This is a genomic window from Streptomyces sp. N35, assembly GCF_016464295.1.
Taxonomy (GTDB): domain Bacteria; phylum Actinomycetota; class Actinomycetes; order Streptomycetales; family Streptomycetaceae; genus Streptomyces.
On the sequence record NZ_JAEIMH010000025.1, the window covers coordinates 35,317 to 86,712 of the forward strand.

The window sequence follows — 51,396 nt, forward strand, 5'->3', positions numbered from 1 at the left end:
CTGCACCCTCGGGGGTGCAGCGGCCCTTCGCCTTTCCGTATCGGGTCATACCGAGTGAAGCGGCGCCAACCCTGGCATACGGCTCAACTCGTCGGCACGGTCAGGTGGTACACCGTGTCCACCCAGAAGCCCTTGCCCGTGTCCGCCTTGATCTCCAGGACGTACTCGCCGGGGCGCAGCGGGGCGAGCGCGCCCCACAGGCCCCAGGTGTGGCGGCGCCCGCCGTCCGGGCCGAACTGCCCGGAGAACTGCGCCAGTCGCAGCGGTACGCCGTTGAGCCACGCCTCGGCCCGCGCGACGGGCATCCTCGGCGGCTCCTGGTCGATCCGGCCCCGTACGGTCTGGATGTTGAAGACCGGGAAGAACACCGGCCGGTCCGCCGGAATCGCACAGGTGCGGACGACTTTGCCCCCGTACGTCCCCGCCAGGAACCACAGGTCGTCCGGCTGGTTCCAGGCGGCGTGCTCTCCCGTCTCGTCCCGGACCGGGCTCAGCTCATCGGGCGCGGACAGCGCCCACTGCCACCAGCGCCCGGCCAGCGCGCCGCCCACCCGGGGCTCCAGCTGCCAGGAGCCGTCCGGTATCGCCTCGTTCACAGTCCCACCCCTTGTCTCGTCCACCCGCCCCCGGAGCCGTTGTTAGGCTCGGCCGCCATGACGGAGCTCCTGCACCTCACCGAACGCACGCTGTGGGACGAGGCCGTTCGTACCGGTTCGTACGAACAGTCCACCCGCGGCCGGACCCTCGCCGAGGAGGGATTCATCCACTGCTCGACCCGGCAGCAGCTCCCGGCCGTGGCACGGTTCCTGTACGGCGAGGACCCGCACCACGGCGAGCTGGTCGTCCTGGTCGTCGAGGCCGGACGGCTGACGGCTCCCGTGCGGTACGAGGCCGCGTCGCCGGGCGGGCCCGAGTTCCCGCACGTCTACGGTCCGATCCCCACGGAAGCCGTCGTCGCTCTGGAGCCCTGGCCCGCGCCTGCCGTCGGTTGAGCCGCGCCCGCGGTCAGGCCTTCGGGGCCACCTTCGACAGACCGTTGATGATCCGGTCCATCGCGTCGCCGCCCGACGGATCCGTCAGGTTCGCGAGCATCTTGAGCGTGAAGCGCATCAGCATCGGGTGCGTCAGGCCCCGCTGCGTCGCGATCTTCATGACCTTCGGGTTGCCGATCAGCTTCACGAACGCGCGGCCCAGCGTGTAGTACCCGCCGTAGGTCTCCTTGAGGATCTTCGGGTAGCGCTGCAGGGCCAGTTCACGCTGCGACGGGGTCTGGCGGGAGTGCGCCTGGACGATGACGTCGGCCGCGATCTGGCCCGACTCCATGGCGTACGCGATGCCCTCGCCGTTGAAGGGGTTCACCAGGCCGCCCGCGTCGCCGACGAGCAGCAGCCCCTTCGTGTAGTGCGGCTGGCGGTTGAAGGCCATGGGCAGGGCCGCGCCGCGGATCGGCATCGTCATGTTCTCGGGCGTGTAGCCCCAGTCCTCGGGCATCGACGCGCACCAGGCCTTGAGGACCTCGCGCCAGTCCAGCTCGCGGAAGGCCTTCGAGGAGTTGAGGATGCCGAGGCCGACGTTCGACGTGCCGTCGCCCATGCCGAAGATCCAGCCGTAGCCGGGAAGGAGACGGTCCTCGCCGGGACCGCGCTTGTCCCACAGCTCCAGCCAGGACTCCAGGTAGTCGTCGTCATGGCGGGGGCTTTCGAAGTACGTACGGACCGCGACGCCCATCGGGCGGTCCTCACGGCGGTGCAGACCCATGGCGAGCGAGATCCGCGTGGAGTTGCCGTCCGCGGCGACCACCAGCGGTGCATGGAAGGTGACTTCCTTCTTCTCCTCGCCGAGCTTGGCGTGCACGCCCGTGATGCGGCCCGTGCGGTCGTCGAGGATCGGGGCGCCGACGTTGCAGCGCTCGTACAGGCGCGCGCCCGCCTTCTGCGCCTGGCGTGCGAGCTGCTCGTCGAAGTCGTCGCGCTTGCGGACGAGTCCGTAGTCCGGATACGAGGCGAGCTCGGGCCAGTCGAGCTGGAGCCGCACCCCGCCGCCGATGATGCGCAGCCCCTTGTTGCGCAGCCAGCCGGCCTCCTCGGAGATGTCGATGCCCATCGACACCAGCTGCTTGGTGGCGCGCGGGGTCAGGCCGTCGCCGCAGACCTTCTCGCGCGGGAACGCGGTCTTCTCCAGGAGCAGGACGTCGAGTCCGGCCTTCGCCAGGTAGTACGCCGTCGTGGCTCCGGCCGGTCCGGCTCCGACCACGATGACATCGGCGGTGTTCTCGGACAGGGGTTTGGTGAGGGCGTCGGATACGGGCTCGGAGAGGGGCTCGGTCACGGCGGGTTCTCCCCTGGCGTAAAGAATCTGCGTGCTGAACAGCACTGGACAGGGGCAGTCTATGGGGGCCGCTTGATCACGAATCGGAGGGCCGCCCGCATGACACCACCCACGCCCAGATCGCTCGTGCCCCTGCCCCCCGACCGTCTGCGTGTCCCGACCGAGGAGGACGCGTACGTCTGGCACCGGGTGTTCGACGACCCCGAGGTGATGGAGTTCCACGGCGGGAAGTCCGCCGAGGTGTCGGTGTACGAGGAGCTCACGGCCCGCCAGCGCCGCCATGACGCCGAACTCGGCTTCTGCTTCTGGACGATCCTCGACGAGGACGGCCGGGTGGCCGGCTTCACGGGCGCGCAGCCCTGGCCGCATCCCGAGTGGGGCCCGGTGGGCGCCATAGAGATCGGCTGGCGGCTCGGCCGGTCCGCGTGGGGCAAGGGCCTGGCGACCGGGGCCGCGCTCACCACCCTCGAACGCCTGAAGGCGGCGGGTGTGCCGGAGGTCGTCGCGATGGTCAACGCCGAGAACCACCGGTCGATCGCCGTGATCGAACGGCTCGGGATGGAACTGGCCGAGGTGTTCATGACGCCCGTGGGCAACAAGCGCGGGCATCGGTACCGGTTGGTGCTGTGAGGTTCCGCTTGGTGCTGTGAGGTTCCGCTCGGCGCTGTGAGGTTCCGCGCGCCGCTCTGACCTCCCGCTCGCTTCCCGGGGCCCGCTGTGACCGGTCTGCCGCCTTCCGGTCGGACCGGTTGCCGTCTACCCTTCCGGTACGCCTGGGGGTGACGGCTTTGCGCAGAAAACCCGAAGTGACGGTCCCGAAGTTCGTCGGTCAGATGGCGATGGACGTACGTGAACAGGCAGCGCTCGTCGGCCTGTTGGTCGACGCTCCGCAGGAGCCCGACTTCCCGTTCATGGTCACCGACTATGTCGTACGGCAGTTCCCCGAGCCGGGCGCACGGGTGCCCTTCGGCGCGGTCGTCACGCTCTGGTTCGACTTCGGGACCGACGAGGGCGAGGGCGGCAGCGGGGTCCGCGAACCGCGCACGCCCCGCCCGCCGCACGGCGGGATGCAGCGGGAGCTGGACGAGCCCGACGGCAGCGGGGAGTGGATCCTGCCCGTGCGGTGAACCGGTGCCGTGAGGGCGCCGCCCGGATGTTCAACCTCCGGGCGGCGGGCCTCAGTTGACGGCAGACCGTGCGCCGGGTGTCAGTTCGTCAGGCGCCAGGTCGCGAGCGCCTCGTCGAAGATCTCCTGACCTCCGAGCTCCCAGTTCTCCTCGTAGTCCGTGAAGTAGATGGCGTACTCCGTGCCGTCCTCAGCCACGTATCCCTGGTCGATGGCGTGCACGGTGCGGCCGGTCTCCTTCTCGGTGTACGTGTACTCCCAGATGGCGCCCGGCAGTCCGCGGAAGGTGTTCTCCTCCAGGCGCACCCGCTGGTAGTCGGGCTGACTCTGCGACTTCTTCTCGATGGTCCGGAAGTTCTCGTACGAGGAGACGGCGGCGTCCGGGACGACACCGATCAGGAAGTGCCCGAACCCGGTCGAACCGGCATAGGTGATCTGCCCGTTCTCCTCGCCGACGCGGCTGAAGACGTCCGGGACCGCGAAGGAGAAGCCGGCGGGGTCGGTGACGATCCGCGAGTCGGTTCCCGCGGTGGGGCTCCCGGACGCGTCGGTCGCGGGCGTCTCGGACGGTACGGGGTCGGTGGTGGGCGGCTCGGTGGTGGGCGGCTCGGCGCTGGGGGACGGGGAAGCCGGGGCCGAGGGCTTGGCATCGTCCGTACCCGGACCCCCGCCGTCCTCGTTCTGCAGGAGCAGGAAACCGGCCGTCGCGCCACCGCCGAGGGCGAGCGCGGCGGTGAGGGTGACGATCCAGAGCGTGACGCGGGAGCGTTGCGGGGCCGGTCCGGCGGGGTTCGGCGCAGGGGGCGGGTATCCGTAGCCGTGGCTGTGCAACGCCTCGGGGGCGGACGGGACTTGGGTGGGCTGGGCGGCGAAGGGGGTGTACGGGCCCGCCGGGGGCGCACCTTGCGGGTGGGGTGCCTGTCCTTGCGGGTTGGGCGCTTGCCCTTGCGGGTTGGCCGCTTGCCCGTCCTGGCCGAGCACCGGTCCGTTCTGACCGGGCACCTGTCCGTCCAGACCTGGCACCGGTCCGTCCTGGCCTGGCACCCGTTCGTCCTGGCCGGCCCGGGCGTCCTGTCCCGGCGGCCGCGCGGTGTCGGGTACGTCCTGGTCGGCGGCCGGGCTCCCCAGCACCCCCAGTTCGTACACCGGGTGAGCGGCGGGCGCCCCGGTGGCCGGCGGTGCGTACAGAGGCGTCGGCGGGGCGTAAGGCGCGGGCGGCACGCTGCCGTTGCCGGTCATCCGCAGCACGTACGGCCCGAGGAACGTGGCCGCCGACAGCCACAGCAGTCCGAAGAGGAGCATCTCCGGGATGCTCAGGCCGGCCTCGAAGCTGCCCTCGCCGCTGAGCTCCGCGATCTCGCTGGACGAACCCTCGACAGCCAGCCCGGACACGGCGCCCACGACCAGCAGGGCCCCGAAGAACAGCCCTGCCACCAGGACCTGTTCGCCCCGCCCGGCGTGGCGGCGAGCGGCGAGCACACCGACCGTCAGCGCACACACCGCGCCGAGCGCGAGCCCGCCGACCAGCGCCCAGTCGTTGGTCAGATCGGCGAGCTCGGACAGATCGACGGTCTCGGACTCCGTACCGCCCGAGAAGCCGCTGCTGCCGCGCGCGCTGAACTCCAGCGCACCGCCCCAGCCGAGACCCACCGCCGCGGCGCCCAGATTGGGCAGGAACGCGAGCAGGACGAGCAGGCCCTCCTTCTCCATGTCCTCCTGGGCGGCGAGACAGAGATACGCGACGAGGGCGCCCAGCGCCAGGACGACAGCCAGGGCGCGCAGGGCGGTTGCCCCGGCCCGTACGAAGGCCTGGACACCTGGGCGCACGGCGAGCCACTGCGCCAGATCGTCCCGGTGCAGCAGCGCGGCGGCCGTCGCGAGCGAGAGACCCAGGGCGCCGAGCGCGGAGAGCAACGGGGCCGAGGACACCTCGACGCCGTCAATGGTGGGCGCCGCGAACAGCGCGAGCACCAGGACCGCACCGCACGTGAGGAGCGCGATCCGTACGGCCGCTTCGAGACCCGCGGTACGGGAGGTCCGCGGCGCGAACGCCTGGCGGGCGCGCAGCATGCGGACGCCGATGAGCAGGGCCACGATCCACAGGGCCGTGAACGTCAGCGGGACCATCGAGAGCGAGGCGGTACCGGAGTCCCCTCCACCGCCCTCGAAGAGACCCGAATCGCCGCCGGATCCAAAGGAGTTGGAGTCCTCGCCCGGCCCGCTCACCTCGAACCCGCCGCCGAGCCCCTGCAGCAGCAGCGCCGTGACGAGGCGGAAGCGGTCGGTGAAGGAGACGACGACCTCGTCCTCCTGCCCGTACGAAGGAATCGCGATCGCGGCGGAGGCGATGAGCAGCATCCCGACGGGCCAGAGCGCGGCCTGCGCGGACGCGGCCCAGCCGCCGCGGAAGGCACGCCCGAGGAAGGCTCCGACGGGCGAAGGGCCCGCGGGCGCGGGAACGTACGCGGGCGGGGGTGACCCCATGGGCCCGGCCGGGGCGCCGGGCAGAGCGGGGGGCGGCGGCGGGGCGTGCGGTGCGGGGACGCTCGGCGCGGGGGCGTGCGGCGGTGGCGGCGGGGTGCCGGGTGCCGAGTCGGCAGGAGGCGCCGGGAGTTCCCCTCGCGCCCGCCCGCACTTCATGCAGAAGCGGGCCTCCTCCTGGAAGGGGGTGCCGCAGGCAGGGCAAGGCCCCTGTGGCCACTGAGAGGACAAGCCGGGCTCCTGGCGTCAGATCCGGGGACGGGAGCGGTGTTCCGCATCCGTACGGACTCAGCCTGCCCCTGCCGCGGTTCCCGTCAACTCGCCTTTACCGAACACCCCTTGGGCATCAGAACACCGAAAGACCCGTGAGGGTGGTGAACCGGTCGAGCGCCGCGACCCCCGCCACCGAGTTCCCGCGCTCGTCCAGGCCCGGACTCCATACGCACACCGTGCACCGCCCGGGCACGACCGCGACGATGCCGCCGCCCACACCGCTCTTGCCGGGCAGCCCGACCCGGTAGGCGAACTCGCCCGCCGCGTCATAGGTCCCGCAGGTCATCATCACCGCGTTGACCTGCTTGGCCTCGCTGCGGCTGAGCAGCCGCGAGCCGTCCGCGCGCACGCCGTGTCGGGCCAGGAAGCCTCCGGCCAGGGCGAGATCGGCACAGTTCATCTCGATCGAGCACTGGCGGAAGTAGTGGTCGAGCAGCGGCGGAACCGGCTGGCGGATGTGACCGTACGAAGCGATGAAGTGCGCGAGCGCGGCATTGCGGTCGCCGTGCGCGGCCTCCGACGCGGCGACTTCGAGATCGAAGCCGATCCCCGTGTTCCCGCTCTCGGCCCGCAGAAAGTCCAGCAGATCGGCGCTCGCGTCGCCGGTGAGGGTCTGCAGCCGGTCGGTGACGACCAGCGCGCCCGCGTTGATGAACGGGTTGCGCGGTACGCCGTGCTCGTACTCCAGCTGCACAAGGGAGTTGAACGGGTTGCCGGAGGGCTCGCGCCCCACGTGCTCCCAGAGCGCACCGCTCTCGTGCGCGAGGACGAGCGCCAGCGCGAAGACCTTGGTGATCGACTGGGTGGAGAACGGCGTCCGCCACTCCCCCACCCCGCACACCCCGCCGTCGAGATCCGCGACCGCCATGCCGAAGCGGTCCGGGTCCACACAGGCGAGCGCGGGGATGTAGTCGGCGGAGCGGCCGCGGCCGGGCATCGTGGAGATCTCGGCGGCGATCTCCTCGAGGACGGGCAGATACGTCCCGGCCTTCGGCGCGTCGTGTGCGAACGGCATGGGCTCGGTCCTTCCGGTCCTTGCCGCGCTCAGGCCTTGAAGCCCCGGTGCAGCGCCACGATGCCGCCGGACAGATTGCGCCAGGCCACCTTCGACCAGCCGGCGGCCCCCAGCTTCGCGGCGAGTGCGGGCTGGTCGGGCCAGTCGCGGATGGACTCGGCGAGATAGACGTACGCGTCGGGGTTGGACGACACGGCCCGCGCGACCGGCGGCAGCGCGCGCATCAGGTACTCGGTGTAGACGGTGCGGAACGGCGCCCAAGTGGGGTGGCTGAACTCGCAGATGACGACCCGGCCACCGGGCTTGGTCACGCGGTACAGCTCGCGCAGGGCCTGGTCGGTGTCCTGGACGTTGCGCAGGCCGAAGGAGATGGTGACGGCGTCGAAGACGTCGTCCTTGAAGGGCAGCTTCGTGGCGTCGCCCGCGGTCAGCGGCAGATGCGGGTGGTTGCGCTTGCCGACGCGGAGCATGCCGAGCGAGAAGTCGCAGGGCACGACGTACGCGCCGGTCTGTGCGAAGGGCAGGCTCGACGTCGCGGTACCGGCCGCGAGATCGAGCACCTTCTGCGCGGGCCGTGCGTCCACCGCCTGCGCGACGGCCTTGCGCCACACCCGGTCCTGACCGAGGGAGAGCACGTCGTTGGTGAGGTCGTACTTCTCCGCGACGTCGTCGAACATCGAGGCGACTTCGTGCGGCTGCTTGTCCAGGGATGCGCGGGTCACTTCTGCATCCTCTCAGGTGGGGGGTCCTGTTCCCCATCGGGGCTCCGCCCCGGCCCAGCATCCGAACTTCGTTCGGATCGCCTCAAACGCCGGCGGGGCTGGATTACCGCCCCCGGTACAGCAACCGTCCGTCGATCACCGTGGCCACGCAGGTCGAGGAGCCGAGGCGTACCAGCTCCTCGCGGGACGGGACGTCGAAGACCGCGAAGCGGGCCGGGCCGCCCACCGCGAGCCGGGGCAGCAGCACCAGCGGCTTCGGGGACAGGGAGACCGGGCCGGGGAGCTTGGGCGGGCGGCCGCCGAAGGCCAGGCCCGCTCCGCGTGCCGCGTCGAGAGCGGCCTTGGACTTCAGCTCGCCCCCGATCGCCACCGTGCCGTGCGCGAGCAGCCGTTGGACGCCGCGGCGGGCGCTCGGGCCGAGCCGCGCGGGCTCGGCGAGGAAGATCTCCCGGGCGCGGGCGCCGCCGATCGGCGTCGTGCCGTACGTACCGGCTTCGCGCGGATCCGGATGGTACGTGGACTCGAGGATCTCCGGGCCGTACGGGTTGAGCAGCCCGGGCGTCAGGATGCCCGGCCAGCGCCGCACCCGTGCGGACGGGTGGGCGGCGGCCAGGTCCTCGAACGGCCCGAGGGCCGCGACGGTGTCACCGTCGACGAGGACCGAGCCGTCGTCCGTGGCGTGAAGGGTCAGCAAGGCGCGCTCAGTTGGCCGAGAGCAGCTTGAGCTCGGGATGAGCCGTGCCGCCCTCGATCGCCGTGGACGAGATGTGCGAGGCCACGCGGTGGTCGACCGGGTCGTTCGCCGGGTCGTCGTGCACGACCAGGTGCTCGTACGTGGTCGAGCGCTGGGCCGGCACGCGGTCCGCGGTGCGGATCATCTCGATGATCTCGTGCAGGTTCGAGCGGTGCTTGGCGCCCGCCGACGAGACCACGTTCTCCTCCAGCATCACCGAGCCGAGGTCGTCCGCCCCGTAGTGCAGCGTGAGCTGGCCGACCTCCTTGCCGGTGGTGAGCCAGGAGCCCTGGATGTGCGCGACGTTGTCGAGGAAGAGCCGCGCGATCGCGATCATCCGCAGGTACTCGAAGAGCGTGGCCTGCGTCTGGCCCTTCAGCTTGTTGTTCTGCGGCTGGTACGTGTACGGGATGAAGGCGCGGAAGCCGCCCGTACGGTCCTGCACGTCACGGATCATGCGCAGGTGCTCGATCCGCTCGGCGTTGGTCTCGCCCGTGCCCATGAGCATGGTCGAGGTGGACTCGACGCCCAGGTTGTGGGCGATCTCCATGATCTCAAGCCAGCGCTCGCCCGACTCCTTGAGCGGGGCGATCGCCTTGCGGGGGCGCTCGGGAAGCAGCTCGGCGCCGGCGCCGGCGAAGGAGTCGAGACCGGCCGCGTGGATCCGGCGGATGGCCTCCTCGGCGGAGACATCCGAGATACGGGCCATGTGCTCGACCTCGGACGCGCCGAGGGAGTGGATGACCAGCTGCGGATAGGCCTTCTTGATCGCCGAGAAGTGCTCTTCGTAGTACTCGACGCCGAAGTCCGGGTGGTGCCCGCCCTGGAACATGATCTGCGTACCGCCGAGCTCCACGGTCTCCGCGCAGCGGCGCAGAATGTCGTCGAGGTCGCGGGTCCAGCCCTTGTCCGTGTCCTTCGGCGGCGCGTAGAAGGCGCAGAACTTGCAGGCCGTGACGCAGACGTTGGTGTAGTTGATGTTCCGCTCGATGATGTACGTCGCGATGTGCTCCGTACCCGCGTAGCGGCGGCGGCGTACGGCGTCGGCGGCCGCGCCGAGCGCGTGCAGCGGCGCGTGCCGGTAGAGGTCGAGGGCCTCTTCCGGGGTGATCCGACCGCCCTCGGCGGCGCGGTCGAGAATCGACTGGAGTGCGGCCTTCTCGGTCACCGGCTGGTCCCTTTCGGACGTGGAGGACGGACCGATCCAGCGTACGCCAGGGGGGTCCGGACCTTTCCGGGGGCCGGGCCCCGGCTAGCCGGTCTTCGAAAGCCGGGCTTGCGCGTTGCCTCCCTCGGGATTCTCCGAGGAGTACTGGAGGTCGTCGCCGACCGGCGTCAGGCGCACCGTGTGGTCGTTCTGCGTGCAGCGCGAGTCGTTCTTGTTCTTCGCCTTGCCCGTCGCGATCAGCTCCTTGTCCGTGACGGACTTCAGGATCAGGATGTCGGTGCAGGTGCTGAGGCCGAGCTCGTCCGTCATGCTCGCGCTGCCCAGCTCCGCACCCGGTTTCACCTGTTTCACGGTCACCTTGACCGTCCCCGCCGGCAGGCCCTCGAGTATCTGCGCCTTGCCCTGCCAGGCACCCACATAGCGCTCGGGGATCTCGTCGAGTCCCGGTCCGGGGTCGCTGGAGCCGCCTCCGTTGTCACCGGGCTCGGCCGACTGCGAGGCCGCCGGCGGGCTGCCCTCCTGGTCCGTCCCGCCTCCCGCCCCGGTGTCCTTGCCGTTGTCGGGGAGCATGTTGAAGACGAACACCCCGCCCAGAGTGACCGCCGCGACGGCGCTCGCGACCGCGAGGGCGAGCGTGCAACTGACCTTGCGCCCGCGCCCGTTGTCCCCCTCGGTGCTCGCCGCGGTCATCGAGACGGAGACCTTGCCGGGCGGCGGTGCGGTGTCGGCCGGCGCGGGCTGCCGGTCCTCGGGGGCCTGCGCCGCGTGCACGGCCTGGGCCGCATACGTAGGGTCCGGCGGCCCGAAGACGCCGGGCTTGCTGAACGCCACAGGACCCGAGGCATCCGACGAGGGCTCCAGGTCGAGCAGGCGTACGGCACTTCGGCTGACCTGTTCCACCAGCGGCCCCGGCAGCCAGCCCGCCGCCGCCAGATCGGCCGCACCGGCGGGGGCGAGCCGCCGGGCGACCTCCGCCGGGGCCGGACGGGCCGAGGGCTCCTTGGCCAGACAGTCGAGGATCACCTCGCGCAGGTCGCCGCCGGGCAGGGCGACTTCGGGTTCGGTGTGCACGACCTGGTAGAGGAGCGCCGCCGAGGAGTCACCGGTGAAGGGTGCGCTGCCGGTCGCCGCGTACGCGAGGACCGCGCCGAGCGAGAAGACATCCGATGCGCCGGTGACGCCCTTGCCGAGGATCTGCTCGGGTGCCATGTAGCCGGGCGAACCGATCGAGACGCCGGTGGAGGTGAGCGAGGCCGTGCCGTCCGTGGCGCGGGCGATACCGAAGTCGATCAGGCGCGGGCCGTCGAGCGCGAGCAGCACATTGGACGGCTTGACGTCCCGGTGGACCAGGCCGAGCGCGTGCACGGCCGCGAGTGCCTCGCCGAGCCCGGCGCCGAGCACGCGTACCGAATGATCCGGCAGCGACCGCAGCGCTCCCCGCTCGCCGACCGCGTCCGACAGCGAGGGCCCGGCGACATAGCCGGTCGCGACCCACGGCACGGAGGCCTCCGCGTCCGCGTCGAGCACGGGGGCGGTCCAGGCGGCACCCACCCTGCGGGCGGCGTCGACCTCGCGCCGGAAACGGGCGCGGAACTCCTCGTCCAGGGCGAAGTGCGGATGCACGACCTTGACGGCCACGGTCCGCCCGCCGGCGCTGCGGCCCAGATAGACGCGCCCCATCCCGCCCGCGCCCAGACGTCCGAGCAGCCGGTACGGGCCGATGGTGACGGGTTCCCCCGCTTCGAGCGGCTGCATGGTGTCGGCCTCCCCCGGATGTCACTGGCCCTCGACGCACCGGCCTTCCCGGCCGCGATGCGCTACCCAGCAGCGTAGGCCCGAAGAGTGCGGGCGCAGTGGCCCGGATCACCTTCCGTCACAGGCAACCCGATCTATCCGTTTTGCCTCTTTCTGTCCGGAAAATCAACGTCCCCTGCCCTGCCGGAGAAGCCCATGAACCGCCTGAAGCGCCCCTACATCACGGCGGTGATCGCCACCCTCGCCATCGCCGCCGCCCTCGTCGCCGTCCTGCGGCCGGGCATGGACAAGAAGGACGAGGTCAGCTTCGGCGGTACGGGACAGATCCAGCAGGCCAAGGCCAATCCGGCCGGCGACGTGCAGCTGCCGACGAACCCGCGCGACTGGGAGACCCAGCGCACGCTCGCCGACGGCACGACGATCGGCGTCACGACCCTGCACGGCGCGAAGTCGGGCTTCGACGGCAAGGTCTGGGTGTGGGCGCCCAAGGAGTACAAGGACCCGAAGTACGCGAACAGCGCCTTCCCGGTCCTCATCGCGCTGCCCGGCTCGTACGGCTACCCGAACAACTACTGGTGGGGCAAGGACTTCTCGCTCCAGGAGAAGGTCGCGCAGGCGGCGGCCCAGGGGAAGAGCAAGCCGTACATCATCGTGATGCCCGTCCAGAACCCGAACCGGGACCACTACTACGACGGCGCCGACATCCCGGGCCAGCCGAAGATGGGCACCTGGATGTCCGAGGACGTGCCGAACCTCGTCAAGGAGAACTTCCGCACGTACAAGTCCCCCGAGGGCTGGGGCTTCTTCGGCTCGTCCTCCGGCGGCTACATCGGCATCAAGATGGCGCTGCAGCACCCGGACAAGTTCGGCTTCGCGATCGCCGGCGGCCCCGACACCTTCCCCGACTCGCCGCTCTGGAAGGGCCACGAGAAGGAGAAGCAGGCCGACAACCCGGAGCAGCTGGCCGCCGACCTGATCAAGAAGGGCGGCCCCACCAAGGTGCGCATCACGATGCTGATGGGCGACAAGGAGCCCGCGAAGGACCTCGAGCGGATCAAGGGCTTCATCGCGATGTACGACAAGGGCCCGGTCGCCATCGACCTGCACATGATCCCGAACGCCGGACACGACGGCTACAAGTACGGCGCCGCCCTCTTCCAGGGTCCCCTGGAGAAGATCAGCAAGTACGTCCCGGGCCCGGTGGCGGGCTAACTCCCCAGCAGGTCGACCTTGACGTCCGCCGGGAAGCCCGTGGTCGGGCCGACCCGGCGGGCGAACTCGGTGACGCCCGCCAGCTGGTCGGGACCGAAGCGGAAGTCGAGCGTCGTGAAGTAGCGCTCCAGGACGCCGGCGTCGAAGCTCTCCCAGCGCGCCGCCTGCTCGGCGACCTTCGCGACCTCTTCGAGGGACACATCACGCGAGGCCAGGAATGCCTCGTGCACCTGACGTACGACATGGGGCTCGCGCTCCAGGTAGTCGCGCCGGGCCGCCCAGACCGCGAAGACGAAGGGGAGCCCGGTCCACTCCTTCCACATCGCGCCGAGGTCGTGCACCTGCAGACCGAGCCGCGGCGCGTCGTGCAGGTTCGCGCGCAGCGCCGCGTCCCCGATCAGGACGGCCGCGTCGGCCTCCTGCATCATCACGCCGAGGTCGGGCGGGCACGTGTAGTAGTCGGGCCGTACGCCGATGTGCTCGGCGAGCAGCAGCTGAGCCAGGCGTACGGAGGTGCGCGAGGTGGAGCCGAGCGCCACCCGCGCCCCGTCGAGCCGGTCGAGCGGCAGCTGCGAGACGATCACGCAGCTCATCACCGGGCCGTCGCAGCCCACCGCGATATCCGGCAGGGCGACCAGCTGGTCGGCGTTCTTCAGGAACTCGACGAGGGTGATCGGCCCGATGTCCAGATCGCCGCGTACGAGCTGCTCGCTGAGCTTCTCCGGGGTGTCCTTCGTGAGCTCGAGGTCGAGCAGGGTGCCGGTCCTGGCAAGGCCCCAGTACAGCGGCAGACAGTTCAGGAACTGGATGTGACCGACTCGTGGCCGGCTGCGGGGAGAATTGTCCACATCGCGAGGCTAGACCCGGTGCCGCGCGGCACGGAGCCCGGGGCGGCCCCGGCCTTCAGACTTGTCCACTTTCATCCGATACGTAACAGTTTCGTCAACGCATGCGCGGCGCCTGTCAAACATACGAGTGACGTGATCTTGCCCTCTATCGCTTCCCACAGACTGCGTGCTACGCTCGGCGCAAGTTGCAGTTTGGTTTCCCTTGCAGTACAGAGCCTGCGGAGCATGTAACCGCGGGCTCTCGTCGTTTTCAGACTTTTGCAGTAGTGGTGACACTCGCGGGTTCTGGGAGCAGGGACACCCTTTGGCCCATAGGAGGGCTTTATGGCTACCGGAACCGTGAAGTGGTTCAACGCTGAAAAGGGCTTCGGCTTCATCGCCCAGGAAGGCGGCGGCCCGGATGTCTTCGTCCACTACTCCGCGATCAACGCGTCCGGCTTCCGCTCCCTCGAGGAGAACCAGGCCGTGAACTTCGACGTCACGCAGGGCCCGAAGGGCCCGCAGGCGGAGAACGTCACCCCGATCTAATTCGGGCGACATTCGCTTGATCCCGCCCGGCCTGCCCTGGCCGGGCAACGGATTGCAGTACCCAAGGAGCCCCCTCCCCGCCTCGGCGGGGATGTGGGGCTCCTGCCTTTTGCCGGGCCTACTTCTTCGGTACGGGCAGGAGCAGCAGCGCATAGGCGAGCTGACCGCCGGCGAAGGCCAGCGGCACCGCGGGCTCCACATCCCAGAAGGCGGCGGCGACCGGCGCGAGCACCAGCACCAGCAGCGCGGCCGTCATGGCCCGGAAGACCCAGGGCCGCATGGCGCCGCGGCGGCCCGCGATCAGGGCGAGCACGGCGGCCGACGGTACGCCGATCCACACGGTGGCGAGCCCCAGCACGAACAGCAGCTCGGCCAGCACCGGCAGCTCCCCGGACACAGCCGTGTAGATCACGCCGTACAGCACGATGCCCGCCACGAACAGCAGCCCGTGCCGCACAATGCTCAGCCAGGTCCAGCGCGTCCTGGGGCCGAAGCTCCCGAGCGGCACGCTCTCGCCGATAGTCATGCCCATCCCCCCGGATGTTCTGGTGTCCAACGGCCCCCACCGTTGCTGCGTCCAGCGTACGGCCAGGTCAAAGGCCCCTTCACTGCGGGCCGAACTGCCCTGCCGCGCGGGCCGGTTCCCTTCTTACGGTGAACGCGTACTGCATCGCGAAAGGGACCGGCACACGCATGAGCGGCAGCAGCGGCAGCAAGAAGGACCGGCAGAGGGCGGCCCGGGAACGGCTGCAGGCGGAGCGGGAGGCCGCGGCCCGCAAGGCGAAGGTGCGCGGGCGCGTGCTCGTGTCCGCCGCGATCGTCTCCTCGCTCGCCCTCGTCGGCGGTGTCGCCTGGTACGTCACCCAGCCGACCGCGGACGCCGCGGCGGCCGAGGGACCGCTGGTGCGGCCGGCCCACACCACCGGCAAGGACGGCGTGGTCGTCCCGTACGGGAAGGCCGGCAGCGAGCATGTGCTCACCGTCTGGCTCGATCCGCGCTGCCCCTACTGCGCGGGCGCCGAGACCGGGCTCGGCAGGACGATGAAGCAGCAGGCCGATGACGGTGAGTACCGGATCGAATACCACTTCGCGACCTTCCTCGACGGATCGCTCGGCGGCAAGGGTTCCAAGCGGGCGCTGAACGCGCTGGGCGCCGCGGTGAACGAGAGCCCCGAGAAATTCATGGAATACATGAATGTCCTGTACGCGAACCACCCCGAGAAGGAGTCGGACGACAAGTTCGGCTCGACCGCCACACTGCTCGAACTCGCGGACAAGGTCGATGGATTGCGGACACCCGCATTCAACAAGGCCGTCAAGGAACTCACGTATATGCCGTGGGTCGAGAAGGTCTCACAGCAGTTCTACGAGCAGGACATCAACGGAACGCCGACGTTCCTGATCGACGGAAAAAAGATCCAGGTAAACTCGGGCAAGGGGATCGAGTCCATTTCGCCCGAGCAGTTCACCGAGCTCGTGGGCGAGAACATCAAGTAGCTCGCGAGCAAGGAGTGCGTCATCCGGCGGCGATGGGTGTGGAAACTACGGGCGCTCGCCTCCGCGGCCGCGCTCGTCTCCATCGTCGCGCTCTCGGATGTGCGGGACGCCCCTGCACCCGACCCGGATATTCCCTCGTACGTGGGCGCGCTCTTCAGCAACGATCTGGACGGCGGTCATTTCTGCACCGCCTCGGTCGTGCACAGCAAGGGCCGCAATCTCATCGCCACCGCGGCGCACTGTCTCGGGGACGCGGACGGAAAGGTGTTCGCGCCCGGATATCACAACGGCCAGGCTCCTTATGGGATCTGGACCGTCGAGAAAATCCACGAGGACGCGTCCTGGCTGGACGACGAGGACGAGGATGCGGATATCGCCTTCGCGACGCTCGCGCCCCAAGACGGCCGGGAGATCGAGGACGTCACGGGGGCGAACACCGTCGATTCGGGCGGCAGCACCGGTGAGAAGGTCACCGTGACCGGCTATCCCAGCGACCTCGACCACCCGTTGACCTGCACGGTCGAGGCCGTCGACGTGTCCGGCACCCAGCAGCGCGTCGACTGCCCCGACTTCACGACCGGCACCAGCGGCAGCCCCTGGGTGACCGGGGACGGCCGGCTCGTGGGGGTGCTCGGCGGGTACGAGGGCGGCGGCGAGACCGACGACACCTCGTACAGCATCGTGCTCGGCGAGCTGACCGCCCGGCTGTACGAGGACGCGAACGGCTAGCTCTGCGCGTACGGCACGTCTCGGCTCTGCGCGTCCGGCGCGTCTCAGCTCTGCTCGTACAGCGCGTCGATCCGGGCCGCGTACCGCTCGATGACCGCCTTGCGCCGCACCTTCATGCTCGGCGTGAGCAGTCCGCCCTCGACGTCGAAGTCCTCGTCCAGGAGCGCGAAGGCGCGGATGCGGGCAGGCCGGGCGAGCTGGGCGTTGGCGGTTTCGACGGCCTTCTCGATCAAGGCGTGCACCTGCGGGTCCTTGAGCGAGGTGAGCGTGATCCCCGCGCGGGACGCCCAGCCGTTGACCTCCTCCTCGTCCAGCGTGATCAGGGCGACCGGATACGGGCGGTGGTCGCCGACCATCACCGCGCGCGAGATGAACCGCGATTCCTGGAGGGCGAATTCGGTGAGCGACGGCGTGAGGTTCTTGCCGCCGGACGTGATGATCAGGTCCTTCTTGCGGCCGGTGATGAAGAGATAGCCGTCCTCGTCGAGCCGGCCGAGATCGCCGGTGTGCAGCCAGCCGTCTGCGTCCAGCGCCTCGGCCGTCGCGGCCGGATCGGCGTGGTAGCCGGGGAAGACATGCGGGCCGCGGGTGAGGACCTCGCCGTCCTCGGCGATCCGCACCTCGCAGCCGGGCATCGGGCGGCCCACCGAACCGTAGCGGCAGGCGGCCGGGTGGTTGAGCGAGATGACACCGCCCGACTCCGTCATCCCGTACCCCTCGAAGAGCGAGATCCCGCAGGCGCGCAGGAAGTTCAGGGTCGCCGGGGCGATCGGGGCCGCGCCGGTGAGCGCCCACGTGAGACGGCCGCCGAAGGCTCCCCGTACGAGGGAGAAGAGCTTCTCGTCCGCCGACTGCCAGGCCCCGAGGAGGTCGGCCGAGGGCTCCTCGCCGCGTTTGCGCAGGTCGGCGACCTGGACACCGACCCGTAGCGCCTCCTCGAAACGTTCGGCGCCGCCCTCCTGGGACTCGGCGAGCGAGAGCACCACCGAGTGGATCTTCTCGAACAGGCGCGGTACGGAGGGCAGATGGGTCGGACGGGCCTCGGCCAGTTCACCGACGATGTCCTCGATCCGGCCGCCGAAGTAGATCAGCTCCGTGCCCTTGAGCAGCGTCTTGAGCTGCACCAGCTGCGCCATCGCATGCGCGAGCGGGAGATAGAGATACGTGGAGTCGCCCTCGGTCTCCGGGATCAGATCGAGGGTTCCGTCGCGTACCGCCGCGAAGTTGCCGTGGGTGAGCAGGCAGCCCTTGGGCATGCCGGTGGTGCCCGAGGTGTAGATGATCGTGGCCACGTCGTCGTCGGTGCGGGCGTCCGCGCGGGCGTCGAGCGCCTCGTCGGTGGCGAGGTCCGGCAGCCGGAGCAGGGCGAGGTCCTTCTCGCCCGCCTCGCCCATCAGGACCACGTCGCGCACCCCGGGCAGCCGTTCGCGCAGCCGGTCGATCTTGGCGGCCTGCGCGGCGTTCTCGCAGATCACGACCGAGGAACCGGAGTCGGTGAGGACCCAGACGACCTCTTCGTCCCCGGCCGTCGGGTACACCGGCACCACCACGGCGCCCGCCGCGAACGCACCGAGGTGCGCGTACGTCCACTCCGGCCGGGTCTCCGCGAGGATCGCCACCCGGTCGCCGGCGCACACCCCGAGCCCCATCAGACCGGCGGCCACCTGCCGCACGGTGGTGCGCAGTTGGGTGTACGTGAGGGAGTGCGGGCCCTCGGGAGTCTTGAAGCGCAGGGCCGGGCGCTCGCCGTAGCGCTCGCCCGCCCAGTCGGCCAACAGGGCCAGGGTCTTGGGGTGTTCGGACTGCTGCACGGCGGTTTGGGGGTGTTCGGACTGCTGCACGGCGCCTCCCGGATCCACGGTGCGTATGACGCTAGGGACGCTGAGCGACGAGAAGGGATGACTGGGGACGTCAGCACCACTGACCTTGGAGCTCAGTCCCGCTACCGTCATGACCATGGCGAGGCGGACGATCAGCGTGCACCAGGTGCGGGCGCTGCTGAGCGGCGTCCAGCGCCGAGGCATCGACACCGTTCCCCTGCTGCAGCGGGCGCAGATACCTCCGCTGCTGCTCGGCGACGAGCGGGCACGGGTCACACCGGCACAATTCGTCCGGCTCTTCCGGGAGTTGTACGAGCTGACGGGCGACGAGTTCCTCGGGCTCAGCACGGCACCGAGCCGTCCCGGCACCTTCGCGATGATGTGCCACGCCTCGCTCGGCAGCCGGGATCTGGGTGCGGCGATCGAGCGCGGCGTGACGTTCTACGGGCTCTTTCCCGGCGGTCCGGATCTGGCCCTCGCGCGGGAAGGCGACGAGGCGGTGCTCGTCGTCCGCAATGACTTCGCGTCCGAGGAGCAGCGCTTCCTCGCCGAGTGCGTGGTGATCATCTGGCACCGGCTCTGCAGCTGGCTGATAGGGCGGCGCATCCCGCTGACCTGGACCTCTTTCGCCTCTCCCCCGCCGCCGTACAAGGACGAGTTCCCTCAACTCTTCGGCTGTCCGGTGCACTTCGGGTCCTCGCGTACGGGTGCCGCGTTCCCCGCGCAGTACCTCGCCGCACCCCTCGTACGCGACGAAGGCGAGCTGGCGCAGATGCTGCGGCGGGCGCCGTTCGAGCTGCTCAGCCGGCGCGAGTACGGGACGACGGTGGCCGAGCAGGTGCGGCGGGCGCTCGTGCGGGCGCTCGGGGACTCACCACGGCTGCCCGCGCTCGGCGAGATCGCGGCGCGCCTTGCGGTGAGCCCGGCGACGCTGCGGCGGCGGCTCGCGGCGGAGAGCACCTCGTACAAGGAGCTGAAGGACACCGTGCGCAGGGACGCCGCGATCGCGGGGCTCGCCGAGGGCAGCGAGCCGATCGCGGAGCTGGCGGCGCGGCTCGGGTTCTCCGAGGACACGGCCTTCCACCGGGCCTTTCGGCGGTGGACGGGGACGACACCGGGGGCGTACCGGCTGGCCACGGCGGCCCAGGTGGCACCGGCCGCTCATGAGACGCGGAGTCAGCAAAGCTGAGCTGCCCGGTCAGCCCGCAACTTACTCGCCAGTCACTACCTTCACCTCAACTGACCCATCCCCACAGGACAGTTGGGAGAGCCGCATGCGTATCCCCAGATCGCTCCTCTCGGGACTGTGCACCGCCGCCCTGGCCGTGGCCGTACTGCCGGCCACAGCCTCCGCGGCGCCCCAGGCCGCGGAGCAGCCCGGCGACGTCATCAGCGTCGCCGATTCATCGTTCCATCCGCTGCCGCTGCAACCCACCAACACCAAGGCCTGGAAGATCAGTTACCGGTCGACCTCGGCGACCGGACAGGCCAACACCGTCACCGGCACCGTGATCGTCCCCAAGGACGGCAAGAGCGGACCGCGCCCCCTGATCACCTACGCCGTGGGCACCGTCGGCCTCGGGGACTCCTGCGCACCCAGCGCGGGCTTCCCCAAGGGCACCACGATGGAGGCCAATCTGATCCAGCAGTACCTGTGGCGCGGCTGGGCCGTGGTCGTCACCGACTACGAGGGACTCGGCACACCGGGCGAGCACACCTATACGGCAGGGCCTTCGGCCGGGCACGCCATGCTGGACGCGGCACGCGCCGCCCAGCGTATTCCGGCCGCGGCGTCCTCGGGGATCACCGCACAGAGCCCGATCGGAATCGTCGGCTACTCACAGGGCGGTCAAGCCTCGTCCTGGGCAGCCGAGTTGAAGGATTCGTACGCGCCCGAGCTGAACGTCAAGGGCACGGCGACCGGTGGCGTACCGGCGCATCTGGAGAAGCTGGTGCCGGTGCACAACGGGTCCTACGGATCGGGGCTGCTCTTCATGGCGGCCGCGGGCCAGGACGCCGCGTATCCCGAGCTGAAGCTCGACTCGTATCTCAATACGGCGGGCAAGGCGCTGATCGGGTTCTTCCGCAACAACTGCGTGGCCATCGACTCGACGGTCGGATCCTTCAAGCGGATCTCCGATCTGACGACCAGGGATCCGCTGGCGACGCCCGAGTGGCAGAAGCGGCTCAACGAGTCGGATCTCGGCACGCACAAGCCGGATCACCCGGTGTACCTGTACCACGCGCTCGCCGATGAGCTGATCCCGTACTCGCTGGGGACGGGGCTGCGCAAGGACTGGTGTGCGCGGGGCGCCGCCGTGGACTGGCGGACGATCGTGGTCGGGGAGCACGTGTCCGGCGTGATCACCGAGGTGACGCGAGTGCAGAACTGGCTCGCGGACCGGTTCGCGGGGAAGCCGACGTCCGGCAACTGCTGACGGGGGCGGACGCGGCGGGAAGCGGGGCCCGGTTTTGTGCCGGGCCCCGCTTCAGTGCCGGTGAGGGCCTCGCTTCAGTGCCTGCGGGCCCCGCCTCAGTGCCGTTCCGGACCGCAGGACGACCCGTCGCTCGGCAGCGAGCCGTACAGCAGGAAGGCGTTGACCTTGCCCTTCACGCACTTCGACGAGGCGTAACCGGTGTGCCCCTCGCCCTTGTTGTCGAGGACCACGGCCGAGTCGCCGAGCCGTCGGGCGGTCTCGGGCGTCCACTGGTACGGGGTGGCCGGGTCGCCGCGGGTGCCGACCATCAGGAACTTCGGGCTGTCGACGTCCTCGATCTCGCGGATGTAGTCGGTGCCCTTGGGGCGGCCGGCGCACAGCAGCACCTCGTAGAGCCGGGCCGGTCCGAACACCGGCGAGGCCCGGGTGAAGTCGGCCTCCAACCGCTTGATGCCCGCTTCGTCCTTGAGGTCGGCCGCGGTCAACCGGTCCGGATCGTCGGCGCAGTTGACGGCGATCAGTGCGGCGGTGGAGTTGTCGAACGGGACGTCCTCCTCGTACGGGCCGATGTCACGCCCGTACGAGCCGACGTCACGCCCGTACAGGCCGATGTCACGCCGCTGCACGGGCGGCACCCCCTCCGGTGCGGACAGCACCAGGGCGCCGGAGATCCGCAGCAGGGTCCGCGGATCGCCGTCGGTGAGCAGCGAGAGCAGGCCCTGGGAGAGATACGGCCACAGGTCGCGCTGGTAGAGCGCGTGCCCCATGGCGGCGACCAGGTCCTCGCCGGTGAACTGGCCGAACATGCTCCGCACCGGGTCGGAGTTGAGCTGTTTCACCAGCTTGACGATGTTCTCCTTGGCCTCGCGCGAGTTGGGTCCGAGCGCGCAGCCGGTGTTCCCCGCGCACCAGGTGACGAAGTTGTCCAGGGCGGTCTGCTGGCCCTTGGCGCCCACCAGCGCCTGTTCGGCGAGCGGTTCGGTAAGGGTGTCCACGCCGTCCAGCACCATCCGGCCGACCTTCTTCGGGAACTGCGCGGTGTACACGGCGCCGAGCCGCGTCCCGTAGGAGAAGCCGAGATAGTTGAGCTTCTTGTCGCCTAGCGCCGCGCGGATCACATCGAGGTCGCGCGAGACGTCCACGGTCCCCATGTGCGCGAGGACGGGACCGGAGTGCTTGCGGCACACCTCGTACTGCGCCTTGAGCATGTCCAGCGCGAGGGCGGCCTCGTCCCCGTCCTCCCCCGGCGGCTCGAGCTCCGGCATATCCGAACCGTCACCGCAGGTCACGGGCGCGCTGCGGCCCACACCGCGGGGATCGAAGCTCACCACGTCGTACGCGTTGGTCAGTTCGCCGAAGACCTTCTCACCGCCTGCGAGGCCGGGCACACCGGGGCCGCCGGGGCCGCCGAAGTTCAGCACCACGGAGCCGCGCGGCTTCTTCACCGAGGCCTTGAAACGGGCCATCGCCAGCTGCAGGGTCTCCTTGCCGGGGTCGGCGTAGTCCAGCGGGACCTTGACCGTGCCGCACTCCAGGCCTTCCGGCGCATGCGCGAGCCCCTTGCACGCGCCCCACTTGATCTGCTGGCTGTAGAAGCTGCGCAGATCCGGCGGCCGGTCCTCGTCGGCGGACCCGGCCCGGGCGGCGCCGCTCCCGAGCAGGGTCAGGGCGGCTACTGAGGCGATCGCGCGTATGTGCATCGGCAGCCCTTCGCTGGGGGTGCCCCTTGGGCCACGATAGGTGGGGGGCGCTTTCCAGGCATTTCGGCCTGATGGCGCATGTGACCGGGTACCCGGGGGCGCAGCCGGCCGGAGTCGGGGCATCGGCCCTGTTCAGGGCATCGACCTGGACCCCGACCGTCGAGTAGCTTGCGCATCCGAAGATCATTCGAGAATCAACCATCCGCAGCCCGGGAGCCCGCCGATGACCGTCGTACGCCTGGGGCACCCCCCTCGCCTCGCTCCCGTGCTGTTCGCGGGCGCCGTGCGCTCACCTCTGAAGCGGCCCCGCCCCGACGCGCCGCTGCCCGAGCGCTCGGTCGAGCTCGCCGAGGCCGCGGTGGATCCGGCGCGGCTCACCGCGTACGCCGAGCTGTGCGGGTTCCCGGCGGACGGGCGGCTGCCTGTCACGTATCCGCATGTGCTCGGCTTTCCGCTGGCGATGAAGCTGATGGCGGCGCGGGACTTCCCGCTGCCGCTGCTCGGCCTGGTCCATACGTCGATCGAGATCCGGCAGGAGGCGGCGCCGCTGCGGGTCGGGGACCGGCTCGAACTCTTCGTACACGCCGAGAAGTTGGCGCCCCACCGGCGCGGCACGGAGGCGACCGTGGTGACGCGGGTGCGGTGCGCGGGACGGGCCGAGACGGTGTGGATGTCGCGGTCGACGTATCTGGCACGGCACGGGAAGCCCGGGCAGGCACCGGACCGCCCTGCGGACAACCCCCTTCCCGTACAGGCGACTTGGCGCCTTCCGGCCTCGCTCGGCCGGCGCTACGGGGCCGTCTCCGGCGACCGCAACCCCATCCATCTGCACCCGCTGACAGCCAGGGCCTTCGGCTTCCCGCGGCAGATCGCCCACGGGATGTGGACGGCGGCGCGGTGTCTGGCGGAGCAGCCGTTCGAGGGGCCGGTGGATGTACGGGTGGACTTCAAGGCGCCCGTACTGCTGCCGAGCACCGTGGCGTACGGGGCGGAGGCCGGCGCCTTCGAACTGCGGGGCGGGGACGGCAGGTTGCATCTGTCGGGGCAGGTGTCACTGCGCGGGTGAGCCCCACGTCACTTGGGAGGTGACCAGGGCTTTCCGTGCATCAGGTTGGCCAGGCCCGACCAGGCGAAGTTCATCAGGGTGGTGGCGGCTTCGCGGGCGGTGACGCCGGGGGTCGCATTGGCCCAGACGGCGAGCGCCTCGGCCGCGCCGACCAGCGCCTCGGCGAGCGGGGCGACCTCGCCCTCGGGGAGCGTCGGATTGCTGTGCGCCTCGCGGGCCGCCTCGGCGATGAGCAGCGTCACGAAAGCGACGATCTCCTCGCGCATCACGGCCACTTCGCGCGCGAAGGGTTCGCCGTGGGTACGGGCCTGGCTGTGCAGGACCGCCCAGCCGTCGGGGCTCTCGGCGGTGTGGGTGAAGAAGGCCAGCAGTCCGGCCCACAGCTGCTGGTCGGCGGGCTCACCGGGCGTGATGCCGCCGCGCACCGCCTCGACCAGGGCGGCGGCCTCGCGCCGGATACAGGCGCTGAACAGGTCTTCCTTCGAGTTCAGATACAGATAGACCAACGGCTTGGAGACACCGGCGAGTTCGGCGATCTCGTCCATGGAGGCCGACCGGTAGCCGCGCCTGCCGAAGGTGGCGACGGCGGCGTCCATCATCTGCCGCTCCCGCTCGGCCCGCGGCATCCGCTTGCCTCTACGGCCGCCGGCCGCCTTCTTCCCAGCGCCCGTCTCCTGCACCGGCCCCGCCCTCCCCGCGTCCTGCCCCAGCACGTCGAGGCAAGCGTACGCATGCATATGCCAGGGCGGACCGGGGGTGGGCGGACCACGGGTGGAGGGTGCCGCGCGGCCGCCCTCGCGGTGGTGCTCCCCGGCTGCCCGGACGGCGTTGCTCCCCGGCCGCGCGCGGTGTTGCTCCCCGGCCGCGCGCGGTATTGCTCCCCGGCCGCCCGGGTTACGCCGCGGCCGCCTCGTACTCGGCCCTGCTCAGGCCATGCACCCGGGCCACCCGCCCGGCCCCCGGATCCACCGTCTCCCGGAGCAGCCGCATCCCCAGCTTGGCCATGATCCGTTCCGAAGCCGTGTTCTCGGGCTGGGCGATGCTGACGATCTGGTTCAGACCCCGGTCGAGGAACCCGAAGCGAAGGGCCGCCCCGGCGGCCTCCGTCGCGTACCCCTTGCCCCAGAACTCACGCCCGAGCCGCCAGCCGATCTCGACCGCCGGCAGCACCTCGGGCAGGAAGTGCGGCACCGAGAGCCCGGTGAACCCGGCGAGCCGGCCGCTCTCGCGCACCTCGACCGCGAAGAGCCCGAACCCCTCGTGCTCCCACTCCCGCTCGATCGCCTCGATCCCGGCCCGGGTACGCGCCTCGTCCCGCACCGACCCGTCGCCGATCCAGCGCATCACCTCGGGGTCGGCGTTGACGGCGGCCATCGCGGCCACGTCCTCGTCGCGCCAGCGCCGCAGCACGAGCCGCGCGGTCTCGATCCTCTTCACCCGATGCTCCCTTCGCGGCCCGTCGCCGCCCGTCGCGACCTCCATCCTCGGCGACGGGAGCGGCGCCCGGCCAGACCCGTTGGACGCCTCGGCAGCGGGCCGTAGGCCCTGCCGTCCCCAGGCCCGAAGGGCGCAACCCGGCGGCCTCACGGGTGATCGCACCGGGGCGCCGACCGCCAGGTCACCCCTTGCGGGGTCCGCGGCGCCTACCGTCCGCGCGCATGGACACCCTCATCTTCGGCGGGCTGCTCGCCGCCCTGGTGGTCCTGTACCAGGACCGCCCGAGAAAGATCATCCTCGCCATCTGGTGGGTGGTGCTGCTGGCCACCATCGGCCTGCTGTCGCACCACATCACCAGCAGCCTCAAGCTCGGACTGAGCTACTGACATGGCGGCGACGACCTCCGCGCCCGCGGACACCACCCGCCCCGGCAGCCTCCTGGGCCGGCTCCAGTTCTGGTTCGCCTGCTTCTTCGCCGTCGGCTGGACCGGCGTGGTCTGCGGCGGACTCGGCGTGCAGTTCATCAGCTGGGACTACCCGTGCCCGCTGTGCATGGTGCAGCGCATGTTCATGCTGCTCGCGGCGCTCGGCGCGGCCTGGATCGTGCGCCGCGGCATGAGCGGGTCCCTCACCGGCCGCGACTACATGATGGGCTGGGGCATGGCGCTCGTCGCCGTCATGGCGGGCGGCTTCACGTCCTGGCGCCAGACGATGCTGCACATCCTGCCCGGCGACAAGGGGTACGGAAGCCCGGTGCTCGGCCTGCACATGTACGTATGGGCCTGGATCCTCTTCATGGCCTCGGTGGTGGCCGTCGGCATCGTCCTGACCTTCGCCCACCTCACGTCCGACACCGAACTCCCCACGTCCCCGCTGTACCGCACGGCGGGTCTTGCCGTGCTCGGCTTCGTCGGCCTGGTGATCGCGGTGAACCTGGTGGCGGTGTTCTTCCTGGAGGGCTTCCACTGGTTCCTGCCGGACGACCCCAGCCGCTACCAGTTCTTCCACGACGTGGGTATCACTGACTGACCTACGACAAGGGGTCCATGCGATGACGAACCGGAGCGGCAAGGTCGACACGTTCATGGAGACGGTCGAGCACCCGCACAAAGAGGCGGTCGAATATCTCCGCACCGCGATCCTGGCGGCCGACCCCGACCTCACCGAGCAGGTGAAATGGAACGCACCGAGCTTCTGCTACGACGGCACCGACCGGATCACCTTCCAGCTCAAGTCCCCGGACGTACAGCTCATCTTCCACCGGGGCGCCAAGGTGAAGGACGGCACCGGCGACTTCTCCTTCAAGGAGGACAGCGGCCTGATGCGGTGGCGGTCCGGTGACCGGGCAACGGTCACGTTCAAGGACCTCGCCGACGTGAAGGCACACGAGAAGGCCTTCATCGAACTGGTCGGCCGCTGGATCCAGGCCTGAGGCCGTCCCACAGCGGCGGGCCGCGCGGGGGCCTTGTTATCGTGCGCCGATGTCAACGATCAAGCAGATCCAAGTGACCTTCGACTGCGCGGAACCCGCGCGTCTCGCCGCCTTCTGGTCCGAGGTGCTGGGGTATGTCGTGCCTCCGGTCCCGGAGGGGTTCGCCACGTGGGTGGACTACCACCGCTCGCTGCCGCCCGAGGATCAGCCGGTCTACTTCGCGTGCAGCGATCCCTCGGGTGCGGGCCCGCGCGTGCTCTTCCAGCGCGTTCCCGAAGGGAAGGTCGTCAAGAACCGGCTGCACCTCGATGTGCGGGCCGGTCTCGGGCTGGTGGGTGAGGAGCGGCTGGCCACGCTGGAAGCCGAGTGCGCGCGGCTGGTCGCGCTTGGCGCGGTCCATGTGCGAACGATGCTTGCCGACGGCGAGAACGAATCCTGCATTGTGATGCAGGACATCGAGGGCAACGAGTTCTGCCTCGACTGAGGTCTGCCTCGACCGAGTTCTGCCTCGACTGAGGCCTGCCTCGACCGAGGTCTGCCTCAGGCAAGAACGGCAAGGTGCCCGCACCCCACAGAGGAGTACGGGCACCGAGGCCAAGGAACCGATCAGGCAGCAGCCGGCACGGCGCGCGTGTCCTCGCGCGGCTCGTCGTACGCGTCGATCGGAGACGCGGAGGCCGAGTTGTAGGCCTCCTTGTCGAGGATGCCCTCACGGGCGGCCACGATGACCGGGACGGCCGCCTGGCCGGCCACGTTAGTAACCGCACATCAACCATGCATGTCCCGCTAGCCTGATCTCAAGTCCGTTGAAATGGCTGGGGGTTGGCCGTGGCGAAGCCAAGGCGCGTGGGGATCTACGTACGGATCAGCAAGGACCGCAAGGGCCAGGAGCTGGGCATTCAGCGCCAGGAACAGGCCTGCCGCGAACTGTGCGACCAGCGAGGTTGGTCAGTGCACGCGATCTATCCGGACAACGACATCTCAGCGTCGACCACGAGCCGCAAGCAGAGACCCAAGTACGCCGAGATGCTGCGGGACGCCAGAGACGGGGTGATCGACGCCATCGTCGTGTACTCGATCGACCGACTGACGCGCCGGATCTCCGAGTTGACCGCGTTCCTGGAAGAGCAGAAGGAGCACGGGTTCCTCTTCGCCACCACCGAGGGCGAGGACACGTCCACGGCTTCAGGTCGGATGATCCTGACCATCAAGGGTGCGGTCGCGCAGCAGGAGACCGAACGCATGGGAGAGCGGATCAATGCCGCGCTCCTGCAACGCCGGGAGAAGGGCAAACCCCACGCCGGCGGTCCCCGCGTCTTCGGGTTCGAGGCCGGTTCGAACTTCCAGCGCATCGTGCCCGAGGAAGTCGAGCTGATCCGCGACGGCTACAACATGCTCATGAACGGCAAGACGCCCGGGGACGTGGCCCGAGCCTGGAACAGCGCAGGTTCCCGTTCATCCGGCGGACAGACGGAGTGGACGATCCACAAGGTCAAGCGGGTCTACCGCTCCGAACGACTGGGCGGAGTCGTCACCTACAAAGGCCAGGACATCGGCGACAGCATCTACCCGCACCCCTTGACCCGAGAGGAGTGGGAGAACACCCAAACGGTGCTGGACAGCCGTGCCACCCCTGCCGCTCAGGGATCGGGCAAGCGCAAGCACCTGTACTCCGGCTTCATGACGTGCGGGCACTGCGGCTCAACTCTCAGCGTTCAGTGGCAGAAGAGGGGGAATGTCACCTCTCGGCGCACCTACTGCAATTCGACCCAGGTGAAGCGCGACGGGCAGATGGCCTGCGGGAAGGTCAGTCGCCAGTACACGTGGATCGAAGACCGCCTCAATATCGTGGTGACAGCAGCGCTGAAGACACGGAAGCCGGCCCCAGCACCGGAACCGGACGAGGACCTGATGCAGGAGATCAGGAACCTGGAGGAGCGAATTCGGCTTCTGCGTTCCCGCTGGAAGGACAGCGCAATCGAGGACGAGGACTACTTCGACGCCCTCACCCACCTGCGCGCAGAACTCAAGAGGCTTCAGGCTCGCGAAAGTGCCCTGGTGATCGCTGCGACCCGCACTGCGCCCGACATGCTCGCTCTATGGCTCGATGACAAGCCGGAGAACCTTGAACGCCGACGAGAGATCGCAGCCACGGTGATCAAGGAAGTGCAGGTGTTCAGCGTAGGTCGCGGCAGGCGGAGGCCACCGGAACCCGAATCCATCAAGATCACGTTGACAGGCGCAAGTTCTTCCTCAGCTCCCTGACCGCACGCTGGTTCTCCTCCACGATGTAGCTGTCCAACACGGCTTGTAGGCGAACGTCGTAGTCATCCGGGGGCACCCAGTCGGCAAGAAGCTCAGCAACCCACTGGGGAATCTCTTCCTCGTCAGCAGCCATGTCAGTTCACCCCTACATGATCACCTTGCAGCGCCTCACGAGCGGTTTCGCGGTTGATCCGGATGTCTTCGGCGATTGATGCGGCGAGGGCAGATTCGCCGGGGGTGTGGCCGTGGCCGGCGTACTGCCAGTGGGCCAGGACCAGGGTGGTATCCGGTTCGGGCAGGCCAAGGTTCTGGCGTTGCTGTTCGGCGCGATGCCCGCCGGTAGAGCGGGACTGGTCGCACGCGCCCAGGCCAATCGGCCTACGCCGGCAGGCCCGCGGTCCACGGTGACGCGGGCAACGCCCCCACCGTGCCGCCACCGCGATCCGGCCTCTGAAATGAGAAAGACCAAGAGCAACACCATGCCCAGTCGCATGCGAACGGGCAGACCCCAAGAACCCCAACAAACCAAAAGGACTCACAAAGTGAGGTAGATCCGCAAAGGGATCTGGGCCGCGCAAGCGCGGCGGCGCCGTCCGGCCGCCGCCACGCACCTCCCTCAATGTCTACGCCACCGGGGGCGCGCGTCGGCGACCGGCCGCGCCCGCGAGGGGCGAAAAGCAACATGGGGCCAAGGGGGATGGAACCGTACAGGCACAAGCCGCTTTGTGCTTTACAAACGAGGCCGGATCGCGGCGGCGGCACGATGCTGGCGAACCCGCTCCCATGGACCAAGTCCCCGGCGAGGGCCGCAAGGCCAGACGCGTGCTCAACCCGCATGCCGAACTGCCCAGCCGGCCGATTCGGGTGCGCGGCCGTCCCAGGGCAGAAGGTGAGGAGAGATGGAAGGCAGGGATCAGGTCAGACCAGTGGGTGGGGCGGCCGGCAACCAGCCTTCCATTTCCCTCAATCGGCTTCGTCCACGCTGACCGCGTTGCCCGGTAGACCCTCTTCATTCAACCGGGCAACAATGCGGGCGTCCGCCGCGATATCCGGAGGAAGGATCGTGCCCCTGTCCAGCTTAGCGGTGAGAAGTTGTTCGACATCGACGAGAGCCGGCCCCGCGTGAGCCCCTTCCCGCCAAAGTGACGCACCTTCCAGTATCGCCCCATTCAGTTCTGCCTCACTAAAATCGACACCCCAAAGAATAGCGGACGAGAGGTTTGCGCCTCTAAGCGTGGCACCCTGAAAATGTGACCCCGCGAAATGGGCGCCGGATAGATTCGCATTGTCTAGAATCGCTTCAGAGAAATTAGAATCCCACATGACGGATGAAGATAGGTCTGTACCCGCCAGGGCGGAGAGCGCTAGATCCACCCCATCGAGCTCAAGTCCTGCCAGGTGGAGGCCGCTTAGCTGCACGAACAAGCCCGGGCCACCTAGGCGCGTGAGCAGCACCTCAAGGGCGGCGTGAACATCTTCGGCAGGCTTGGAAGGCAGAGGCGTAGCAGCCAGCGCCAGGTCCATCTTGCGTTTAGCGCTCCGGCGGGCTGAAACTATACGGTTATGTTCGCCGGGAATACCGTCAAGGGCGCGCGGGGTCTGTTCCCGCACGAACGTCAGGAGAACTTGACACGCATGGGTTGCTTGGTCCGGAGCATCCTCAACGATCTGCTCTAGCGCTCTAATCCCTCCGAGCCTGACGTATAACCGATCCGACCCCAAGCGTTCCAGAGCTTTAGTGAATCGATCCGTCACTTGACCACGACGACTCAAGCGATAGTTGAAAGCTGTGAACGTAAGAGCAACTCCGGCTCCAATAGCAGCCAACACTTGAACCACCGCGAGACGAAACTGTCCAACCGCTGCCGCCCTTGCAGCACCATCCATTCTGTCCCAGTCCGCCCCGGATAACCATTCCACATACACCCTGCTTATCGGAGTGAAGATTAGAGCGAGGGCACCAGAGAGGAAAAACGCGACGACAACAGCAATCCTCGCCCGCGTCCATCCTTGGGATATCGACCAGCCATGCCGACGACCGGCGGCGGCGTACACTCCAAAAGCCCGCTTTTGCTTCCATCGTCGCCACATCCCACCAGGATGCCAACCCTGGTGGCCGCATGGTGGAGATGGACCAAACCGGACGCGGCCACCTCTACGTGCGCGGGGGGACCTTGCCCGCCTCGCGATCTGCCAGGAACAGCTTCACAGGGTCACCGCCACGCATCCCGGAGATCATGATGTAGTAGGCGTCCAGCTCATGCGCGCAGCGTGCGCACACCCAGCCGTACAGCGGTTTCTCTCAGCCCTGCACCCAGCTCCACAACGCGTACATTTCTGCCCGGACTTGGCGACCATGAGCTGAGTCTGCTGCGCGAGATTGGGCGAGACAAGAGCAACTTCGGCCGAGCACTTGGGTGGAGAGGCTAGCGAACAGCGAGGTGCCCGCACCCCCACACCGGGAGTACGGGCACCGAGGCCGAGAAGAGGATTCAGGCAGCAGCTGGCACAGCGTGCTTGTCCTCGTACTGCTCGTCGATCGGAGACGCGGTAGCCGAGTTGTACGCGTCCTTGTCGAGAATGCCTTCACGAGCAGCCACGATCAACGGTGTTGCAACTTGGCCGGCCACGTTCGTCGCGGTGCGCATCATGTCCAGGATCGGGTCGATCGCCAGGAGCAGGCCCACGCCCTCCATCGGGAGACCCAGGGTGGAGAGGGTCAGGGTGAGCATGACCGTCGCGCCGGTCAGACCCGCGGTGGCCGCGGAGCCGATGACCGAGACGAAGACGATGAGCAGGTACTCCTTGATGCCCAGCTGCACGTCGAAGATGTGCGCGACGAAGATCGCGGCGATCGACGGGTAGATCGCGGCGCAGCCGTCCATCTTGGTCGTGGCGCCGAACGGGACGGCGAAGGAGGTGTACTCCTTCGGCACGCCGAGGCGCTCGGTGACCTTCTGGGTCAGCGGCATGGTGCCGACCGAGGAGCGGGAGACGAAGGCCAGCTGGATCGCGGGCCAGGCGCCCTTGAAGAACTGCAGCGGGTTGACCTTGGCGACGGTCGACAGGAGCAGCGGGTAGACGCCGAACAGGACCAGGGCGCAACCGATGTAGATGTCCGCGGTGAACGTCGCGTACTTGCTGATCAGATCCCAGCCGTACGTGGCGATGGCGGTGCCGATGAGGCCGATGGTGCCGATCGGGGAGAGCAGGATGACCCACCACAGGGCCTTCTGCAGCAGCTCGAGGATGGACTCGCTCAGGTCGAGGATCGGCTTGGCCTTCTCGCCGATCTTCAGGATGGCGATACCGGCGACGGCGGCCATGAAGACGATCTGCAGCACGTTCAGCTCGGTGAACGGCGTGATGATGTCGGTCGGGATGATGCCGGTCAGGAAGTCGACCCAGGAGCCGGTGGAGTCGGGCTTCGCGCCGTCCTTCGGCGTGAGGCCGGTACCGGCACCCGGGTTGGTGACCAGGCCGATGACGAGGCCGATGACGACCGCGATCAGCGACGTGATCATGAACCAGAGCAGCGTGCGCGAGGCGAGGCGCGCCGCGTTGTTGACCTTCCGCAGGTTGGTGATCGACACCAGGATCGCGAAGAAGACCAGCGGGGCGACGGCCAGCTTGAGCAGCTGGACGAAGATCGAGCCGATCTGGTCGAGCGTCGTGGTCAGCCACTCGACCTCGCCGTTACGGGCGATGGCACCGAGGCCGACACCCACGACGAGACCGATGAGGATCTGCGCCCAGAAGGGCAGGGGTATGCGGAAGCCGGCGGGCTTCTGCGGGGAGTCCTGGACAGTCGAGGACACGGGGGCACTCCAGTTGAGGTGCGCGGGGGCATGGGGGGACGTACGGACTTCAAGGTGGAGCGACGGCCGCAAGTGTCAGGTGAAGCGGCGCCGCTGCATTGTGTCGCTAGCTCAAGCGCGGCAACAGGCCGCGGACATGCAGCGGCAAAGATCGACATGCAGGCGCGCGACGAGCGCAATGCTCTTCGGGTCGCGGGGCGCAGCTGCTGTCTTCATGTCGAACACGTTAACACTTGAACTTTGGGGAACTCAAAGGGCTGCTTTGGGGCCGAAGGGCCCGAAGACCAGGAAACCCCTGGGCCGAAGGGCCCAGGGGTGGCGAAGTGTGACGAGTCTTACAGGCGTTCTGCGGCGCGGCCTGCGCCTCAGATGCCGTCCTCCATGCTGCGGTTCTCCGCGAACCGGGTCTTGGCGCGGTCGACGCGGGTGACGATCTGCTCGGACATCTCGTCGCGCTGCTTGCGCAGGAGCACGAAGCTGAGCGGCGCGGAGATGACGATGGCGAGCACCAGCACCCACAGGTAGTTGGAGTCGCCGAGGCCGCGCGGGAGGACCCCGAAGTAGACCAGGGCCCACAGCACGGCGAAGCTGCCGACGAAGATGCCGATACGCATCAGGCTGTAGCGGAGAGTGGCGTTCACCTTGGCTGCCACGGCTGGCCTCTTTTCATTCCGAGAATCCTGCCCGACCAGTGAACCATGTCCGTTTTCCGGTCAGTACAGGGGCAGATACATCGTGATGTCGTCCCGGTCGTCCCCGGGTTCGACCCGGATCGCTCCGGGCACCCGGCCGCCGTCCTTGTAGCCGCAGGACGCGTAGAACCGGTCGACCCCGGTGCCGCCGCGGCAGGTGAGCCGGATCAGCTCGATCCCGTCGAACCCGCGCGCGGCCTCCTCGACGGCGGCCATCAGGTCACGCCCGTACCCCTTGCCCTGGTGCCGCGGGTGCACCATCACGGTGTACGCCCAGATCCAGTGCCGCATGAGGCGATGGGTGTTGTACGTGAGGAAGGCCGTCGCGGCGACGGCGCCCTCCTCGTCGTACCCGACGAGGAGCCGGGTGCGGCCCTCCGTCATCGCGGCGAAGTGCTTGACCAGCTCGGGCCGTATCTCCTCGGCGGTGACGGGCGGGACGAACCCGACGGCGCCGCCCGCGTTGGACACATCGGCCCAGAGCGCGAGCAGGCCGTCACGGAGCTGTGGACCTATGGCGGGGTCCAGTTCGAAGCGCAAGGGCATGGGTCGGGAGCCTCAGACGCGCATGGGCTGCGGCGACTCGCGGCGGTCCGCCTCGGGGCCGGGGTACTCGCGGATGATCTCGTAGCGCGTGTTGCGCTCGACGGGCTGGAAGCCTGCGTCGCGGATCAGGTCGAGCAGGTCCTCGCGGCCCAGCTTGTTGGGGGTGCCGTAGTTGTCGGCGTCATGCGTGATCTTGTACTCGACGACCGAGCCGTCCATGTCGTCCGCGCCGTGCTGCAGCGCGAGCTGGGCGGTCTGCACTCCGTGCATCACCCAGAAGACCTTGACGTGCGGGATGTTGTCGAAGAGCAGACGCGAGACCGCGAAGGTCTTCAGGGCCTCGGCGCCGGTCGCCATCGTGGTGCGCGCCTGCAGCTTGTTGCGGACCTTGCCGTCCTGCATGTCGACGAAGTCGTGCTGGTAGCGCAGCGGGATGAAGACCTGGAAACCGCCGGTCTCGTCCTGCAGTTCACGCAGCCGAAGGACGTGGTCGACGCGGTGGCGGGGCTCCTCGATGTGCCCGTACAGCATCGTGCACGGGGTCTTCAGACCCTTGGAGTGCGCGAGCCGGTGGATGCGCGACCAGTCCTCCCAGTGGGTGCGGTGGTCGACGATGTGCTGACGCACTTCCCAGTCGAAGATCTCGGCGCCGCCGCCGGTCAGGGACTCCAGACCGGCCTCGATCAGCTCGTCGAGGATGTCGGAGGCCGACATCCCGGAGATCGTCTCGAAGTGGTGGATCTCGGTGGCGGTGAAGGCCTTCAGGGAGACGTTCGGCAGCGCCTTCTTGAGCTCGCTGAGGGAGCGCGGGTAGTAGCGCCACGGCAGGTTGGGGTGCAGACCGTTGACGATGTGCAGCTCGGTGAGGTTGTCGTTCTCCATCGCCTTGGCGAGGCGGACGGCTTCCTCGATGCGCATCGTGTACGCGTCCTTCTCGCCCGGCTTGCGCTGGAACGAGCAGTACGCGCACGACGCGGTGCACACATTGGTCATGTTGAGGTGGCGGTTGACGTTGAAGTGGACGACGTCGCCGTTCTTCCGCGTCCGCACCTCGTGGGCGAGCCCGCCCAGCCAGGCCAGATCGTCGCTCTCGTAGAGCGCGATGCCGTCCTCGCGGGTCAGCCGCTCCCCGGAGCGGACCTTGTCTTCAAGTTCGCGCTTGAGTCCCGCGTCCACCTGGCCGCCTCCCAGAAATGACTACTTGTGCCGACCGTCCACGGTACGCCCCGCCACCGACACCTCCGGCGACCGCCCCCCGTACAACGCGGGCTCAGAGCTGCTCGGGCAGTTCGCCGACCCGGTTCTCCCACTTGGTGGAGAGCACGATGGTCGTGCGCGTACGCGAGACGCCCTTCGTGCCGCTGAGCCGGCGGATCGTCTTCTCCAGACCGTCCACGTCGCCCGCGCGCACCTTGAGCATGTACGAGTCGTCGCCCGCGATGAACCAGCAGTCCTCGATCTCGCTGAGGTCCCTCAGCCGGCGCGCCACGTCCTCGTGGTCGGCGGCGTCGGAGAGCGAGATGCCGATCAGGGCGGTCACACCGAGGCCGAGCGAGGCGGAGTCGACCGTGGCGCGGTAGCCGGTGATGACGCCCGCGCTCTCGAGCCGGTTGATGCGGTCGGTGACGCTGGGTCCCGACAGGCCTACGAGACGGCCCAGTTCGGCGTACGACGCCCGGCCGTTCTCTCTCAGGGCCTGAATGAGCTGCCTGTCCACCGCGTCCATGCGCCGGCACCTTCCATTATTTAGCGATCCTGCGAGTTTAGGTGTAAAATCTAAGGCATGCAGGGCGGTTCCCCTGCGATTCTTGCAGAACTTTTCGCGTTTCTCGCGTTTTCTGCGGCTTGCGGTCGCAGAAGATCAACGACGATCTATAGGAGTGTCCTCACCGTGTACACGCTCGAGATGGCCTACGCCCACATGCGCTCGCTGCAGGAGCTGGCCGACCGCTCGCGTGCCCACAAGTCCCCGATCGCCGCTGCCCGCGCGGACAAGGTGTCCCGCTCGGTGCGCGGCAAGAAGCGCTGAGGCCCCCCGCGCGTCAGCGCTGAGGCCCTTCGCGGGAGCCGCCGCCGAGTTCACCCTCCCAGCGGCGGTACAGCCCGTGCGGCACCCCTGCCGCGTCGAGCACCCGCCCCGCGACGAAGTCCACCAGATCCTGGATGTGCGTCGCCCCCGCGTAGAACGCCGGCGAGGCCGGGAGCACCACGGCTCCCGCCTCGTCCAGGCTCACCAGATGCTTGAGCGTCTGCCCGTTCAGCGGTGTCTCGCGCACCGCGACCACCAGCTTGCGGCTCTCCTTGAGCGTCACACTCGCCGTGCGCTGCAGCAGGTCCTTCGAGAGTCCCAGTGCCACTCCGGCCACACAGGCCGTCGAGGCGGGCACGATCAGCATCCCCTTGGTCTTGTACGAGCCCGAGCTCGGCCCGGCCGCGAGGTCACCGGCGCTCCAGTGCCGTACGTCGCCGAGGCCGGGGTGCGGGAACGTTTCGGGCTTGCCGTCCGCTCCCCGGGCGAGCCACTCCCCCAGGTCCTCGCGCCAGTGCGCGTCTCTGTACGCGATGCCCGTCTCGTCGAGCAGCGTGAGCCGCGAGGCCCGGCTGACCACCAGGTCCACGCTCTCGCCCGCCGCGAGGAGCCCGCGCAGGACGGCTGCCGCGTACGGCGTCCCGGAGGCTCCGGAGACCCCTACGACCCAGGGGATGCGCTCGGCGTCGTTCATGCCCCCGAGCCTATCCGGCGGCCCGGAACCAGGCCGCGCCTCCCATGCGTTGAGCGAAGTGAGGGCCGCGCTGCGTGAGCGGTCCGCGAGCCTGGGGGTCCGCTCATGTCGTACGGATACACGTCACCGCTCCCGCCGCCCGCGCCCGCCGAGCGCCGCCGCGACCGCGCGAAGGCGGCCGGTCTGGTCATGGCCGGGTGGCTGGCGCTGCTGTGGCTGCTCGAAGCGGTCGACGTGGCCTCGGGCCACGCCCTGGACACGTACGGCATATCCCCGCGCGAGTTCACCGAGCTCCGGGACGTGATCCCGGCGGCCTTCCTGCACTACGGCTGGGACCACCTGATCGCCAACAGCATGCCGCTGCTCGTGCTCGGCTTCCTGGCGGCGCTCTCGGGGATACGGCGCTTCGCGGCGGTGGTCGCCACGATCGTGCTCGCGAGCGGTCTGGGTGTCTGGCTCACGGCGCCCGCGTACTCCGTGACGGCCGGCGCCTCGGGCGTGGTCTTCGGCCTCTTCGGCTATCTGCTGGTCCGCGGCTTCGTGGACCGCCGGATCGGCGATGTCGTGATCGGCCTGCTGGTCGGCGCCGTGTACGGCTCGATCCTGTGGGGCGTCCTGCCGACGACGGACGGCATCTCGTGGCAGGGGCACCTGTTCGGTCTGCTCGGCGGAGTGGTGGCGGCGTTCGCGTTCCGCCGCGCGCGCTAGCCGGACGCAGGCACCTCCACCGCACACAAGGGCCTGCGCCCTGATCAAGTCCGGCTAGAGCGCGGCGCGGGCCGACGTCAGGGCGTCCTTGACCTGCTGGACGACGCGGGCGGCGTCCTCGGGGTTGTTCACCACGTCCGTGTGGTTCATGTCGATGACGAGGACCTCGCTGGCCGAGTAGTGCTCGTGCACCCAGGCGTCGTAGCCGGACCACAGGGTCCGGTAGTACGCGACGAGGCTCTCGTCCTGCTCGAAGTCGCGTCCCCGCAGCCCGATCCGGTGCAGGACCGTCTCGAAGTCCGCCTTGAGGTAGACCATGAGGTCCGGCGCCTTGCGGTAGGGCAGGCCGTCGATCTCGCGCATCATCTCGGCGAGCAGCCCCTCGTACACCTGCATCTCGAGGGAGCTGATCCGGCCCAGGTCGTGGTTGACCTTGGCGAAGTACCAGTCCTCGTAGATGGACCGGTCGAGGACGTTGTCGCCCTTCTTGTACGCCTCCTTGATGGAGGCGAACCGGGTCTGCAGGAAGTAGAGCTGGAGGAGGAAGGGGTAGCGCTTGGCCTGTATCTCCTCGGGGCTCGCCGTGTAGAAGAGCGGCAGGATCGGGTTGTCGTCCACGCTCTCGTAGAAGACCTCGCTGCCCAGATCCTTGGCGATCAGCTCGGCGACGCTCGTCTTGCCGATGCCGATCATGCCTCCGACGCAGATCACCGGCATACCTCACTTCTCCCTGCGGGGTCGTCTCTTCGTACGAGCCAAGTCACGAACCAAGTCGCGAGCCACGAGACAACCCCCGGAGCCGCAGTGAAGCTTAAAGGACGAACGGACCCGGTCAGACAGCCGCGGCAGGAGCCGGCGGCACGGCCCGCTGCTTGTCCTTGCGCAGGGCGATCGCGGTCGCCACGGCGCCGAGTCCCTCCCACAGGCCCACCCCGATGAACCCGGCGGGCGCGCGGTCGCCGAGCACGGCCAGGGTGAAGACGGTGCAGGTGAGGAGGCGGAACGGAACGGTCCAGCGGAAGAAGGCCGTCCAATCGCTCGCTGCGGCAAGGACGTAGTAGACGCCCATGTTGAGCGCGGCCATGGACGAGGCCGTCAGGAAGACCACCGTGTAGTCGCCGTCGCCGCGTCCGCCGTCCGGCGCGGACGAGAAGCCCATCATCTTGATCAGGACGTCGGGGGCGATCAGGCCCACGATGCCCATGCCTGCGGCCAGTACACCGAATATGGACATGGTCCAGCCGGACAACGAACGCGGCAGGAGCTTGAACTGCACGGACTTCCCCCTCGTCGCGGCGCCCGGCGGATCGGCCGGCGCACGGTGAGCGTGCTGATGATCCGCTGAACATTACGACAGCGACTGACAGTTGACCGCTTCGGGGCCGTCCGCGGCTGCTCCGGCGCGGTCCGCGGCTGCTCCGGATCGGTCAACTGCGGGCGGTATCACCGGATTTCAGGCCTGCCGGCGCGCCCTGGCAAGGACGGTCTCGCGGCCGGCCACCGAGCCGATGTTCACGAGGGTGCCGCGCCGGCTCGCCTCTGTTCCCGCGGTGATCGCCGGGGCATGATGTCGCCGTGCCCACCGAGGAGTTCACCCACGACGTCACCGTTCCCGCCCCGGCGGCGCGGATCTTCGCGCACCTCGCGGACCCGGAGAGCTATATCGGGCTCTCTCCCCTGCTGGTCGCGGTACGCGATGTCGTCACCGACGGCGACGCGGTCCGGTACGTGGCGGTGGAGCGCTTCCGTGTCCTCGGCCCGCTGCGCTGGGACAACCCGATCCGCGTGACGATGACGTTCCCCGAGCACGGGCGGCGGATCGTGAGCGACGTCCAAAGCCCCGGCCGCGTCCGGCTGACCGCCAGGGTGGACCTCACCCCGGACGGGGCGGGCACCCACGTGACCGAGACCGTCAGCGTCACGTATCCGAAGCTGCTGCGCCCCCTGGTGATCGGTCAGGCGACCAAAGTGCAACGACACCGCCTCGCCGAGCTGACTCGGCGGATGACGGTGTCGTAGCGGACCTCCCGAAGCGGCTAGACCGTCAGGCCCCGCACCAGCAGATCGAGCAGCGCGCACACGAACAGCGCGATCCCGATGAACCCGTTCACCGTGAAGAACGCGCGGTTGAGGCGGGACAGGTCCTTCGGCGTCACGATCGCGTGCTCGTACGCGAAGGCCGCCGCCACGATCATCAGGCCGAGCCAGAAGAAGAACCCGGCGTCGGTGGCGTACGCGTACCAGGCGAGGAGCGCCGTCGTGACGACATGCGCACCCCGCGCCCCGTACAGCGCGGCCGCGATCCCGAAGCGGGCCGGCACCGACTTCACGCCCTCGGCGCGGTCCGCCGCCACGTCCTGGCAGGCGAAGATCAGGTCGAAGCCGCCGATCCAGATGCCGACCGCGAGCCCGAGGATGACCGCGTCCCAGGACCACTCGCCGGTGATCGCGAGCCACGCGCCGATCGGCCCTATGGCCTGGGCGAGGCCGAGGATCGCGTGCGGGAAGTTCGTGAACCGCTTGCCGTACGGATAGACCACCATCGGCACGACGGCGAGCGGCGCGAGCGCCAGGCACAGCGGGTTGAGCAGCGCCGCCGAGCCCAGGAAGATCACGACCGCGACGATCGCGCCGGTCCACGCGGACTTCACCGACACCGCACCGGTCACGAGTTCGCGCCCGGCCGTGCGCGGATTGCGGGCGTCGATCTCGCGGTCGATGATCCGGTTCGCGGCCATCGCGAAGGTCCGCAGCCCCACCATGCAGATGGTGACCAGGAGCAGCCGCCCCCAGTGGATGTTCTTGTCGAGCTGGAACATCGCGGTGAGCGCGGCGATGTACGCGAACGGCAGCGCGAACACCGAGTGCTCGATCATGACGAGCCGCAGAAACGCCTTCAGCCTGCTGCTTGACGGGGGCTGGCCCACGACCTCGTCGGCGGTGGTCATCATGCGAGGCTCTCCAGAAACGCGTCGAGGTCTGCCAGGAGCCCGGCAGCGGGCAGCGGGCCGGTCACGACCGCGAGGGGGCTCGCCTCGTCGCCGGGCGGGGTGAGGTGCGCGGTCAGGGACCAGGCGCCTTCGCCTTGCGCGGCCCCTTCGAGACGCAGTACGGCCCCGCCGTCGACGGTGAACTTCTCGCTCCCCGCGGCCAGTTCGGCCCGCAGCGCCTCGGCGAAGGCCGCGGGCTCGGCATCGCGTACGCCGGGCAGCTCGAAGCCGTCGCCCTCGCCGTCGCGCTCCCACAGCACGGCCCAGGTCCCGGACGGTCCCGCGAACTCCTCGGGTGTGACCCCGGCCTGCGCGGCGGCCCGCACCACCTCGGGGTCGGCCGGATCGATCTCGGGCCGCACCAGGGCCACGTAGTCGTCCTCGCCGAGGAAGAGCGCCGGGCCGCCCGTCGCCACGGGGCTCACAGGCCGTACTCCTTCCAGCGGCGGTCCACGAGTGTCGCCGTCGAGGGGTCGGACTCGACCATGTTCGGCCAGCCGCCGTCCCTCGTATAACCCTCTTCGGGCAGCTTCTTGGTGGCGTCGATGCCCGCCTTGCCGCCCCAGAACTGCTGGTACGAGGCGTGGTCGAGGTGGTCGACCGGGCCCTCGGTGATCATCAGGTCCCGCGCGTAGTCCGTGTTGCCGAGCGCGCGCCAGGCGACCTCGTGCAGATCGTGCACATCGCAGTCGGCGTCGACCACGACGATCAGCTTGGTCAGCGACATCATGTGCGCGCCCCAGATCGCGGACATCACCTTCTGCGCGTGCTTCGGATACTTCTTGTCGATCGAGACGATCGCGCAGTTGTGGAAGCCGCCTGACTCGGGCAGGTGGTAGTCCACGATGTCCGGCACGATGATCTTGAGGAGCGGCAGGAAGAAGCGCTCAGTCGCGCGGCCCAGCGGACCGTCCTCCGTCGGCGGCCGGCCGACCACGATCGACTGCAGCAGCGGCCGGCGACGCATCGTCACACAGTCGATCTTCAGCGCGGGGAATGGCTCCTGCGGGGTGTAGAAACCCGTGTGGTCGCCGAACGGACCCTCCGGCAGCATCTCGCCGGGCTCCAGCCAGCCCTCGATCACGACCTCGGCGTTGGCCGGCACCTGCAGCGGCACGGTCTTGCAGTCGACCATCTCGACGCGCTTGCCCTGGATGAACCCGGCGAGCAGGTACTCGTCCATGTCCCCGGGCAGCGGCGCGGTCGAGGCGTAGGTGACGGCGGGCGGGCAGCCGAAGGCAATGGCGACCGGCAGCTTCTCGCCGCGCTTGGCGGCCACCTGGTAGTGGTTGCGGCTGTCCTTGTGGATCTGCCAGTGCATCCCGATGGTGCGCTTGTCGTGGCGCTGCAGCCGGTAGAGGCCGAGGTTCCGGACGCCCGTCTCGGGGTGCTTGGTGTGCGTGAGCCCCAGATTGAAGAAGGACCCGCCGTCCTCCGGCCAGGTGAACAGCGCCGGCAGCTGCTCCAGATCCACGTCGTCGCCGGTCAGGACGACCTCCTGGACCGGAGCGTCCTTGACCTTCTTCGGCGGTACGTGGGTCATCGCGCCGAGCTTGCCGAAGGCCTCGCGGATGCCGACGAAGCCCTGCGGCAGCTCGGGCTTGAGCAGCCCGCCGATCTTGTCGCTGATCTCCGCGTACGACTTGAGGCCCAGCGCCTTGAGCAGGCGCCGGTCCGTCCCGTACACGTTCATGGCGAGCGGCATGGACGAGCCGCGCACGTTCTCGAAGAGGAGCGCCGGGCCGCCCGCCTTGTTGACCCGGTCGACGATCTCGCCGACCTCCAGATACGGGTCGACTTCGGCCTTGATGCGCTTCAGGTCGCCCTCGCGCTCCAGGGCCCGGAGCAGGGAGCGAAGATCGTCATAAGCCATACGTCCCAGTATCCGGCACCCGCTACCCTGGCCCCGTCACCGGGGGCGGCTAGGCCCGCCCCGCCATCGCTTCAGGGGGAATGCGCACACCATGCTCCGGATCCTGATGATCCTGATCCCGCTCGCACTGACGATCTTCGCGTTCATCGACTGTCTGAACACCCCCGAGGACGAGGCCAAGCACCTGCCGAAGATCGCCTGGGTCTTCATCATCCTTCTGTTCTGGGTCGTCGGCCCGATCGTCTGGCTCGCGGCCGGCAAGCAGCGCACGCCTCCGCAGGGCGGCCGCACCCCCTCGGAGTGGCACCGCAGCCACCGCACGACGTGGGTGGCGCCGGACGACAATCCCGAGTTCCTGAAGTCCATCAAGGACGAGAACAAAAAGGACGAGTCCGTCCTCAAGGACTGGGAGGCGGACCTGCGCCGCCGCGAGGAGGAGCTCAAGAAGCGCGACGGCGGCGGCGAGGACACACCCAAGGACGAGCCCGGCAAGTGAGCTCTCGCCCTCCTGGTGAGCCTTCGACTCTCCTTGTGAGCCTTCGGCTTATTCGACGCTGATCGCGTCCAGCTTCGCCCGCAGATACGTGTGCGAGTCCACGGGCTCGTAGGCGGTACGGCCGGTGGGCGCGGGCAGCGACGCGACCCGGGTCCCCGGATCGCACTCGTAGAAGTAGACGAGCGACATCAGTTCCTCGCTCGGTACGTCGGCGGGCGGCGGCAGGACGCGATGGCGTCCGGAGCGCCAGCGGTCGCCGGTCCACCGGGCCATCAGATCTCCGATGTTCACGGTCAGCGCGGCCGGATCGTACGGCGCGTCCTGCCAGCCGTCGTCCGTGTAGACCTGAAGCCCGCCCTTGCCGTCCTGCCGGTCGAGCACGGTCACCGTCCCGAAGTCCGTGTGCGGACCGATCCTGAACTGGCCCTCCTGCGGCTCGCCCACCACGTCGCGCGCCGGATACCAGTTGATGTTGAAGCCCCAGGTGGGGTGCCCGGTGTGCCGCGTGAAGAAGTCCTCCGGCTCGCCGAGCGCCGCCCCCAGCAGCTCCAGGAGCTGGTCGGACAGGGTGCGCATCTGCCGTAGATACGAGTCCACCAGACCGTGCAGGGACGGGACTTCGGCGGGCCAGGTGTTCGGCTTGAACCACTCGGCGTCGACGGCCGCGTCCCCCGTCGGAGCCTCGGCCGCGAACGACAGGGACTCCTTGAGGTCGGGCGGGGTCTCGGTGCCCTCCGCGTAACCGTTGGCCTCGGCGCCCGGGCCCAGCCAGCCGCGCTCGCCGACCTTCACCGAGTACGCGGCTTTCGCCCCGGCCGGCAGCCGGAAGAACTCCCCTGCTGCCGTACGGATCCGGGTGCGCAGGTCCGGGTCGATCCCGTGCCCGGTCACGAGCAGGAACCCGGCGCTCTGCAGCGCACGGTCGACGGTGGCGGCGAGTTCGTCGCGTACGGCGGGGTCGCCCGTGTGCCAGGGGCGCAGGTCGAGGGTGGGGATCCGTGGGGTCACGGAACCAGACTGCCCGCGAACCGGGCGCCCTTCACCCCTTCTCGTACGCGGTTCGCAGCTCGCTCCACCGGTCCAGGCTCCACGACGACCAGTCCTTCGGCCGGCCCTCCAGCGCGTCCACCAGGAACTCGAAGTGGTTGTGCCAGCCCGCCAGGCAGTCAAGGCGCAGGGAGTCGTCGCCCTCGAACTCGTTGGTGAAGCGGACGGTCGTGGCCGGGGCGTCCGGGCCCGCGTGCTCCAGGTGGAAGCGGCAGCGGCCGTGCAGATCGATGGTGTACTCGACGATCCGCTCCACGTCCCAGGCGGTGACGTGCCCGGAGTGCACGCCTTCCTCTTCGTTGTTCAGCCACCGCAGCGTGACCGCGCCGCCGAGCCTCGGTTCGAGGACATCGGCGGCGGCCAGCCAGCCGGGCAGCTCGCCGGGGCTGACGAGGGCGGTCCAGACGCGCTCCACGGAGTGCGGAAGGTTCAGCACGAAGTGCAGCGTCTGTGTGGTCCCCTCGGTGGTGCTGGTGCCATGTTCGATGAACTCGGTCATGACACCAGCGTGCCGCCGATTCAGGACTTCTGCACAGGCTTGCCCGTCGGGCGCCGCTTCTTGTCCGTCGACGGGTCCGCCTTCGGCGCCGTGTCCACGACCGACCGCCCGAGCACGGCGGTGTTGGCGGTCACCGTGCCCGCGGGCGTACCGGGGCACTGCTTCTCCGTGCCGTCCGGCTCCGTGACACTGCCACCGTCGCCGTCCTTGGTCAGGACTCCGCGCTCACCCAGGAACGCGTACGACTTCGCATCGAAGACCAGCTCTGCGCGCAGCCCCGACGCCTCGTCGACCCGGCCGACCGCGATCCCCTTGCGTCCGACCGCGTCGGTCGCGTCCGGCACGAGTTCCACGCCGGGGATCTTCGCGGCCGCGCGGTACAGCGCCGCCGCCGTCTTCGGCGGGATCAGGGACTCGTTCACCAGGTCGCCCACGAGCCTGAAGGCGTTATGGTCCACGGTCTTGCCGCCCGGCTTGAGGCTGTTGCCGCCCTCGGTCGCCTTGTACAGCCAGTCGAGCATCTTGGCGGGGTCGGTCGGCAGGGATTCGAAGTGCCGGTAGTACGTGTTGGACGGGATGCCCGGCGTCGGCGTCTCACCGGCCTCCACCGGACCACCGTCCGTACGGAACACGAGCGGGCCGGAGCCGTCCACGGGGATCCACGCCTCCCGCGTCTTCACCGGCCCCAGCTCGAGCGGCTCGCACATCTCGCTCTCGCCCCAGGCGGCCTTCGTCTTGATGTACGCGTACTGGTCGTCGCGGACGGTGCCCGCGTCCTGCTCGGACGCCACCGTCGCCACCCGGTCGAGCAGCTGCGCCGCGGTCTTCGGAGCCGGACCGTCCGCCGCGACGCCGGTGTCCTTGGCGCCCGGGGTGCCGGGCGTACCCCCGGCGCCTCCGTCACCGCCCGCGAGGGCGATACCGCCGACCACCGCGAGGGCGAGCGCCCCGGCCCGCGCGGGCCCCGCGGAGGGCGGGGGCGGCCCCCTGCGGCGGGGGTCGGGGGGGGCCTCCTCCTGCTGGGTCTCACCGCGGGTCTCGTTCAAGAGGTGCTCCTTGAGGAGGTGTCGGCGGCCCTCCGGCAGATCCCTCTCGGGGAGGGACGGGAAGTCGTTCATCGGTTCCCCTCCTGGATGGCCTCGGCCGCGGGGATGCGGCCTCCTCTTACCTGTCCGTGCACCGCGGGTGGTTCCAATGCTTTCGCGAGTTTTGTACGGGCCCGTGAGAGCCGGGACCGTACGGTCCCGACCGGTATCCCCAGGGCGTCGGCCGCCGCCGCGTAATCGAGCCCCGACCAGACGCACAGTGCGAGCACCTCGCGCTCGGGCCGGCGCAGGGCCTCGAGCGCGGTGCGTACGAGGGCGAGTTGAGCCGCGTCGTCGATGCGGGCGGCCACCTCGTCCGCGAAGTCCCGTACCTCCGTCTCCGGACCGCGCCGCGGCAGCCGGGCGACCGCGGCGGCGTGACGGCGGGCGGCCCGGCGGGAGTTGCGGACGACGTTGGTGGCGATGCCGAGGAGCCAGGGCCGCAGCGAACCGCCCTCCTCGTCGACCTTGGCGCGCAGCCGCCACGCTTCCAGGAAGGTCAGCGACACCGCGTCCTCGGCCGTGGCCCAGTCGCCGGTGAGGCGGAACGCGTGGTTGTAGACGGACCGGTCGTAGGCGTCGAAGAGTTCGCCGAAGGCCGCGTGCTCCCCGGCCCGGACTCGTCTTCGCAGAAGTGTGTCCACATCCCCTCACCTGTCCGTACGGCAAAGGCCGGTTCCCGTGACCCGCGTCACAGGAACCGGCCTTGTCGGACCGTAAGGGCTCAGACCCCGGCGTACGAGTGCTTGCCGGAGATGAAGATGTTGACGCCGTAGTAGTTCCAGAGGAAGCAGCCGAAGGCGAAGAGGGCGAGGTAGGCGGCCTTGCGGCCCTTCCAGCCCGCCGTCGCGCGCGCGTGCAGGTAGCAGGCGTACGCGACCCAGGTCACGAACGACCAGACCTCCTTGGGGTCCCAGCCCCAGTAGCGGCCCCAGGCGTCGCCCGCCCAGATCGCGCCCGCGATGATCGTGAACGTCCACAGCGGGAAGATCGCGGCGTTGATGCGGTACGAGAACTTGTCGAGCGAGGCCGCGGACGGCAGCCGCTCCAGGACCGAGCGCGCGAAGGTGCCGGGCTTGCCGCCGGCCGCCAGCTTGCTCTCGTAGGAGTCGCGGAAGAGGTACAGGGCCGTGCCGACGGCACCGAGGTAGAAGACCGCGCCGCAGAAGATGGCGGTGGAGACGTGGATCCACAGCCAGTACGAGTCGAGGGCCGGGACCAGCTGGTCGCTCGCCGTGTAGAGCCACTTGGTCGCGATGCCCAGGTCCAGCAGGACGGTCGTGACGAGGATCAGGCCCATCCAGCGGACGTTCTTGCCGAGCGCCAGGAACACCAGGTACGCGGTGACGGCCACCGCGGAGAAGGTGATCGAGAACTCGTACATGTTGCCCCACGGCGCCCGCATCACGGACAGGGCGCGGGTGACCACACCGCCGATCTGGATGAGGGCGGCGAGCACGGTGAGCGAGACCGCGATGCGGCCGTACATGTCGCCCTTCTCCGTACCGCCGTGCGCGCCGGGGCCGTCGGGGACGTCACGGGTGCCGGCGGCGGAACGGGTGACGACCTCCGGGCGGTCGAGGACGGCGGTGCTGCCGCCCTTGCGGACCTGCACCTTGGGCGCCTGGGCGGCCTCGGGCTCGGTGAGGGCCGCGGCCGTACGGCCGACCTTGCTGCGGCTGCCGAAGACCCACTCGGCGATATGGGCGAGGAAGGCCAGGGTGTAGACGGCCATCGACGAGTAGATCAGCGTGTTGCTGATGCTCGCCAGGTTCTCGTTGGTGGCGGCGGCGAGATTCACTTCTCAGCCCCTTCGGCAGGAACAGCTTCGGATTCGGTGGGGTCTTCGGGTTCGGGCGCACTGGGTGCGGACGCGTGCAGCACGGCAGCCAGGTCGCCCAGCTCCTCAGGCACCTTCGCCGACTCGCTGCGGCCGAGGCCGGCCATCTCGACGACGGTGACGCCGTCCTCACCGCGCACGGCGCGGACCCAGACGCGGCGGCGCTGGATGAACAGCGAGCCGACGAGGCCGAGGATCGCGGCGACCGCTCCGGCGAGCGCGTAGATGTTGCCCGGCTGCTGCTTGATCTGGAAGGAGGCCCATTCCCTGAGCTCCTTCTCGTACGTGATGGAGCCCTGGCCGCCGGGGAGTTTCATGGTCTCGCCCGGCAGCATCCGCTGCTTGAGCAGGTCCCCGTTCTTGTCCTTGAACTCCTTCATCTTGGTCGTGTCCAGCTGGTACACGTTCTGCGGGAGACCGGAGTCGATCCCGAGCGAACCGTGGTACGCGGACAGCGCCAGGACGGGGAAGTCGGGGGCGGGGAACTGGGAGAGCATGTCGCCCTTGCCGTGGCCCGCGAAGGTCGGGACGAAGAAGGCGTTGAAGCCGAGCTGCTCCTTCTCGCCGGCCTTGTTGCGGTAGCCGTCGGGGATCTTGATGGCGCCGGTGGAGGTGATGTTGGCGTCGATCGGGAGCAGCGGGACGGCGCCGCTGAAGACGACCTTGCCGCGGGCGTCCTTGACGGTGACGACGGGCGCGTAGCCGTGGGCGATCAGGTAGACCGTGGAGTCGCCGACCTCGAGCGGCGAGTTGACCTCGATCGCCTTCTTCTTCGCGGGCCCGTCGACGCCCTCGGAGTAGGTGACGTGGGCCTTGAAGGTACGGGCGGTGCCCGTGCCCGGGCCGCTGCGCTCGTAGTCGTCCTCGAACTCGTCGAGCTGGAAGCTGAAGCGCTCGAGGTTGTTGTTGTCGAAGAGCGGGCCGGACCGGAAGTCGTCGTACTGCGGCAGGACGTTGGCGAAGCCGCCGTCGCCCTCGACGACCAGCTTGCCGCCCTCGGACTTGAACAGGACGCCGACGGCGAAGGCCACCAGCATCACGATCAGCGCGATGTGGAAGAGCAGATTGCCGGCCTCGCGCGCGTAGCCCTTCTCGGCGGCGACCGCGTCGCCCTCGATGTGCGAGCGGAAGCGGCGGCCCTTGAGCAGCTCGAGCGCTGCTTCCCGTACGTCCTCGGGAGCTTCTTCGGTACGCCAGGTCGTGTACGCGGGAAGGCGGGTCAGCCGCTTGGGGGCGCCCGGCGGGCGGCCGCGGAGCTGGCCGACGAACTGCCAGGTGCGCGGGACGATGCAGCCGATCAGGGAGATGAAGAGCAGGATGTAGATCGCCGAGAACCACACCGAGCTGTAGACGTCGAAGAGCTGCAGCTTCTCGTAGATCGGCGTGAGCGTCTCGTGCGCCATCTTGAACTGCTCGACCTTGAGCTCGTCCACGCTGTTCTGCGGGACCAGGGAGCCGGGGATCGCGCCGAGCGAGAGCAGGAAGAGCAGGATCAGCGCGACCCGCATCGAGGTGAGCTGCCGCCAGAACCAGCGGACCCAGCCGACCACGCCGAGCGAGGGCAGATTCGGCAGCTCCTCCTTGGGGGCGGTGGACAACTGCGAGCCCGCGGCTCCGAGGTCCTCGGCCGCCGCGTCGGGGCTGGTGTCCGTCTTGCTCATTGTCAGATCCCCACGGTGAAGCCGGAAGTCCAGACCTGCATCTCCTGCACGATGCGGTCCCAGGCGCCGGTGACGAGCAGCAGGCCGGTGACGATCAGCATGGCGCCGCCGATCCGCATCACCCACACATAGTGCTGCTTGACCCAGGCGAAGGCGCCGAGTGCCCGGCGGAAGGCGATGGCGGCCAGTATGAAGGGCGCCCCGAGGCCCAGGCAGTACGCGACGGTGAGCAGGGCGCCGCGGCCGGCGCTCGCCTCCGTGATGGCGAGCGTCTGGACGGCCGAGAGCGTCGGGCCGATGCACGGGGTCCAGCCGATGCCGAAGAGGACACCGAGCATGGGGGCGCCGACCAGACCCGCGGTGGGCTTCTTGTGGAAGCGGAACTCGCGCTGGGTCAGGAAGGGCATGGCGCCCATGAAGAACAGGCCGAGCACGATGGTCAGCGCGCCGAGCACCTTGGTGATCACCGCTTGGTGCTCGAGGAGCGTCCTGCCGAACTCGCCGAAGAGCGCACCGAACGACACGAACACCGCGGTGAACCCGAGCACGAACAGCGACGCCCCCGCCGCCATCCGCCCCCGCTTGGCCTCTTCCAGATCGGCGCCGGTGACCCCGGTCACGTAGGAGAGGTAGCCGGGGACGAGCGGCAGCACGCACGGCGAGAAGAACGAGACAAGGCCGGCGAGCAGCGCGATCGGGATCGCGAGAAGCAGCGCTCCCCCGAGCACGGTGGAGTTCGGGTCGGTGGCCGCGGCGAGGGCGTGCACGTGCGTCACTTCTCCGCGAGTACGGGGTCGATCATCTCGTACAGGCGCTTGTCGCTGACCGGGCCGAGGAAGCGGGCGGCGATCTTCCCGTCACGGTCGACCACGATCGTGGTGGGGATGGACTGCGGGCTGAGGCTGCCCTTGGGGAACTTCAGGATCTGCTTGCCGGCCGGGTCGTACAGGCTCGGGTACGCGATCTCGTAGTCCTCTTCGAAGGCGACGGCCGAGCTCTTCTGCGGGTCGCGGGTGTTGATGCCCACGAACTCCACGCCCTTGGCCTTGGTCGCCTCGGAGACCTGCTTGAGGTACTTGGCCTCGGCCCGGCAGGGCGCGCACCACGAACCCCAGGTGTTGATGACGACGACCTTGCCCTTGTAGTCGGCGAGGCTGAGCTGCTCGCCTGTGAGGGTCTCGCCGCTGATGTCCGGCGCCGCGGCGCGCTCGCCCTTCTCGGAGACCGAGATGCCGCTCTTGCCGGCCACGAAGTTGGTGTCCCCGCCGCCGCCCTGCGTACCGCCGTCGCCGCATGCGCTCAGCGCGAGTGCGGCGAGCGCGGTCCCCGCAGCGAAAAGGGCACGTCGGGAGGCAGGACGTCCATGGGTCATGTGAAAAGTTTCGCATGACCGTTTCAGTGGTTTCGGCCGCCCCCCGAAAGCCGCGGAACACCCAGTTCAGGCGGCCTTGTCCCGGCCCTTCGGGAACTTCTGGCCCACGTCGAGCGCTTGCAGTTGGGCCAGCACCTCGGGCTTCTGGACATCGAGCCAGTCCACGAACTGCCGGAAGGAGACGAGCCTCACGTCCTTTTTGTCGGCAATCTTCTTCAAGGCTTCCTCGACGGCATCCATATAGATCCCGCCATTCCACTGCTCGAAGTGATTCCCGACGAAGAAGGGTGCCCGATTTGTCTCGTACGCACGGTTGAACCCGGCGAGATACGCCCCGGTTGCCTGCTCGCGCCAGCGCGGATAGTTGGCGGGCGGCGCCTTGGTGGAGTTCTGCGACTGGTTGGCGAGGATGTTGTAGTCCATCGAGAGCACCTCGAAGGAGTGCCCCGGGAACGGCATCGCCTGCAGGGGCAGATCCCACACCCCCTGCTTCTTCACCGGCCAGCGCTGCCGGCCGCCGGGCGAGGAGGCGTCGTAGCGCCAGCCGAGCTCGCGCGCGACGGGCAGCAGGTTGTCCTGGCCGAGCAGGCACGGGGTGCGTCCGCCGACCAGCTCCTTGTCGTAGTCGAAGGGCAGCGGCGGCAGATCGGTCCAGCCCGTGTTCGTACGCCATTGCTGCACAAAGGACTTGGCCTGGCGGATCTCGTCCCGCCATTGCGCGGAGGTCCAGTTGCCGACCGAGCCGGAGCCGGCGCAGAAGTGGCCGTTGAAATGCGTGCCGATCTCATGGCCGTCGAGCCAGGCCTGACGCACGTATTTCAGCGTGCGCTTGATGTTCTCGTCCTTGAGATAGCCGATGTCGGAAGCGCCGACGGGATTGTTCGGCGGACGGTAGAGACGCTTCTTGGACTCCGGCAGGAGATAGAGGCCGGAGAGGAAGAAGGTCATCTTCGCGTCGTGCTCCTGGGCCAGCTTCAGGAACCGCGGAAAGAGGCCGTTGCCGATTTCGCCCGCGCCGTCCCAGGAGAAGATGACGAACTGCGGTGGTATCTCGCCGGGTTCGAGCGGTATCGGCGCCGGGGGCTGATGCGGCTGCTTGCCCGTGTAGGCGGTGGAACCGTCCCCGAGCGGTTTGCCCTCCGGGGACTGGGAACGTGCCTTGCCGGCGGGCTCGTGATCGTTGGCCTCGCCGCGCGGCCCGCCCTCCGGCCCGCCGCACGCGGACAGTCCCGCGGCCGCCGCGGCCCCAAGCCCCAGGCCGATCAGTCCCCTTCGAGTTATTTGTTGCATGAGATCCCCTGTCTCCGTGTTGCTCCCCGTTTACGGTGCACGTCCCCTTAGAGGCATGGAGAGACACAGGGGTTCCTGCGGATTGCGCAAACTTTGCATTTCGCACGAGGAGATCCTGTGAGCGCACGAAGGGAGAGGGCCCCGGGTCGGGGGGCCGGCCCCCCCCCCCCCTGGCACCCGGAC

At 69.1% G+C, this 51,396-nt stretch carries 55 protein-coding genes and 2 pseudogenes; 19 read left to right on the forward strand and 38 right to left on the reverse strand.

All coding sequences use genetic code 11. The features are described 5' to 3' along the window. Nucleotides 1-83: 83 nt before the first annotated feature. On the reverse strand, nt 84-596 hold the full coding sequence (locus tag JAO81_RS15975; RefSeq protein WP_307813409.1) for a hypothetical protein: 513 nt from the start codon (nt 594-596) through the stop codon (nt 84-86). A 57-nt stretch (nt 597-653) separates the two neighbouring features. Here JAO81_RS15975 and JAO81_RS15980 point away from each other — a divergent pair, with 57 nt between their 5' ends. Continuing rightward, complete coding sequence (locus JAO81_RS15980) at nt 654-992, forward strand: DUF952 domain-containing protein (RefSeq protein WP_199548517.1); 339 nt, start codon at nt 654-656, stop codon at nt 990-992. A 13-nt stretch (nt 993-1,005) separates the two neighbouring features. Here JAO81_RS15980 and JAO81_RS15985 read toward each other — a convergent pair whose 3' ends face one another. Further along, complete coding sequence (locus tag JAO81_RS15985) at nt 1,006-2,328, reverse strand: geranylgeranyl reductase family protein (RefSeq protein WP_199548518.1); 1,323 nt, start codon at nt 2,326-2,328, stop codon at nt 1,006-1,008. Between the two features lie 99 nt (nt 2,329-2,427). Here JAO81_RS15985 and JAO81_RS15990 point away from each other — a divergent pair, with 99 nt between their 5' ends. Continuing rightward, on the forward strand, nt 2,428-2,958 hold the full coding sequence (locus JAO81_RS15990) for a GNAT family N-acetyltransferase (protein WP_199548519.1): 531 nt from the start codon (nt 2,428-2,430) through the stop codon (nt 2,956-2,958). A 176-nt stretch (nt 2,959-3,134) separates the two neighbouring features. Further along, nucleotides 3,135-3,455 (forward strand): PASTA domain-containing protein, encoded by a 321-nt coding sequence (locus JAO81_RS15995; RefSeq protein ID WP_307813412.1) that lies wholly within the window; start codon nt 3,135-3,137, stop codon nt 3,453-3,455. Nucleotides 3,456-3,535: 80 nt separating this feature from the next. Here JAO81_RS15995 and JAO81_RS16000 read toward each other — a convergent pair whose 3' ends face one another. From JAO81_RS16000 to JAO81_RS16025, 6 genes are all read right to left on the reverse strand, one after another. Next, nucleotides 3,536-5,938, reverse strand: coding sequence for a proline-rich domain-containing protein (locus JAO81_RS16000; protein ID WP_199548521.1), 2,403 nt, complete (start codon nt 5,936-5,938; stop codon nt 3,536-3,538). Nucleotides 5,939-6,281: 343 nt separating this feature from the next. Further along, nucleotides 6,282-7,223, reverse strand: a complete 942-nt coding sequence (locus JAO81_RS16005) for a glutaminase (RefSeq protein WP_199548522.1) — start codon at nt 7,221-7,223, stop codon at nt 6,282-6,284. Between the two features lie 29 nt (nt 7,224-7,252). Continuing rightward, nucleotides 7,253-7,945, reverse strand: a complete 693-nt coding sequence (locus tag JAO81_RS16010; protein WP_199548523.1) for a demethylmenaquinone methyltransferase — start codon at nt 7,943-7,945, stop codon at nt 7,253-7,255. 103 nt (nt 7,946-8,048) lie between these two features. After that, a complete protein-coding gene (locus JAO81_RS16015) occupies nt 8,049-8,639 on the reverse strand; it encodes a hypothetical protein (RefSeq protein WP_199548524.1) in 591 nt (196 codons plus the stop codon). 7 nt (nt 8,640-8,646) lie between these two features. Then, nucleotides 8,647-9,846 (reverse strand): cyclic dehypoxanthinyl futalosine synthase, encoded by a 1,200-nt coding sequence (gene mqnC / locus JAO81_RS16020; protein ID WP_199548525.1) that lies wholly within the window; start codon nt 9,844-9,846, stop codon nt 8,647-8,649. A gap of 84 nt (nt 9,847-9,930) precedes the next feature. Next, complete coding sequence (locus JAO81_RS16025; protein WP_199548526.1) at nt 9,931-11,601, reverse strand: serine/threonine-protein kinase; 1,671 nt, start codon at nt 11,599-11,601, stop codon at nt 9,931-9,933. Between the two features lie 195 nt (nt 11,602-11,796). On the opposite strand from JAO81_RS16025, the gene JAO81_RS16030 reads away from it, so the two are divergent. Then, entirely contained in the window at nt 11,797-12,813 is a 1,017-nt protein-coding gene (locus JAO81_RS16030; protein WP_199548527.1) for an esterase family protein, read from the forward strand. Here the strand turns inward: JAO81_RS16030 and JAO81_RS16035 are convergent. Continuing rightward, nucleotides 12,810-13,661: a menaquinone biosynthetic enzyme MqnA/MqnD family protein gene (locus JAO81_RS16035; protein ID WP_199548528.1), complete on the reverse strand. Its 852-nt coding sequence runs from the start codon at nt 13,659-13,661 to the stop codon at nt 12,810-12,812. The two genes, JAO81_RS16030 and JAO81_RS16035, sit on opposite strands and share 4 nt — an antisense overlap. A 324-nt stretch (nt 13,662-13,985) precedes the next feature. Here JAO81_RS16035 and JAO81_RS16040 point away from each other — a divergent pair, with 324 nt between their 5' ends. After that, nucleotides 13,986-14,189 carry a cold-shock protein gene (locus JAO81_RS16040; RefSeq protein WP_052580872.1) on the forward strand — a complete coding sequence of 68 codons (204 nt, stop codon included), beginning with the start codon at nt 13,986-13,988 and terminating at the stop codon, nt 14,187-14,189. Nucleotides 14,190-14,307: 118 nt separating this feature from the next. Here JAO81_RS16040 and JAO81_RS16045 read toward each other — a convergent pair whose 3' ends face one another. Then, nucleotides 14,308-14,715, reverse strand: coding sequence for a hypothetical protein (locus tag JAO81_RS16045; protein ID WP_199548529.1), 408 nt, complete (start codon nt 14,713-14,715; stop codon nt 14,308-14,310). A 167-nt stretch (nt 14,716-14,882) separates the two neighbouring features. Between JAO81_RS16045 and JAO81_RS16050 the strand changes: the two genes are divergently transcribed. Beyond that, on the forward strand, nt 14,883-15,686 hold the full coding sequence (locus tag JAO81_RS16050; RefSeq protein ID WP_199548530.1) for a thioredoxin domain-containing protein: 804 nt from the start codon (nt 14,883-14,885) through the stop codon (nt 15,684-15,686). Nucleotides 15,687-15,722: 36 nt separating this feature from the next. Continuing rightward, nucleotides 15,723-16,415, forward strand: a complete 693-nt coding sequence (locus JAO81_RS16055) for a trypsin-like peptidase domain-containing protein (RefSeq protein WP_307813413.1) — start codon at nt 15,723-15,725, stop codon at nt 16,413-16,415. Between the two features lie 44 nt (nt 16,416-16,459). Here the strand turns inward: JAO81_RS16055 and JAO81_RS16060 are convergent, their stop codons facing one another. Further along, on the reverse strand, nt 16,460-18,256 hold the full coding sequence (locus JAO81_RS16060; protein WP_307813415.1) for an AMP-dependent synthetase/ligase: 1,797 nt from the start codon (nt 18,254-18,256) through the stop codon (nt 16,460-16,462). A gap of 109 nt (nt 18,257-18,365) precedes the next feature. Between JAO81_RS16060 and JAO81_RS16065 the strand changes: the two genes are divergently transcribed. Both JAO81_RS16065 and JAO81_RS16070 read left to right on the forward strand, forming a co-directional pair. After that, nucleotides 18,366-19,424, forward strand: a complete 1,059-nt coding sequence (locus tag JAO81_RS16065) for an AraC family transcriptional regulator (protein ID WP_374194300.1) — start codon at nt 18,366-18,368, stop codon at nt 19,422-19,424. An 85-nt stretch (nt 19,425-19,509) separates the two neighbouring features. Beyond that, nucleotides 19,510-20,673: a lipase family protein gene (locus JAO81_RS16070; protein WP_199548532.1), complete on the forward strand. Its 1,164-nt coding sequence runs from the start codon at nt 19,510-19,512 to the stop codon at nt 20,671-20,673. Nucleotides 20,674-20,768: 95 nt separating this feature from the next. On the opposite strand, the gene JAO81_RS16075 is transcribed toward JAO81_RS16070, so the two are convergent. Further along, entirely contained in the window at nt 20,769-22,373 is a 1,605-nt protein-coding gene (locus tag JAO81_RS16075; protein ID WP_199548533.1) for an alpha/beta hydrolase, read from the reverse strand. 223 nt (nt 22,374-22,596) lie between these two features. On the opposite strand from JAO81_RS16075, the gene JAO81_RS16080 reads away from it, so the two are divergent. Further along, nucleotides 22,597-23,439: a MaoC/PaaZ C-terminal domain-containing protein gene (locus JAO81_RS16080; RefSeq protein ID WP_199548534.1), complete on the forward strand. Its 843-nt coding sequence runs from the start codon at nt 22,597-22,599 to the stop codon at nt 23,437-23,439. A gap of 8 nt (nt 23,440-23,447) precedes the next feature. On the opposite strand, the gene JAO81_RS16085 is transcribed toward JAO81_RS16080, so the two are convergent. Both JAO81_RS16085 and JAO81_RS16090 read right to left on the reverse strand, forming a co-directional pair. Continuing rightward, entirely contained in the window at nt 23,448-24,065 is a 618-nt protein-coding gene (locus JAO81_RS16085; protein WP_199548578.1) for a TetR/AcrR family transcriptional regulator, read from the reverse strand. Between the two features lie 268 nt (nt 24,066-24,333). After that, nucleotides 24,334-24,876 (reverse strand): GNAT family N-acetyltransferase, encoded by a 543-nt coding sequence (locus JAO81_RS16090; protein WP_307813416.1) that lies wholly within the window; start codon nt 24,874-24,876, stop codon nt 24,334-24,336. A 221-nt stretch (nt 24,877-25,097) separates the two neighbouring features. Between JAO81_RS16090 and JAO81_RS16095 the strand changes: the two genes are divergently transcribed. The 4 genes from JAO81_RS16095 to JAO81_RS16110 are packed head-to-tail and all read left to right on the forward strand — an operon-like array spanning nt 25,098 to nt 26,792. Beyond that, nucleotides 25,098-25,262, forward strand: coding sequence for a DUF5993 family protein (locus JAO81_RS16095; protein ID WP_199548536.1), 165 nt, complete (start codon nt 25,098-25,100; stop codon nt 25,260-25,262). Between the two features lies 1 nt (nt 25,263). After that, nucleotides 25,264-25,905 (forward strand): disulfide bond formation protein B, encoded by a 642-nt coding sequence (locus JAO81_RS16100; RefSeq protein ID WP_199548537.1) that lies wholly within the window; start codon nt 25,264-25,266, stop codon nt 25,903-25,905. Nucleotides 25,906-25,927: 22 nt separating this feature from the next. Next, nucleotides 25,928-26,308 (forward strand): DUF1801 domain-containing protein, encoded by a 381-nt coding sequence (locus JAO81_RS16105; protein WP_199548538.1) that lies wholly within the window; start codon nt 25,928-25,930, stop codon nt 26,306-26,308. Between the two features lie 49 nt (nt 26,309-26,357). Further along, entirely contained in the window at nt 26,358-26,792 is a 435-nt protein-coding gene (locus tag JAO81_RS16110) for a VOC family protein (RefSeq protein ID WP_199548539.1), read from the forward strand. 122 nt (nt 26,793-26,914) lie between these two features. Here JAO81_RS16110 and JAO81_RS16115 read toward each other — a convergent pair. Continuing rightward, nucleotides 26,915-27,067: pseudogene (locus JAO81_RS16115) on the reverse strand (dicarboxylate/amino acid:cation symporter); the annotation flags it as partial. Between the two features lie 87 nt (nt 27,068-27,154). Between JAO81_RS16115 and JAO81_RS16120 the strand changes: the two are divergent. Continuing rightward, nucleotides 27,155-28,573 carry a recombinase family protein gene (locus JAO81_RS16120; RefSeq protein ID WP_307813417.1) on the forward strand — a complete coding sequence of 473 codons (1,419 nt, stop codon included), beginning with the start codon at nt 27,155-27,157 and terminating at the stop codon, nt 28,571-28,573. Here JAO81_RS16120 and JAO81_RS16125 read toward each other — a convergent pair. The 8 genes and pseudogenes from JAO81_RS16125 to JAO81_RS16155 form a co-directional block, all read right to left on the reverse strand. Beyond that, nucleotides 28,536-28,706, reverse strand: coding sequence for a hypothetical protein (locus tag JAO81_RS16125; protein WP_199548541.1), 171 nt, complete (start codon nt 28,704-28,706; stop codon nt 28,536-28,538). The two genes, JAO81_RS16120 and JAO81_RS16125, sit on opposite strands and share 38 nt — an antisense overlap. Before the next feature lies 1 nt (nt 28,707). Next, a pseudogene (locus JAO81_RS42490) lies at nt 28,708-28,959 on the reverse strand (replication initiation protein); the annotation flags it as partial. Between the two features lie 577 nt (nt 28,960-29,536). Then, nucleotides 29,537-30,499, reverse strand: a complete 963-nt coding sequence (locus JAO81_RS43685; RefSeq protein WP_199548542.1) for a pentapeptide repeat-containing protein — start codon at nt 30,497-30,499, stop codon at nt 29,537-29,539. 566 nt (nt 30,500-31,065) lie between these two features. Next, on the reverse strand, nt 31,066-32,391 hold the full coding sequence (locus JAO81_RS16135) for a dicarboxylate/amino acid:cation symporter (RefSeq protein WP_199548543.1): 1,326 nt from the start codon (nt 32,389-32,391) through the stop codon (nt 31,066-31,068). Between the two features lie 365 nt (nt 32,392-32,756). After that, nucleotides 32,757-33,044 (reverse strand): DUF4229 domain-containing protein, encoded by a 288-nt coding sequence (locus JAO81_RS16140; protein ID WP_307813418.1) that lies wholly within the window; start codon nt 33,042-33,044, stop codon nt 32,757-32,759. Between the two features lie 60 nt (nt 33,045-33,104). Beyond that, nucleotides 33,105-33,629, reverse strand: a complete 525-nt coding sequence (locus tag JAO81_RS16145) for a GNAT family N-acetyltransferase (RefSeq protein WP_199548544.1) — start codon at nt 33,627-33,629, stop codon at nt 33,105-33,107. A 12-nt stretch (nt 33,630-33,641) separates the two neighbouring features. Beyond that, complete coding sequence (mqnE, locus tag JAO81_RS16150) at nt 33,642-34,805, reverse strand: aminofutalosine synthase MqnE (RefSeq protein ID WP_199548545.1); 1,164 nt, start codon at nt 34,803-34,805, stop codon at nt 33,642-33,644. Between the two features lie 94 nt (nt 34,806-34,899). Further along, nucleotides 34,900-35,355, reverse strand: coding sequence for an Lrp/AsnC family transcriptional regulator (locus tag JAO81_RS16155; RefSeq protein ID WP_199548546.1), 456 nt, complete (start codon nt 35,353-35,355; stop codon nt 34,900-34,902). 165 nt (nt 35,356-35,520) lie between these two features. Here JAO81_RS16155 and JAO81_RS16160 point away from each other — a divergent pair, with 165 nt between their 5' ends. After that, on the forward strand, nt 35,521-35,658 hold the full coding sequence (locus JAO81_RS16160; protein ID WP_199548586.1) for a hypothetical protein: 138 nt from the start codon (nt 35,521-35,523) through the stop codon (nt 35,656-35,658). 13 nt (nt 35,659-35,671) lie between these two features. Here JAO81_RS16160 and JAO81_RS16165 read toward each other — a convergent pair whose 3' ends face one another. Beyond that, nucleotides 35,672-36,352: a UbiX family flavin prenyltransferase gene (locus tag JAO81_RS16165; RefSeq protein ID WP_199548547.1), complete on the reverse strand. Its 681-nt coding sequence runs from the start codon at nt 36,350-36,352 to the stop codon at nt 35,672-35,674. A 105-nt stretch (nt 36,353-36,457) separates the two neighbouring features. Here JAO81_RS16165 and JAO81_RS16170 point away from each other — a divergent pair, with 105 nt between their 5' ends. Continuing rightward, nucleotides 36,458-37,060, forward strand: coding sequence for a rhomboid family intramembrane serine protease (locus JAO81_RS16170; protein WP_199548548.1), 603 nt, complete (start codon nt 36,458-36,460; stop codon nt 37,058-37,060). 54 nt (nt 37,061-37,114) lie between these two features. Here JAO81_RS16170 and JAO81_RS16175 read toward each other — a convergent pair whose 3' ends face one another. Beyond that, nucleotides 37,115-37,777 (reverse strand): deoxynucleoside kinase, encoded by a 663-nt coding sequence (locus tag JAO81_RS16175; RefSeq protein WP_199548549.1) that lies wholly within the window; start codon nt 37,775-37,777, stop codon nt 37,115-37,117. Between the two features lie 115 nt (nt 37,778-37,892). Continuing rightward, a complete protein-coding gene (locus JAO81_RS16180; RefSeq protein WP_199548580.1) occupies nt 37,893-38,294 on the reverse strand; it encodes a hypothetical protein in 402 nt (133 codons plus the stop codon). A gap of 341 nt (nt 38,295-38,635) precedes the next feature. Between JAO81_RS16180 and JAO81_RS16185 the strand changes: the two genes are divergently transcribed. Beyond that, nucleotides 38,636-39,079 carry an SRPBCC family protein gene (locus tag JAO81_RS16185; RefSeq protein WP_199548550.1) on the forward strand — a complete coding sequence of 148 codons (444 nt, stop codon included), beginning with the start codon at nt 38,636-38,638 and terminating at the stop codon, nt 39,077-39,079. 17 nt (nt 39,080-39,096) lie between these two features. Here JAO81_RS16185 and mqnP read toward each other — a convergent pair whose 3' ends face one another. From mqnP to JAO81_RS16200, 3 genes are read right to left on the reverse strand one after another with little or no spacing between them, the layout of a single operon-like run. After that, nucleotides 39,097-40,011: a menaquinone biosynthesis prenyltransferase MqnP gene (gene mqnP, locus JAO81_RS16190; protein WP_374194301.1), complete on the reverse strand. Its 915-nt coding sequence runs from the start codon at nt 40,009-40,011 to the stop codon at nt 39,097-39,099. Continuing rightward, nucleotides 40,008-40,475: a hypothetical protein gene (locus JAO81_RS16195; protein WP_199548551.1), complete on the reverse strand. Its 468-nt coding sequence runs from the start codon at nt 40,473-40,475 to the stop codon at nt 40,008-40,010. The genes mqnP and JAO81_RS16195 overlap by 4 nt, the downstream gene beginning before the upstream one ends. Continuing rightward, on the reverse strand, nt 40,472-41,923 hold the full coding sequence (locus JAO81_RS16200) for a menaquinone biosynthesis decarboxylase (protein ID WP_199548552.1): 1,452 nt from the start codon (nt 41,921-41,923) through the stop codon (nt 40,472-40,474). The genes JAO81_RS16195 and JAO81_RS16200 overlap by 4 nt, the downstream gene beginning before the upstream one ends. A gap of 91 nt (nt 41,924-42,014) precedes the next feature. Between JAO81_RS16200 and JAO81_RS16205 the strand changes: the two genes are divergently transcribed. Next, complete coding sequence (locus tag JAO81_RS16205) at nt 42,015-42,419, forward strand: PLD nuclease N-terminal domain-containing protein (protein ID WP_199548553.1); 405 nt, start codon at nt 42,015-42,017, stop codon at nt 42,417-42,419. 48 nt (nt 42,420-42,467) lie between these two features. Here JAO81_RS16205 and JAO81_RS16210 read toward each other — a convergent pair whose 3' ends face one another. The 9 genes from JAO81_RS16210 to JAO81_RS16250 all read right to left on the reverse strand — a co-directional run bounded on the left by JAO81_RS16210 (nt 42,468) and on the right by JAO81_RS16250 (nt 51,213). Further along, entirely contained in the window at nt 42,468-43,427 is a 960-nt protein-coding gene (locus tag JAO81_RS16210) for an isopenicillin N synthase family oxygenase (protein ID WP_199548554.1), read from the reverse strand. Between the two features lie 31 nt (nt 43,428-43,458). Continuing rightward, nucleotides 43,459-43,965, reverse strand: a complete 507-nt coding sequence (locus tag JAO81_RS16215) for an SRPBCC domain-containing protein (protein WP_199548555.1) — start codon at nt 43,963-43,965, stop codon at nt 43,459-43,461. A gap of 20 nt (nt 43,966-43,985) precedes the next feature. Beyond that, entirely contained in the window at nt 43,986-45,083 is a 1,098-nt protein-coding gene (locus tag JAO81_RS16220; RefSeq protein ID WP_199548556.1) for a CU044_5270 family protein, read from the reverse strand. Continuing rightward, on the reverse strand, nt 45,080-45,694 hold the full coding sequence (locus JAO81_RS16225; RefSeq protein ID WP_307813421.1) for an RNA polymerase sigma factor: 615 nt from the start codon (nt 45,692-45,694) through the stop codon (nt 45,080-45,082). Before JAO81_RS16225 ends, JAO81_RS16220 begins: the two co-directional genes overlap by 4 nt. Nucleotides 45,695-45,774: 80 nt before the next feature. Continuing rightward, entirely contained in the window at nt 45,775-46,851 is a 1,077-nt protein-coding gene (ccsB, locus tag JAO81_RS16230; RefSeq protein ID WP_199548557.1) for a c-type cytochrome biogenesis protein CcsB, read from the reverse strand. Further along, the gene (locus tag JAO81_RS16235) at nt 46,848-48,551 is read right to left on the reverse strand and encodes a cytochrome c biogenesis protein ResB (protein ID WP_199548558.1); all 1,704 of its coding nucleotides are present in this window, start codon (nt 48,549-48,551) and stop codon (nt 46,848-46,850) included. Before JAO81_RS16235 ends, ccsB begins: the two co-directional genes overlap by 4 nt. 2 nt (nt 48,552-48,553) lie before the next feature. Next, nucleotides 48,554-49,327 (reverse strand): cytochrome c biogenesis protein CcdA, encoded by a 774-nt coding sequence (locus JAO81_RS16240; protein WP_199548559.1) that lies wholly within the window; start codon nt 49,325-49,327, stop codon nt 48,554-48,556. After that, nucleotides 49,324-49,923, reverse strand: coding sequence for a TlpA disulfide reductase family protein (locus JAO81_RS16245; RefSeq protein ID WP_199548560.1), 600 nt, complete (start codon nt 49,921-49,923; stop codon nt 49,324-49,326). The genes JAO81_RS16240 and JAO81_RS16245 overlap by 4 nt, the downstream gene beginning before the upstream one ends. Before the next feature lie 66 nt (nt 49,924-49,989). Further along, nucleotides 49,990-51,213 (reverse strand): hypothetical protein, encoded by a 1,224-nt coding sequence (locus JAO81_RS16250; protein WP_199548561.1) that lies wholly within the window; start codon nt 51,211-51,213, stop codon nt 49,990-49,992. Nucleotides 51,214-51,396 lie beyond the last annotated feature (183 nt).

Excerpts from the sequence above, each read along its gene's own strand:
- JAO81_RS16050 (WP_199548530.1), top strand. The coding sequence starts at position 14,883 with ATGAGCGGCAGCAGCGGCAGCAAGAAGGACCGGCAGAGGGCGGCCCGG.
- JAO81_RS16105 (WP_199548538.1), top strand. The coding sequence starts at position 25,928 with ATGACGAACCGGAGCGGCAAGGTCGACACGTTCATGGAGACGGTCGAG.
- JAO81_RS16145 (WP_199548544.1), bottom strand. The coding sequence starts at position 33,629 with ATGCCCTTGCGCTTCGAACTGGACCCCGCCATAGGTCCACAGCTCCGT.
- JAO81_RS16180 (WP_199548580.1), bottom strand. The coding sequence starts at position 38,294 with ATGTCCATATTCGGTGTACTGGCCGCAGGCATGGGCATCGTGGGCCTG.
- JAO81_RS16125 (WP_199548541.1), bottom strand. The coding sequence starts at position 28,706 with ATGGCTGCTGACGAGGAAGAGATTCCCCAGTGGGTTGCTGAGCTTCTT.
- JAO81_RS16075 (WP_199548533.1), bottom strand. The coding sequence starts at position 22,373 with ATGCACATACGCGCGATCGCCTCAGTAGCCGCCCTGACCCTGCTCGGG.
- JAO81_RS16100 (WP_199548537.1), top strand. The coding sequence starts at position 25,264 with ATGGCGGCGACGACCTCCGCGCCCGCGGACACCACCCGCCCCGGCAGC.
- JAO81_RS16165 (WP_199548547.1), bottom strand. The coding sequence starts at position 36,352 with ATGAACGACGCCGAGCGCATCCCCTGGGTCGTAGGGGTCTCCGGAGCC.
- JAO81_RS16095 (WP_199548536.1), top strand. The coding sequence starts at position 25,098 with ATGGACACCCTCATCTTCGGCGGGCTGCTCGCCGCCCTGGTGGTCCTG.
- JAO81_RS16085 (WP_199548578.1), bottom strand. The coding sequence starts at position 24,065 with ATGCCGCGGGCCGAGCGGGAGCGGCAGATGATGGACGCCGCCGTCGCC.
- JAO81_RS16200 (WP_199548552.1), bottom strand. The coding sequence starts at position 41,923 with ATGGCTTATGACGATCTTCGCTCCCTGCTCCGGGCCCTGGAGCGCGAG.
- JAO81_RS16045 (WP_199548529.1), bottom strand. The coding sequence starts at position 14,715 with ATGACTATCGGCGAGAGCGTGCCGCTCGGGAGCTTCGGCCCCAGGACG.
- JAO81_RS16235 (WP_199548558.1), bottom strand. The coding sequence starts at position 48,551 with ATGAGCAAGACGGACACCAGCCCCGACGCGGCGGCCGAGGACCTCGGA.
- JAO81_RS16070 (WP_199548532.1), top strand. The coding sequence starts at position 19,510 with ATGCGTATCCCCAGATCGCTCCTCTCGGGACTGTGCACCGCCGCCCTG.
- JAO81_RS16005 (WP_199548522.1), bottom strand. The coding sequence starts at position 7,223 with ATGCCGTTCGCACACGACGCGCCGAAGGCCGGGACGTATCTGCCCGTC.
- JAO81_RS16175 (WP_199548549.1), bottom strand. The coding sequence starts at position 37,777 with ATGCCGGTGATCTGCGTCGGAGGCATGATCGGCATCGGCAAGACGAGC.
- JAO81_RS16215 (WP_199548555.1), bottom strand. The coding sequence starts at position 43,965 with ATGACCGAGTTCATCGAACATGGCACCAGCACCACCGAGGGGACCACA.
- JAO81_RS16155 (WP_199548546.1), bottom strand. The coding sequence starts at position 35,355 with ATGGACGCGGTGGACAGGCAGCTCATTCAGGCCCTGAGAGAGAACGGC.
- JAO81_RS16030 (WP_199548527.1), top strand. The coding sequence starts at position 11,797 with ATGAACCGCCTGAAGCGCCCCTACATCACGGCGGTGATCGCCACCCTC.
- JAO81_RS16205 (WP_199548553.1), top strand. The coding sequence starts at position 42,015 with ATGCTCCGGATCCTGATGATCCTGATCCCGCTCGCACTGACGATCTTC.
- JAO81_RS16220 (WP_199548556.1), bottom strand. The coding sequence starts at position 45,083 with ATGAACGACTTCCCGTCCCTCCCCGAGAGGGATCTGCCGGAGGGCCGC.
- JAO81_RS16245 (WP_199548560.1), bottom strand. The coding sequence starts at position 49,923 with ATGACCCATGGACGTCCTGCCTCCCGACGTGCCCTTTTCGCTGCGGGG.
- JAO81_RS16250 (WP_199548561.1), bottom strand. The coding sequence starts at position 51,213 with ATGCAACAAATAACTCGAAGGGGACTGATCGGCCTGGGGCTTGGGGCC.
- mqnP (WP_374194301.1), bottom strand. The coding sequence starts at position 40,011 with ATGATGACCACCGCCGACGAGGTCGTGGGCCAGCCCCCGTCAAGCAGC.
- JAO81_RS16080 (WP_199548534.1), top strand. The coding sequence starts at position 22,597 with ATGACCGTCGTACGCCTGGGGCACCCCCCTCGCCTCGCTCCCGTGCTG.
- JAO81_RS16110 (WP_199548539.1), top strand. The coding sequence starts at position 26,358 with ATGTCAACGATCAAGCAGATCCAAGTGACCTTCGACTGCGCGGAACCC.
- JAO81_RS15990 (WP_199548519.1), top strand. The coding sequence starts at position 2,428 with ATGACACCACCCACGCCCAGATCGCTCGTGCCCCTGCCCCCCGACCGT.
- JAO81_RS16040 (WP_052580872.1), top strand. The coding sequence starts at position 13,986 with ATGGCTACCGGAACCGTGAAGTGGTTCAACGCTGAAAAGGGCTTCGGC.
- JAO81_RS15980 (WP_199548517.1), top strand. The coding sequence starts at position 654 with ATGACGGAGCTCCTGCACCTCACCGAACGCACGCTGTGGGACGAGGCC.
- JAO81_RS16000 (WP_199548521.1), bottom strand. The coding sequence starts at position 5,938 with ATGGGGTCACCCCCGCCCGCGTACGTTCCCGCGCCCGCGGGCCCTTCG.
- JAO81_RS16065 (WP_374194300.1), top strand. The coding sequence starts at position 18,366 with ATGACCATGGCGAGGCGGACGATCAGCGTGCACCAGGTGCGGGCGCTG.
- JAO81_RS16170 (WP_199548548.1), top strand. The coding sequence starts at position 36,458 with ATGTCGTACGGATACACGTCACCGCTCCCGCCGCCCGCGCCCGCCGAG.
- JAO81_RS16025 (WP_199548526.1), bottom strand. The coding sequence starts at position 11,601 with ATGCAGCCGCTCGAAGCGGGGGAACCCGTCACCATCGGCCCGTACCGG.